This is a genomic window from Pasteuria penetrans (assembly GCF_900538055.1).
Lineage (GTDB): Bacteria > Bacillota > Bacilli > Thermoactinomycetales > Thermoactinomycetaceae > Pasteuria > Pasteuria penetrans.
This window is the reverse complement of record NZ_UZAC03000001.1, coordinates 1,730,137-1,787,807: the sequence shown is the minus strand read 5'-3', so window position 1 is coordinate 1,787,807 and position 57,671 is coordinate 1,730,137. Positions and strand designations below refer to the sequence as shown.

The 57,671-nt window shown below is 47.1% G+C and carries 48 protein-coding genes, 5 tRNA genes and 1 rRNA gene (1 of these 54 running past the window's edge); 17 read left to right on the top strand and 37 right to left on the bottom strand.

Annotated features, from left to right (window positions below):
- The first annotated feature begins 470 nt into the window (after nt 1-470).
- The 5 genes from PPRES148_RS07300 (at nt 471) to PPRES148_RS07280 (ending at nt 3,707) form a co-directional block, all read left to right on the top strand.
- Nucleotides 471-785, top strand: a complete 315-nt coding sequence (locus PPRES148_RS07300; protein WP_149453872.1) for a hypothetical protein — start codon at nt 471-473, stop codon at nt 783-785.
- An 89-nt stretch (nt 786-874) separates the two neighbouring features.
- Nucleotides 875-1,201, top strand: coding sequence for a hypothetical protein (locus tag PPRES148_RS07295; protein WP_149453871.1), 327 nt, complete (start codon nt 875-877; stop codon nt 1,199-1,201).
- Between the two features lie 99 nt (nt 1,202-1,300).
- Complete coding sequence (locus PPRES148_RS07290; RefSeq protein ID WP_149453870.1) at nt 1,301-1,522, top strand: hypothetical protein; 222 nt, start codon at nt 1,301-1,303, stop codon at nt 1,520-1,522.
- A gap of 152 nt (nt 1,523-1,674) precedes the next feature.
- Nucleotides 1,675-2,094: a hypothetical protein gene (locus PPRES148_RS07285; RefSeq protein WP_149453869.1), complete on the top strand. Its 420-nt coding sequence runs from the start codon at nt 1,675-1,677 to the stop codon at nt 2,092-2,094.
- Between the two features lie 1,106 nt (nt 2,095-3,200).
- Nucleotides 3,201-3,707, top strand: a complete 507-nt coding sequence (locus PPRES148_RS07280; RefSeq protein ID WP_149453868.1) for a hypothetical protein — start codon at nt 3,201-3,203, stop codon at nt 3,705-3,707.
- 994 nt (nt 3,708-4,701) lie between these two features.
- Here the strand turns inward: PPRES148_RS07280 and yfkAB are convergent.
- A complete protein-coding gene (gene yfkAB / locus PPRES148_RS07275) occupies nt 4,702-5,895 on the bottom strand; it encodes a radical SAM/CxCxxxxC motif protein YfkAB (RefSeq protein ID WP_187820804.1) in 1,194 nt (397 codons plus the stop codon).
- 129 nt (nt 5,896-6,024) lie between these two features.
- Here yfkAB and PPRES148_RS07270 point away from each other — a divergent pair, with 129 nt between their 5' ends.
- Nucleotides 6,025-6,462 carry a DUF2621 family protein gene (locus PPRES148_RS07270; protein WP_281289948.1) on the top strand — a complete coding sequence of 146 codons (438 nt, stop codon included), beginning with the start codon at nt 6,025-6,027 and terminating at the stop codon, nt 6,460-6,462.
- A 310-nt stretch (nt 6,463-6,772) separates the two neighbouring features.
- Nucleotides 6,773-6,967, top strand: a complete 195-nt coding sequence (locus PPRES148_RS07265; protein ID WP_149454280.1) for a cold shock domain-containing protein — start codon at nt 6,773-6,775, stop codon at nt 6,965-6,967.
- A 191-nt stretch (nt 6,968-7,158) separates the two neighbouring features.
- Here the strand turns inward: PPRES148_RS07265 and PPRES148_RS07260 are convergent, their stop codons facing one another.
- On the bottom strand, nt 7,159-7,422 hold the full coding sequence (locus PPRES148_RS07260) for a DUF6154 family protein (protein ID WP_246142930.1): 264 nt from the start codon (nt 7,420-7,422) through the stop codon (nt 7,159-7,161).
- A gap of 233 nt (nt 7,423-7,655) precedes the next feature.
- Here PPRES148_RS07260 and PPRES148_RS07255 point away from each other — a divergent pair, with 233 nt between their 5' ends.
- Nucleotides 7,656-9,083, top strand: a complete 1,428-nt coding sequence (locus tag PPRES148_RS07255; RefSeq protein WP_187820803.1) for a reverse transcriptase/maturase family protein — start codon at nt 7,656-7,658, stop codon at nt 9,081-9,083.
- Nucleotides 9,084-9,416: 333 nt separating this feature from the next.
- Here the strand turns inward: PPRES148_RS07255 and PPRES148_RS07250 are convergent, their stop codons facing one another.
- Complete coding sequence (locus PPRES148_RS07250) at nt 9,417-9,608, bottom strand: hypothetical protein (protein WP_149453865.1); 192 nt, start codon at nt 9,606-9,608, stop codon at nt 9,417-9,419.
- A 382-nt stretch (nt 9,609-9,990) separates the two neighbouring features.
- Here PPRES148_RS07250 and PPRES148_RS07245 point away from each other — a divergent pair, with 382 nt between their 5' ends.
- Both PPRES148_RS07245 and PPRES148_RS07240 read left to right on the top strand, forming a co-directional pair.
- Entirely contained in the window at nt 9,991-11,277 is a 1,287-nt protein-coding gene (locus tag PPRES148_RS07245) for a glycoside hydrolase family 18 protein (RefSeq protein ID WP_149453864.1), read from the top strand.
- A gap of 567 nt (nt 11,278-11,844) precedes the next feature.
- Nucleotides 11,845-13,143 (top strand): glycoside hydrolase family 18 protein, encoded by a 1,299-nt coding sequence (locus PPRES148_RS07240; RefSeq protein WP_187820801.1) that lies wholly within the window; start codon nt 11,845-11,847, stop codon nt 13,141-13,143.
- 333 nt (nt 13,144-13,476) lie between these two features.
- Here PPRES148_RS07240 and PPRES148_RS12990 read toward each other — a convergent pair whose 3' ends face one another.
- Complete coding sequence (locus PPRES148_RS12990; RefSeq protein ID WP_281289947.1) at nt 13,477-13,608, bottom strand: hypothetical protein; 132 nt, start codon at nt 13,606-13,608, stop codon at nt 13,477-13,479.
- A gap of 681 nt (nt 13,609-14,289) precedes the next feature.
- Here PPRES148_RS12990 and PPRES148_RS07235 point away from each other — a divergent pair.
- On the top strand, nt 14,290-15,495 hold the full coding sequence (locus PPRES148_RS07235; protein WP_187820799.1) for a glycoside hydrolase family 18 protein: 1,206 nt from the start codon (nt 14,290-14,292) through the stop codon (nt 15,493-15,495).
- A 1,813-nt stretch (nt 15,496-17,308) separates the two neighbouring features.
- Here PPRES148_RS07235 and PPRES148_RS07230 read toward each other — a convergent pair.
- Nucleotides 17,309-17,524: a hypothetical protein gene (locus PPRES148_RS07230; protein ID WP_149453861.1), complete on the bottom strand. Its 216-nt coding sequence runs from the start codon at nt 17,522-17,524 to the stop codon at nt 17,309-17,311.
- 1,126 nt (nt 17,525-18,650) lie between these two features.
- Nucleotides 18,651-19,106: a hypothetical protein gene (locus PPRES148_RS07225; RefSeq protein ID WP_149453860.1), complete on the bottom strand. Its 456-nt coding sequence runs from the start codon at nt 19,104-19,106 to the stop codon at nt 18,651-18,653.
- Between the two features lie 457 nt (nt 19,107-19,563).
- On the opposite strand from PPRES148_RS07225, the gene PPRES148_RS12360 reads away from it, so the two are divergent.
- The gene (locus tag PPRES148_RS12360) at nt 19,564-20,037 is read left to right on the top strand and encodes a hypothetical protein (protein ID WP_223127994.1); all 474 of its coding nucleotides are present in this window, start codon (nt 19,564-19,566) and stop codon (nt 20,035-20,037) included.
- 491 nt (nt 20,038-20,528) lie between these two features.
- On the opposite strand, the gene PPRES148_RS07215 is transcribed toward PPRES148_RS12360, so the two are convergent.
- The 3 genes from PPRES148_RS07215 to PPRES148_RS07205 form a co-directional block, all read right to left on the bottom strand.
- Entirely contained in the window at nt 20,529-21,167 is a 639-nt protein-coding gene (locus tag PPRES148_RS07215; RefSeq protein WP_149453859.1) for a hypothetical protein, read from the bottom strand.
- A gap of 453 nt (nt 21,168-21,620) precedes the next feature.
- The gene (locus tag PPRES148_RS07210; RefSeq protein ID WP_149453858.1) at nt 21,621-22,088 is read right to left on the bottom strand and encodes a hypothetical protein; all 468 of its coding nucleotides are present in this window, start codon (nt 22,086-22,088) and stop codon (nt 21,621-21,623) included.
- A gap of 175 nt (nt 22,089-22,263) precedes the next feature.
- Nucleotides 22,264-22,737: a hypothetical protein gene (locus PPRES148_RS07205; protein WP_149453857.1), complete on the bottom strand. Its 474-nt coding sequence runs from the start codon at nt 22,735-22,737 to the stop codon at nt 22,264-22,266.
- A gap of 151 nt (nt 22,738-22,888) precedes the next feature.
- Here PPRES148_RS07205 and PPRES148_RS13345 point away from each other — a divergent pair, with 151 nt between their 5' ends.
- Entirely contained in the window at nt 22,889-23,473 is a 585-nt protein-coding gene (locus PPRES148_RS13345) for a transposase (protein ID WP_149454278.1), read from the top strand.
- 361 nt (nt 23,474-23,834) lie between these two features.
- On the opposite strand, the gene glmS is transcribed toward PPRES148_RS13345, so the two are convergent.
- The 11 genes from glmS to PPRES148_RS12585 form a co-directional block, all read right to left on the bottom strand.
- Nucleotides 23,835-25,679, bottom strand: coding sequence for a glutamine--fructose-6-phosphate transaminase (isomerizing) (gene glmS, locus PPRES148_RS07195; RefSeq protein WP_149453856.1), 1,845 nt, complete (start codon nt 25,677-25,679; stop codon nt 23,835-23,837).
- Nucleotides 25,680-25,702: 23 nt separating this feature from the next.
- Nucleotides 25,703-27,073, bottom strand: coding sequence for a phosphoglucosamine mutase (glmM, locus tag PPRES148_RS07190; protein WP_149453855.1), 1,371 nt, complete (start codon nt 27,071-27,073; stop codon nt 25,703-25,705).
- Between the two features lie 19 nt (nt 27,074-27,092).
- The gene (locus PPRES148_RS07185; protein WP_149453854.1) at nt 27,093-28,337 is read right to left on the bottom strand and encodes a CdaR family protein; all 1,245 of its coding nucleotides are present in this window, start codon (nt 28,335-28,337) and stop codon (nt 27,093-27,095) included.
- Nucleotides 28,334-29,503 carry a diadenylate cyclase CdaA gene (cdaA, locus tag PPRES148_RS07180; RefSeq protein ID WP_149453853.1) on the bottom strand — a complete coding sequence of 390 codons (1,170 nt, stop codon included), beginning with the start codon at nt 29,501-29,503 and terminating at the stop codon, nt 28,334-28,336. Before cdaA ends, PPRES148_RS07185 begins: the two co-directional genes overlap by 4 nt.
- Before the next feature lie 136 nt (nt 29,504-29,639).
- Nucleotides 29,640-29,714, bottom strand: a tRNA-Gly gene (locus PPRES148_RS07175).
- A 50-nt stretch (nt 29,715-29,764) separates the two neighbouring features.
- Nucleotides 29,765-29,836: transfer RNA gene (locus PPRES148_RS07170), tRNA-Gly, on the bottom strand.
- Between the two features lie 80 nt (nt 29,837-29,916).
- Nucleotides 29,917-29,999: transfer RNA gene (locus tag PPRES148_RS07165), tRNA-Tyr, on the bottom strand.
- Between the two features lie 98 nt (nt 30,000-30,097).
- A tRNA-Thr gene (locus PPRES148_RS07160) sits at nt 30,098-30,170 on the bottom strand.
- Between the two features lies 1 nt (nt 30,171).
- A tRNA-Asn gene (locus PPRES148_RS07155) sits at nt 30,172-30,247 on the bottom strand.
- 246 nt (nt 30,248-30,493) lie between these two features.
- A 16S ribosomal RNA gene (locus PPRES148_RS07150) occupies nt 30,494-32,020 on the bottom strand.
- A 409-nt stretch (nt 32,021-32,429) separates the two neighbouring features.
- A complete protein-coding gene (locus PPRES148_RS12585; protein ID WP_246142929.1) occupies nt 32,430-34,211 on the bottom strand; it encodes a hypothetical protein in 1,782 nt (593 codons plus the stop codon).
- A 1,007-nt stretch (nt 34,212-35,218) separates the two neighbouring features.
- Between PPRES148_RS12585 and PPRES148_RS07140 the strand changes: the two genes are divergently transcribed.
- The 3 genes from PPRES148_RS07140 to PPRES148_RS07130 all read left to right on the top strand — a co-directional run bounded on the left by PPRES148_RS07140 (nt 35,219) and on the right by PPRES148_RS07130 (nt 41,316).
- The gene (locus tag PPRES148_RS07140; RefSeq protein ID WP_149453852.1) at nt 35,219-35,695 is read left to right on the top strand and encodes a hypothetical protein; all 477 of its coding nucleotides are present in this window, start codon (nt 35,219-35,221) and stop codon (nt 35,693-35,695) included.
- Nucleotides 35,696-36,515: 820 nt separating this feature from the next.
- The gene (locus PPRES148_RS07135; RefSeq protein ID WP_149453851.1) at nt 36,516-36,830 is read left to right on the top strand and encodes a hypothetical protein; all 315 of its coding nucleotides are present in this window, start codon (nt 36,516-36,518) and stop codon (nt 36,828-36,830) included.
- Nucleotides 36,831-37,032: 202 nt separating this feature from the next.
- Nucleotides 37,033-41,316, top strand: coding sequence for a PolC-type DNA polymerase III (locus tag PPRES148_RS07130; RefSeq protein ID WP_149453850.1), 4,284 nt, complete (start codon nt 37,033-37,035; stop codon nt 41,314-41,316).
- A 156-nt stretch (nt 41,317-41,472) separates the two neighbouring features.
- On the opposite strand, the gene PPRES148_RS07125 is transcribed toward PPRES148_RS07130, so the two are convergent.
- From PPRES148_RS07125 to PPRES148_RS07115, 3 genes are all read right to left on the bottom strand, one after another.
- Complete coding sequence (locus tag PPRES148_RS07125) at nt 41,473-41,763, bottom strand: hypothetical protein (RefSeq protein ID WP_149453849.1); 291 nt, start codon at nt 41,761-41,763, stop codon at nt 41,473-41,475.
- A 255-nt stretch (nt 41,764-42,018) separates the two neighbouring features.
- Nucleotides 42,019-42,198, bottom strand: a complete 180-nt coding sequence (locus PPRES148_RS07120; protein ID WP_149453848.1) for a hypothetical protein — start codon at nt 42,196-42,198, stop codon at nt 42,019-42,021.
- A gap of 3 nt (nt 42,199-42,201) precedes the next feature.
- Nucleotides 42,202-43,641: a hypothetical protein gene (locus PPRES148_RS07115; protein WP_149453847.1), complete on the bottom strand. Its 1,440-nt coding sequence runs from the start codon at nt 43,639-43,641 to the stop codon at nt 42,202-42,204.
- Nucleotides 43,642-44,406: 765 nt separating this feature from the next.
- Here PPRES148_RS07115 and PPRES148_RS07110 point away from each other — a divergent pair.
- The gene (locus tag PPRES148_RS07110) at nt 44,407-45,108 is read left to right on the top strand and encodes a hypothetical protein (protein WP_149453846.1); all 702 of its coding nucleotides are present in this window, start codon (nt 44,407-44,409) and stop codon (nt 45,106-45,108) included.
- 1,094 nt (nt 45,109-46,202) lie between these two features.
- Here PPRES148_RS07110 and PPRES148_RS07105 read toward each other — a convergent pair.
- The 14 genes from PPRES148_RS07105 to PPRES148_RS07040 form a co-directional block, all read right to left on the bottom strand.
- Nucleotides 46,203-46,862 carry a hypothetical protein gene (locus PPRES148_RS07105; RefSeq protein WP_149453845.1) on the bottom strand — a complete coding sequence of 220 codons (660 nt, stop codon included), beginning with the start codon at nt 46,860-46,862 and terminating at the stop codon, nt 46,203-46,205.
- Between the two features lie 839 nt (nt 46,863-47,701).
- A complete protein-coding gene (locus tag PPRES148_RS07100; RefSeq protein WP_149453844.1) occupies nt 47,702-48,058 on the bottom strand; it encodes a reverse transcriptase domain-containing protein in 357 nt (118 codons plus the stop codon).
- Nucleotides 48,059-48,832: 774 nt separating this feature from the next.
- Nucleotides 48,833-49,033 carry a hypothetical protein gene (locus PPRES148_RS07095; RefSeq protein WP_149453843.1) on the bottom strand — a complete coding sequence of 67 codons (201 nt, stop codon included), beginning with the start codon at nt 49,031-49,033 and terminating at the stop codon, nt 48,833-48,835.
- A gap of 17 nt (nt 49,034-49,050) precedes the next feature.
- Nucleotides 49,051-49,290 carry a hypothetical protein gene (locus PPRES148_RS07090; RefSeq protein WP_149453842.1) on the bottom strand — a complete coding sequence of 80 codons (240 nt, stop codon included), beginning with the start codon at nt 49,288-49,290 and terminating at the stop codon, nt 49,051-49,053.
- A gap of 656 nt (nt 49,291-49,946) precedes the next feature.
- A complete protein-coding gene (gene dxr, locus PPRES148_RS07085) occupies nt 49,947-51,104 on the bottom strand; it encodes a 1-deoxy-D-xylulose-5-phosphate reductoisomerase (protein WP_149453841.1) in 1,158 nt (385 codons plus the stop codon).
- Between the two features lie 5 nt (nt 51,105-51,109).
- Nucleotides 51,110-51,943, bottom strand: coding sequence for a phosphatidate cytidylyltransferase (locus PPRES148_RS07080; RefSeq protein ID WP_187820792.1), 834 nt, complete (start codon nt 51,941-51,943; stop codon nt 51,110-51,112).
- Between the two features lie 21 nt (nt 51,944-51,964).
- Nucleotides 51,965-52,735 carry an undecaprenyl pyrophosphate synthase gene (locus PPRES148_RS07075; protein ID WP_149453839.1) on the bottom strand — a complete coding sequence of 257 codons (771 nt, stop codon included), beginning with the start codon at nt 52,733-52,735 and terminating at the stop codon, nt 51,965-51,967.
- 89 nt (nt 52,736-52,824) lie between these two features.
- Nucleotides 52,825-53,379, bottom strand: a complete 555-nt coding sequence (gene frr, locus PPRES148_RS07070) for a ribosome recycling factor (RefSeq protein ID WP_149453838.1) — start codon at nt 53,377-53,379, stop codon at nt 52,825-52,827.
- Entirely contained in the window at nt 53,366-54,106 is a 741-nt protein-coding gene (gene pyrH / locus PPRES148_RS07065; RefSeq protein ID WP_149453837.1) for a UMP kinase, read from the bottom strand. The genes frr and pyrH overlap by 14 nt, the downstream gene beginning before the upstream one ends.
- Before the next feature lie 69 nt (nt 54,107-54,175).
- Nucleotides 54,176-54,790 (bottom strand): translation elongation factor Ts, encoded by a 615-nt coding sequence (gene tsf / locus PPRES148_RS07060; RefSeq protein WP_149453836.1) that lies wholly within the window; start codon nt 54,788-54,790, stop codon nt 54,176-54,178.
- Between the two features lie 121 nt (nt 54,791-54,911).
- A complete protein-coding gene (rpsB, locus tag PPRES148_RS07055; protein ID WP_149453835.1) occupies nt 54,912-55,664 on the bottom strand; it encodes a 30S ribosomal protein S2 in 753 nt (250 codons plus the stop codon).
- A 327-nt stretch (nt 55,665-55,991) separates the two neighbouring features.
- The gene (locus PPRES148_RS07050) at nt 55,992-56,975 is read right to left on the bottom strand and encodes a polysaccharide deacetylase family protein (RefSeq protein ID WP_149453834.1); all 984 of its coding nucleotides are present in this window, start codon (nt 56,973-56,975) and stop codon (nt 55,992-55,994) included.
- A 211-nt stretch (nt 56,976-57,186) separates the two neighbouring features.
- Nucleotides 57,187-57,360 carry a 30S ribosomal protein S21 gene (gene rpsU / locus PPRES148_RS07045; RefSeq protein ID WP_149453833.1) on the bottom strand — a complete coding sequence of 58 codons (174 nt, stop codon included), beginning with the start codon at nt 57,358-57,360 and terminating at the stop codon, nt 57,187-57,189.
- Nucleotides 57,361-57,644: 284 nt separating this feature from the next.
- Nucleotides 57,645-57,671: the 3' portion of a histidine triad nucleotide-binding protein gene (locus PPRES148_RS07040; RefSeq protein ID WP_149453832.1), read on the bottom strand. 318 nt of this gene lie beyond the right edge of the window; only the last 27 of its 345 coding nucleotides appear in the window; the start codon falls outside the window, past its right edge; the stop codon is at nt 57,645-57,647.

The following is a 57,671-nucleotide window of genomic DNA, read 5'->3' as shown; positions in this document are numbered from 1 at the left end:
GTTTACAAGTCCGCCGTAAAAATGATAATATTAATTTGTATCACTTATATATATTTTATTTTAAAAAATATATAGGGGTAAACAAATAGGAAATGGGGAAAACGTAATGTTCCAAAAAAAATAGTAGAATGCAAGAGAGCGCCACAAAGAAAGGAAGGGATGTCGAGTCCATAGCAGAAAAAATATAGATCGCACTGTTGGGGTCTTCCCACATGTAGAGAAAACCCTAATCCGTTCGCTGAGGGTGATCCAGTTGCAAGAGGTAAACACTCCGGTTGTTACCCAGATTGTCCTATGAGTATAGACCGCGGTCCCAGTTGGTCCTACAGATGGTTCCGTACCATTGGTTTCGTTTCGTACTAAAATGGGGTTCAGCTGCTCGTAGCATTTTATGTCAAAAAACAGAGAAATAATTTTTAATATAACTTATTAATTTAAAAAATAAAAAGCAGAAGAAGGGATGATCGATTATGGTAAAGAATGCTAGGAAAATCATAGTAGCTAGTTTGATGAGTTGTGCGGCCCTGGCAACGTTTGGAAATGGAACGGCTAATGCATCATGCATTGGTTCATGGGGTCCTAACGCCTTAGGCTATCCCGGCGGCATGATGAGTTCTTATGGTATGGGTATGGATACGGGTATGATGGGTATGGGTATGATGGGTATGGGTGGACCCAATTATTATGGGTCATACCAGGGTTCATATTCTAACCTCTATGGTGGCGGTGGTCTCTGCAATTATGGTGGTACCAACCTCATGGCGGGAGTAGGTAGTTGGTACTAAATCAATATATGTAGGCGAAGGTTATCAATGATAGGGAATGATAGGGAATGTGTTCATTCATTTAAAAAATAAAATAGGGGTGATCAACTATGTTGAAGAGTACTAAGAGAATCATAGTGGCTGGTTTGATGAGTTGCGCAGCCCTAGCAACGTTTGGGAATGGAATGGCTAACGCGTCATGCATTGGTGGTTCATGGGGTCCTAACGTAGGCTATCCTGGCGGCATGATGAGTTCTTATGGTATGGGTATGGGTATGGGTATGGGTACGGGTATGATGGGTATGGGTATGATGGGTATGGGTGGACCCAATTATTATGGGTCATACCAGGGTTCATATTCTAACCTCTATGGTGGCGGTGGTCTCTGCAATTATGGTGGTACCAACCTCATGGCGGGAGTAGATAGTTGGTGCTAAATCAATATATGTAGGCGAAGGTTATCAATGATAGGGAATGATAAGGAATGATAGGGAATGTGTTCATTCATTTAAAAAATAAAATAGGGGTGATCAACTATGTTGAAGAGTACTAAGAGAATCATAGTGGCTGGTTTGATGAGCTGCGCAACCCTAACAGCATTTGGAAACGGAATGGCCAACGCGTATGTTGGTTCATGGGGTGGTGGTCCTAGTATCCTAGGCTATCCCGGTAGCATGATAAGCTCCTACGGTATGGGTGTGGGTATGGGTGGACCCAATTATTATGGGTTTATGCCAGGGCCAGGGTTTATATTCTAATCCCTATTGGCGACGGTAATCCCTACGATGATAGCAAGTACCAGCATCATGATGGGAATGGGTAATTGGTGCTAAATCAATATATACAGGCAAAGGTTATCAATAATAGAGACTATGTTCATTTTAAAAAATAAAATAGGGGATGATCGATTATGTTGAAGAGTACTAAGAGGACCGTAGTAGCTGGTTTGATGAGCTGCGCAGCCCTAGCAGCGTTTGGGAATGGAATGGCTAATGCGTCATGCATTGGTTCATGGGGTAATCTTAACGCGTGGGATGGTCCTAGTACCTTAGTAAGCTATTCCGGTAGCATGATGGGTTCTGGTGGTATAGGATACTCTGGCGGTATGGGCTACTACGGTGGTATAGGATACTCTGGTGGCATGATAGGTTCCTCCTATGGTATGGATGGCCTGAACCGTTATGGATTACGTCCCCATCATATAAGACATGTCTTTAACAATTTTTATCCTGGATATTTATATTCTAATCCCTATGGGGGTGGTTTCTACGGTTATAGTGGGGCCGGGATCATGTCAGGAATAGGAATGGGTGGCATTGGTTGTTACTAAAAAAGAGGGGGCGCAAACAGCCCCCTCCTAATTTATGTCTATGAACATTATCATCCAAAATTTTTCTTATTTTATATAAATATTTAGTATTTGTATAAGGTAAATATACATGCACATATTTCGTCTGGAATCAACACGATGATTCCAAAAATGGTCGGTGCCCGTCACAGGTTACTCCTATTCCCCTGTGAAAGCTTTTATCATTCCGAAGAGTAGGGCAGGGCAGTAACCTTGCGCCCGTCTGCTGATTGCTGTCCGTTGATTACGTTCGATTGCATACATAAAATTCCCCGGTAGGTCCCTCCCTATCCCGCCCTTTTTACTATACTTAACTAAATACTTAAATCCTATATATATATAAACTCATGCCTCGCGATATCTATAATGCCCTTTACCGGCTCCTATCCGCGAGAAAAAAGGAAGAACGATTTCATATATATTTTCATATGAGTTTAAAATAATTAGAAATACCAACCGAGCAGGCCGTTCAAACTCATTGGATATCTAATCCTGTACGATCAGAACTGGGGAAATTCCAGGGTCTATGTGTCAAGCAAGCTGTACAAGTGATGAAACTGGCCCTCCGGAGTTGGCTGGTAGAGGCAGGCTTCCAACCACCTAACGCTGCTGGTGTGGAAACCCCCCCGGTGGTGAGCGGTTTAGGGAAGGAAGGGGCTAGAATCCCCGTCCGATGGGGATTAGGGAGCTCAACGAGGGAGTGAACCGTTCGGGGGACACTTAGAAACACCCCATGTCAAAACCAGGGGGTGTGTTCTCCATGTTGAGAGAAGTCATGGAATGCGGACCTACTTATAATCTGATCGGCATGCGGTTGTAAAGAGTGGTAGGAACCTAATCCAGGCGCTTATACGAAGCCCGGGGGGGTTCCGCACGGATTCCAAATGCGTAAGATAAATGTAAGGTATTTTTAATATCCAGTTTATAGAATTACGATTGCGAGGGTGGTACGATAGAAACGCGGGAGGGGATGGCTGGTAGGATCTAGTAGGAAACTCATTTCCCCCTTGGTAACCCATAGAGACCCAATCATTCCCCATGGGGATCCGCCCGCAACCATTTCAAAGTGAATAAGGAGAGGATTTGAATTGAAAAGGAATATGAAAATGTTTTTTGCTACTGTGCTACCGCTTACTGCTGTCTTTTCAGCAACATTCAACCTTTTTCCGTACGCTGAAGGAAAAGATAGAATCACTGGCTCCAACGTTCACAATAAGAGTTTGGATGAAAGCCAAATCAATGAAAATATTAGGAGAGTAAAGAAGTTATTGAAGGAAAAGCATATGGATGAGAATAAGCAAAAAGAAATGAGAGAATTACTTTCCAATAATGTTGATAATTCACTAAAATTAATTGCCGACAAGAAACCAGAATGGGCCAATCTTAGTTCATCGGAACAGATAAACAAACTAGTAGAGGAGATGTCACACTCCTTTGTACTCTCCAATGATAAGGAATCTGGACCCCTTATGGAGACAAATATGGACGAGGAAACCATTCGTAATTTATTGAAGGAATTAGGATCTCAAGGAAAGGAAATTTATTATAAAAACAAGAATAATCAATGGATTCCATTGAGTTCCGTCTCACTTTGAGACTCTCTCTACATTCGCGTTTATAGGTTTAGGTAAGGGAGGAGGCTGCTCGCCCCCTCCCCTTTGTGTCTATTAGGTCTACTATCCCAACCTTTGTTCATGGATATTTTGTAATGATATCTATGTAGATAATATATAAATATATTATGGGAGTAAACATCACAGTCCAAAATCAGGGCACTTCTTTAGTAGAATATTACATACAATTCAGAAATCGATGCCCGTTGGGTTCATCCCCGTTCATTTCAGTTCATTCCAATGTTTTTATTTCTTATCACACAAAATAGTATCAGCATACATAGTGCAGATGGGAATGAAAAACCCCCACGAACATGATGTGAAAATTTTAAATAAGGATGGACGAAAAAGGACAGGAATTGGTCGACCATTTTTGATAGATCGAGATAGGATCGTAAGTATTTTTAGTTAGTTATACGAAAAGGAGAGAAAATAGGGTCGGGTCCCTGATCTACATTTTGTGTTATACTATAATAAAAATATCATACATTTATGAATCCGTGAAGGAAGTCTCAAAGTTGAGGGAGAATCCTCCTAACGACCTTGTTCAGGAATTCACCCCCCAACAAGATGCTGCCATGGATCGGGAAAAGCATGAGCCATGGGGAATATAAACAGAATCATGTACATACTAATTTCTTATGGTTTTTGATACTTTGTTACCTGAGGATTCAGTGTGGAATACCGTGATGAGGCAAGAACCCCTTCTTTCATGATCCGCATAGTATTCATAGTAAAAATTGACGATGGGGGGAGGAAGAACAAAAATTAATTTTTTATCTATATAATTTTTATCTATATAAATTGAATAAATTAATTAGGAAATTATTTTTAAGAATATGAGGGAAAGGTTCTCCTAGGGAGCCAAAAATTGGGGCTGAAATCCCCCCAAAAGAATGCACACACCCGTTCAGATATTGCCGAAACACCTATCATGAAGCCCACAGAAAAACCTGTGGGCCTAATTGCATTCCATTTATCCATCCCCTTTCTGTATAGAACACCCCCCCGATCCCAACAAAGAAAAATTAGCCTTCCTCTGTTGAAAATCCCAACCCCGATAGTAAGCTTCCAGGACCAGATGATTGGGACCCGAACAACGGACAAGTGGACAAAAACAATGGCAAGAATTGGCCTCTTTGCTCGCCAACCAACGTTGAAAGATGGACGGGAGACCCTCTTCTCTCCAATCACCCAACACCGAACCCGAGGCCTGCCCAAAATCCGTTAGACGAACCTTCCCATCAAAGGGATTGAGATTGAGGCGGTTACGACCATCGGGATCCTGACGAACTGTCACTCCAGGGGTATGATGCAAACGTACCCAGAGTTCCCGATCCGCCATCTCCTCGCTACATGGAAAAATCGGCAAGGTACCAAATAACATCCATACACGAGGATCACGGACCGATAGCAGACGTTCCACCGCCCCCCGATACGCGGAAATATCCAACAGATCTTCACCCCGTGCAAAATCGCTTGGGTAAAGGGGATGAATCTCATGCCGTGAACATCCTAGATCCGCGACCCCCCGATGCAATGCCTCCAAGTGGGGGGACGTGAGAGGACTGATAAAGGTCTCAGCGGATAAAAAGGCCCCCGCACTGGAAAGAGTACGTGCATTCCCATGCAAACGATCCCAAAATCGAGCCGCCGCCACCATGGTTCCCTGTGGGGCATGCGCAAAAGCCATTCTAAAAAAGGAATCCACATCCCAAGCATTGTAGGAAATATGCAGTATATCTACGTCCGACAACCAAGAAGCCTCATAACGGGAGGACGGCAACGTTAAATTGGTATTTATTTGTGTTGACAATCCTCGTTCCCTTGCATAGCGCAACAGGGGACGAACCCACTGTTCCACCGTCCGCGGAGAGGCACAAGGTTCCCCGCCTGTAAGACTCAAGGTAGTCAGGGAATCAACTCCATCTAAAGCCCGTAAGAGATCCTCTAGAGGCAACGCAGGCTGCTCATGGACGGAGAGGGACTCCCCCACCGCACAGTGGGCGCACCGGAGATTACAAAGTTGCGTAACCGTAATCTCCACACTCGTCAAAACATACCGACCCTCCGAAAGACGAACAGGAAGTGGATCCCATGGATCCAACTCCGACCGGCAATCCCGGGGAGGGGATTCGGAATCAATACCACAATTATGGGTCCAATGCACCAAAAGTCCTCACCCCCCCCCCTATTGTAGCATTGGATCCACCACCCACCTATAAATTCCCCCTGTTATAATGGAACTAGCAAGGTACCCAGTTCCCATAATCACTACAAAAAAGGGGATGGTAAGATCTTGACCGAACACATACCCAAATGGTTCTGGCTCTACCTGCCCGCCTGGTGTAGCATGCTTATCCTTCTAGGCATTGGGGGAAAGTTCATGTTCCGTCGATTCTATAAAGCCCTCCCCAGGGCAGACGGACGCTCTCTCCTAGATCGTGAAGAGGAATTTGTCAACAAAACTAGACATATGTGGGACGAAACCCAGAAAGCACTACTACGTAAACTCGTTACCCCCGTTCCCAAACCTTTCCGCCCTACCGCTGAACATGCCATTGCAGGAAAGATCGGCGAACTAGCACTAGCCCGCCAATTGAAAAAAATAGACCAAGCAACATTGATTGAGGGTTACATCCTCGCCACCCCCAAGCGGGACCATCGCTGGCTGCTACGGGCCCTAGCCCAATCTGGCATTGATCATACCCCCTACCAACATTTGTTCAAACGTTAATCTGGCCCCACAACAAAAATGATGGAAATTGGACATAAGGAAACGCTTGTATCCGCCCATCAGGTATCGTAAGATAGTGGAAGGTCGAGGGGGGAGCTGGGCGTACGGAACTTCCATACAATCCATTCCTTGGAGCAGGCTCTGGGAAACGCATCCTCCCCGACGTTGAAATCAAGGAGGATGTGTATTTGTGAGAGACAATGACGGTTTTGGCAAAAGTCAATTTGGCGGCAGAGATGATTTCGGGAGGGGTAACGCGACAACGGAAAGGGATAGCGAGGACGTACTTCTAGCTGAGGGTGTCTCAGGCATTGTAAAATGGTTCAATGCGGAAAAAGGATACGGTTTCATTGCGCTGGGGGAAGGAAAAAAGGACGTCTTCGTACACTATTCCAAGATTCAGGACCCCGGCTTCAAAACACTGGAAGAAGGCCAATCCGTTATGTTTGACATAACAAAAAACAAGCGCGGTGAACAGGCTAATAACGTAGTGAAAGTGAAGTAGAACCTACACAGTGAATCCGTCTGGCCCTAGGGTTTTTGCCCGGGGTTTTTTGTCGTTGGAAAAAAGAAAAGGACAAGCGAGCAACCTTGGGGTTCCCTACTCCCCAACATTTCCTAGCTTGTCCCTGAAGCACAAAAAAAGAACCACCCAATGATCCCAACATCTATCCTCGGACCCCTCTTATGTAAAAATCAGTGTACAACAGAAGGCACAGGAGAGGGACCGCGCTGCTTGTCATTCATTTTATCTTCCCGTACCACCTTCAACTTAAGCATCTCTATAAGATAAATTCCCATCATCTGCATAATTTCCTCATCCTTCATAGTCCCAATCAATTCCATCATGTGTGCACGTGTATGCTCCTCCAACAAACACAATACCACGGCACATGCCGTTTCCTCGTCCACAATTTGTTCCCGATATAACGCATAAATGCGATCCACAAAACTCAACATTATTCCTCCCTCCCCGAATTGAAAGCAATTTTGCACCTTCCTACCCCCCCACCCTGGGACCTCCGACCATTGTATCACTGTACCCTACCCATCCACAAAGTACTGGCCATGACATCGGGGGAACATTCAAATCAGCAGCAGCATATACCACAACTAAACTGTATGCCCCATGGAACTCCCCCTCGCTGACTTATCCCCCGTGTTGTGGATGTAAAGAGGAGTGTTTCCCCTACATGCGCAACCCGACGATAATCCTGGGACAACTCGCCAGGAAACCCCATGATTACCGATTCAAGAGGCTCTATCGTCTCCTCTACAATCCCTTGTGGTACGAAATCGCTTGGAGAAGACTCATCCCATCACAACATCCCTTACCCTCCCTCCCCCCCACGGACGGGGCACCTATCCCCCACCAACCCGATCCAATCCTCCTTGGCCAACTCATCGAACAACTCCGCAAAAAAAAATACCGTCCCCACAATATGGTATGGGAAACCCCATCTCCCCCCCCCCGGCGAGGGAAAAATCGGCGCCAACGTCGTCCTACACCACGGCCCAGCTATCGCCTTCGTCAAGAGGACCTCATTGTGCAGGAGGTACTGCGCATAATCCTTGAGGCCTGCTACGAACCCCATTTCCTATCCGTCTCCCACGCCTTTCGGGGCCGAAGGGGGTGCCACACGGCACTCACACAAGTCCAACGTTCCTTCACCGACGTTGTATGGATTCTTAAACCCACCCAATCCATCCTACCCGTGCTAGACAAGAAAACCATGATTCGTATTCTGCAACAGAAGATTGATGATACTGCTTGCCTGCAACTCATACAACATATGCTCAAAGCCCGTTATCTACACGCATGGAACTACAACACCATGGGATACCACAACACACCACGGGGAAGCATCATAGGGCCCCTGCTCAGTAATATCTATCTACACGAACTAGATCTATGGATGCTCCGGTTTCAAACCCATTTTGCCCGCCAAGAAAACAAACGCCTAACCTATACACGGCATGGCGATGAGTGGTTGATAGGTCTATCCGGTAGTAAAAATGATGCTCTCTATCTACAGGAAAAATTAGAAAAATTTTTTAAAAAAAATCTCGAAATTCCCCAAAATCTTATCGAAGTTTCTTTACAACACAGCAAACGGAAGATACGTTTCCTCGGCTATGACGTTTCTGCCCCCCCACATCCCCACAAAAAGCATAACCCTTGTCGTCTCTCTTTACCCCAGTCCGTATGGACAAAAAAGCTTTTTGATCTAGGAGCCATCCGCATCCATCCTACCACACATATTTGGAAAGCCCTACACCGCCCTTATTTAGTACCACTCGACGATTACGCTATCCTCCACGCCTACAACCGAGAAATCGAAAAAATTTATCACTACTATCGTCTTGCCCACAATGTCAGTCAGTTGCAGCGGTTCGGCTACTTAATGCGCCTAAGCTTTTACAAAACCATGGCTAGTAAGTATAAATCAACGGTCCGCAAAATCGCGCAGAAGTACTGTTTCGAGGGAAAACCCGGTGTCATACGTCCTACCCCTACCGGTTCAGAGGTGATTTTGTTTTACCACAGTGGATTTCAACAACAACGTATTCCCGATACCACCCTCTCTATACCGAATGACTCTAAAGGGCAAGGAAAGTAGAACGGAATTGGCTTCCCTACACACCCCACAGGCCCAAGGAGCACCGTCGAGTAGGGCTGGACATATCCCAGCCAACCTCCTCATACAAAACCGTACTCAATAGTCCCCCATGATACGACCCCCCCCATTCCAATCTTCAGACCGTTTAGGTCCCACTTCAGTTATGAAAATGTTGCTCTAAGGTTCCAGTGATATCCCCCAAGTGGGTTTCTCCCTAAAGTTGTCGTTGTGCTGTCCTCGTTAGGATGAATCCAGCCTCTTTTCACTCGCCCCCATTACAAGAATTTCATCAGCTATTATGAACCGATTTCCTCCAGTTATCTTTGGTTTTTATCACCGCCTCCTGGCCGTGGCCAGGTGTCCATCCGTGCGCAACAACCTCTCAAGTTCCATGTGACGCCTAAGATTAGGTTCCTCCCGTGTAACACCACAAACGCCGCCCAGATCGTAAGTAGGTCTTCCCCCGACGTGTGTCAGGCTACACCTCGGTTTGGACATGAACAGTTCCTCTCGATGCGTCCTCAAACGATTCCCTCTCGTTGAACTCCCCAATCCCTATCGGACGAGGATTCTCTTTTCCCAACCACTTCCTAACCGCTCACCACCGGAGTGTTTCTACACACACCAACAGCGTTGGGTGGTGTGGAAACCTTCGCTACCTACCAACCCAGCCACGAAGGGCCATTTACAACCCTCATCGCTTACACAGCTTACGGAACACACACCTGGGGGGATTGGCCCATTTGAAATTTACCACGGGACCCCCTCCAATCCTGACCACTGTTCATCAAGATGGGTATTCGTAAAACACCCTACTTACTAATGAATTGATAAAAAATTATATAATTACATTCATACCCACAATCCCCCTGCTTACAAGATTGCCCATTTAGGGAGCGACGTCACTATGAACTCAATAGAGACCCTACTCATGGAATACGCCTCACAGATTCAAAATTCCCCTTGGTTCCCTCCCCCCAATGGGTTACCTGCACCTTGGCAAACCTATCATGGCTATACCCATGACGGACCCCCTCCCCATCCTGAAAATATCCCCCCCAGGCGTCTGGTAGGTTATTACCCTGGATGGGCCACCTACCCAAAGTCACGAAGGAACGCCATTCTTTCCCTCTCCCTTCCTGGTGTTACCCACCTCATTTACGCCTTCGCTCGTATTGTCAACGGTACAATGGGTCCCATGGATATCTATATGGACACCAAATATCCATTCGATCCAAACAAAAGACTGCGCGGGAATTATGGGCAACTCTATCTCCTCAAAAAGCGTTACCCCCATTTACGCATCCCTATCGCTATTGGCGGCTGGGGATCCTCCGGAAACTTTTCCAAGATAGCAGCCTCGGCCGCAGCACGGACACGATTCGCCCAAAGTGTTGTACACTTCCTCCATCGCTGGCCTGTCTTTGATGGAATCGACATCGATTGGGAATACCCCGGCAAAGGTGGCGGAGGACAGGGGGGGGGTCCAAAGGACAAACACAATTTTACCCTCCTGGTACGCACCCTCCGCCAACATCTTGGCAAAAAATATTCACTTAGTTTGGCCGTTGGCGCAGGAAAGAGACACATTGCCAACATAGAGCCAGCAGCATTGGCACCCTATGTAGACTGGATCACTGTGATGACTTATGATTTTCGGGGTAGTTGGGATAAAATCAATGGCCACCATACTCCACTGTTTTCTGATCCCACCGCCCCCCCTAACATGAAAAACACAGTAAAGGAGGAAAACGTTTCCGCCTCCATTCTCCGGTACCTAGCTGCCGGGGTACCGGCACACAAACTCAACATGGGTCTAGCCTTCTATGGCAGGCTGTGGACCCAATGCAATCCACAACATCACGGGGAGTATCAATTCTGTGCTAAGGGAAATCGGAGAGGATTAGGAAGCCAGGGTATCTTGGATTACCCCGACGTCCTGAAGTTCCAAAAGTTGGGGGCACAAAAATATTTCAATCCCCATGCCAAAGTTCCCTTCCTCTGGTATCCCAAGGAAGGTGTTTTCATTAGCTATGATGATCCTACCTCTCTTCGTCCCAAAATACAGTGGGCCCGTAAGCACCATCTCGGTGGTCTAACCATTTGGAACCTTGACAACGATCGTTCCGGTGTGCTTTTCAATGAAGTTCAACACACCTGGAGCCAATCAAAAAATTACGGAAATCATCCATAATTCATATTCCTATCCCATCATCACTTGGAACCAAATGAAAGGATATAGTAAAAATACTGAAACAAATCATACCCAAAACAAATATCTGCATCCTACCTACACCTACCCATACGCCATAGAAGTGGCACACCCGTCGCCGGAATGAATACAGGCTTAGCCTTCATAGGACAAATACCCAACCCCACACTGTGGGTACCCTTGTGGTGATCCGGATGATGCCTATGTCAGCAATGACTACAGAATAGCGCCGGGAACTACTTCAATGGGCACACTAGACCCATATAGGAAACCTGGAAAGGGAATACTATTTTTAGAAAATTATTATATAATCCCTTAAGAAGATCCTATAGTGTAAAAATACTAAATAGAGAAATTGACAATTCGGAATCCCACCAGGGTCCCTCCCCGGGTACCCCGGATCACCGTCCATTAGGATGGGTATTCGTTGAATACTATAATACATAATTATCGAATTTTTAGATTGTATTAATCATTATGATTTACATGCTATCCATCAATTCCCCCCTTTTGCCCATAGATTGCCCATTTTTAGGGAGGGACGTCGCTATGGATTCATTAGAAACCCTACTCAAAGAATATATCTCACGAATTCGAAACTCCCCTCTGTTCCTGCCCTCAAACGGATTTCTCCCCCACAGACAAACCCATCATGGTTACGCTGCCCCTAATGACCCCCCCCAAAAACCCAAAATTACCAAGCGTCTGATAGGTTACTACTATCCCGAATCGGGATCACAAAAAAACGCCATTGCCTCCCTTTCCCTCCCCGGTGTTACCCATCTCATTTACGCCTTCGCTTCTATCGTAAACGGTAAAATCCACCCCGGGGAGAACCACAATCTACAGAACGATTATGAGCAACTTAACCTTCTCAAAAAACGTTACCCCCGTCTACACATCCTCATCTCCGTTGGCGGAGCGGGACTCTCTAAGCAGTTTTCCCGTGTGGCAGGATCCCCTATTACACGGAATCGATTTGCTCTGAGTGTTGGACGCTTCTTTCAACGTTGGCCCATTTTTGAAGGCCTTGACGTCGATTGGGAATTTCCTGTTGAAGGGGATGGTAAACCCGAAAACAAGGGTAAACCCGAAGACAAACACAATTTTACCCTCCTTGTACGTGCCCTTCGCAGACGCCTCAACAAAAGATATTTACTAAGCCTAGCCATTGGAGCAGGTAGCCAACATCTCGACAATATAGAACCCGCAAACCTAGCCGCCGAGGCGGACTGGATTCTTATGATGACCTATGATTATAGAAACAGTCCAGACGGAATTAGTGGCCACAATACCCCTCTCTTTCCCGATCCCTCGGCCCCCGCTCCCATGAGGGAAGAATTGAGGATAGAAAACGTCTCAGCCTCCATCCTTCGGGGCCTAGCCGCGGGAATCCCAGCAAACAAACTATACATGGGCTTAGCATTCTACGGACGCCTATGGGCCCAATGTAATACTGGTCCCAGGAACAATGGGGAATACCAATTCTGCGCTGCTAGGAAGAAAAAGAATGAATTCTTTAATTTAAAATTAATACCTTACCATGATATTACAAAATTTTTACAACAGGGGGCAAAACAATATTTTAATCCTTATACGGAGGTTCCCTTTCTGTGGAACCCAGAGGGGGGAATCTTTATAAGCTACGATGATCCTGTTTCCCTCCGCGCCAAAATACAATGGGCCCAAACCCATCGTCTTGGCGGCTTGGGTATTTGGAGTCTCGACGATGATCGAACGGGTACGCTGCTGAACACGGTTCAGGACACCTGGAATAAACACACAACTCCTAATTTTCCCAAACGATGCTACCCAAAACGGACTGGGAACGACAGACAACATACGTAGAAATTCCGATCCGAATACCCCCGACAAATGTTCTCATGATGCATCTACCTATATCATACGTTTAACAATGATTCAGCAACACAACCATGTCATCGGAAAAACACAGAGGAAATTTCCCGATCCCATCGGGAAGGATCGAATCATCCTAGGAATACAACAACACGGATACACCACCCCATAGGAACATAGTCCTCCGGTGAATTGCGGAACGATGCAATCATCGGTGGTGTCGTAGTTCCCTGTTCAATCAGGAACCAAATATATACCTGGGAACAAAAAGGGACCCCTGGGAAGGTCCATTCACCATCCTTGGGCTATTTCCATAGGATAAAGTCAAAGGTCAACGATAGAGATAAGGGGAATGAATGGATGATAAAAAGACCCAGACAACAACAAAAGAAAACAAGATCCGCATCTAAAATCCGGTCCTGTCATCGTCGCCAAGATATCGCGTCTCCGTCCCAATCCAGTGCCCCCCGCGATGCCCCATTAAAAATCCCAACATCCATGGATCCACCGAAATGTGACAAAATCCCCCCGAATGATACTTCAACAGAGACGACCTCTTACCCCACCCCTCAACCATCGTGGCCCTTCGTACCAGCCACTACCCCATCCCAACCATGGTATCACCCCGTACCAACCACTACACAACCACCGATGCACTGGGGTTCCCTATCCCCTCCGCCGCCTCCTATCCCTCCTGCAGGCTGGTGGCCACCAACCCCATATCCCTGGCCCTACTACGCACCCCAAATGTTTACCACAAGCCACCTCCCACCCAATCCGTCTTTCCCTTACTACTATGGAGTCCCCTGTTGCTAACCCCCGCGCGGTACCGGTACACGAGGGTTCATTATATAATTTTATGAAATAATAATAAGGTGATACCCTATGTCGCACAAACACCCTGACTGGATATTCTTTCCACCCCTTTCTCCCCCACCACCCCTTTCTCTCCCTACCCTTCCATCCATTTCCCTTCCACCCTTTCCCCTCTTCCCTATCCTCCCCCTCCCCCTTCCACCTATTTCCCTTCCACCCTTTCCCCCCATTTCCTTTCCCTCTCTCCCCTCCCCTCCTTCTTTTTCTCCCCCAAGGAAATCCGTTGCGCATTCTTCCCCAAAGAAACCCCCTATACAATGGATGGAAGAAGGCAAAGAGGAGGAGCAGGGAAAGAAAAACCCTAAGAGAATTGTTGCCTATTATCCCTATTGGGTGGACAAAAAAAATAAACCCGAAATTTATGAACTACGATTACCTTCAAGATTAACTCATCTCATCTATGCACTCGCACGTGTCCAAAAAGAGGGAAAGATCACCCCAAGCAACACCTATATAGATATGGAACGACCCTTCTACGGAGGTGGGGAACGACAACTATTAGGCAATTATGGTCAGTTGGCCATCCTAAAACAACGATATCCTAAATTATCCCTCCTGCTCCTGCTGGCGGGTTCCCCCACAGAAACCGAGGGGGGATTTGCAGCCGCCGCCGCTACCCCAGAATCGCGACAACAATTTTGCTGGAATGTCATCCAATATCTACGTCGTTGGTCCATTTTCGATGGAATTGATATCGATTGGGAGTTTCCGACGGAGCATGATAACCCACAGAGTGGAGGAGAACTAGATAGGGTCAATTTCACCCTACTCATGAAAACACTCCGGGATTACCTTTCCGTTGAGGAAAAAAGGGCACGAAAACCCTACCTACTCAGTGCCTCCCTGGGGGCCTATATCCACCATGTAGGTAATATTGAAGCAGATAAAATTGCTTTTTATTCGGACTGGGTTACCATCATGACTTATGATTTCCATAGTACAGCCCATAGGACTACCGGTCACAACACACCCCTATACAACGACCCCTGTGCCCCCGAAGATCATTACATGGAAAAACACAACGTATCAAGCGCGATCCAACGTTACATCAAGGCAGGCGTGCCCCCGGAGAAAATCCACATGGACCTGGCCTTCTATGGGTGTGCATGGGGCGATTGTTGTCCCCGCTATCATGGGGAATACCAACGTTCCACCCTATTGCCAAAGTATAGCACCGAGGATCGAGAGGATCCCGGTACCCTTGATCAACCCCTCATTCACAGGTTGATCCGCAAGGGCGCCCACCAATACTGGAACCAAAGGGCCAGAGTTCCCTTTCTGTGGGACCCTAAATACGGCGTATTCGTCACCTATGAGGACACTATTTCAATAACCACAAAGGTCTGTTGGGGTCTACGCCATCAGCTAGGGGGATTTTCCTGCTGGACATTAGGGGATGATCCCCAACAGATTCTCCTGCGTACTGTTACAAAAACCGTGAAAAAATGTCAAAGGGATAAACGATAAAACCTACTGTCACAGAAAATACCTCACAATCCTATCAAGACAATCCCCAAAACCTTACATAGGAACAGAAGGACACACTATAGAAGAATCCCCGAATTGAGAATCCTTTTTTCTTTCTAAAAAAATATCAATTATAGACAAATAAAAAAAGGAAGAGGGAACTCCAAATATGTTGTGAATTCCTGTACCAGTTGGGTTGATGAAAAAGACCAACCAAATATCTATAGTATAATCCATACTTATAACAATAAAAAACACCATAACGGCATATGAAAGGAAGGGGCCACTACATCAGAATGCTATACCGGAGCAAAGGTTCCGACCGTAACCCCAATAGGCCTTTATAAATATGGGTGAGTACGATTTCTGTCCCTGCATTACTTACAAGGAATACCGTGGTTACCATCTCATAGGCCCACAAAGTCCATACGAAAGACCAAGAACAAAATCCCCCTTTTCCCTAGGAACTTAAGCAAATCCGTACCTCCCCCAACAACAACTCTCAGATGCAAACCAAAGGGGAATCCTCACCAGGAATGTGCCTAATGGATCGCTTTGTGTACGCGTTCTGGGAAATGGCACTGGGAAACCGCTGAAAAAATCCCCTAAGGAACGACTCCTGATAGGATGTTGCTTTAGAAAACCACAGAGGGGAGAACCTTGTAACACACCCCTATTGGAATACATACCATGGCTACAGTATATAAATACATAGAAACTATGACAGGATGAACAGGACCCCATCCACGGAAAGATCCATGGCACCCCATGGGTGTCGGGTCCGAAGTACAGATGGTACTGGCGGGTTCTCTAGACACGCCCACCCTAGTTTCCATGTCTTTTATCCTCAACATACTGCTTATCTAACAAATACATATAAGAAATACTTTCACTCAATAAATAAACCATCAAAAATCGGATGAGCTCCCGGAGATTTAAGACCCCGCTGGGAATTCTTGATCCTACAAACCATAGAAAACAACCACCCCACAGTTTATATTCATCCGCTGGAAGGGGACGGGTGACCCTCCCTTCATTGGAATGATTCTTTATAGGGCGTAGGGTCAAAAGTCTTCCGCAGGGCTCCTAAGTCTTCAGGAACTATCTTTTTTAAAAATATAATATATTTATTTATTAATGAGAGTACCCATCATATGTATTTTTTAGTAAATAGTATCCTGTGATTGTAGGATAGCCAGCACGAAAACTGGAGTGGGCGTGTCTAAACGATCGGTTGGTACTATCTCATACTTTTGACCCGACACCCATAGGGACCCTAATGGGGGACATCACCCCGAACGGTTCTTAAAAATCATCCATCCAACCGTAGTACACTACTGAGGTACCCCTAGCACCCAAACAGGCCCCTCTACGTATATCATGAGGGGAGCATGGAAAAACAGAATCACCGAAGGCACCTGTTGATACACAATCCATACAATATAGTATGAATACAGAATGGGATATATGTCATAGCAGGAATGCCAGTCATCCAACCCTATCAGCATCACTTTCCTGATTTTCTAATCGCCCCAGATAGTATTCTTCGTTATAATTTATTTATATATGAAAAATAGTAATTATTTAAAAATATCACCATTTGCACTAGTACCACCGGATCAACCCAGCATTTCATCCGCCAACCCCACCACAAAACCACACACGTAGTGCTCTCGCAATTCTGCCGTGGTTGCATCTTGCCCGGGTTTTCATCCGATGGTACCTGGTCCAATCTACGATCATCCCCCATTACAAAGATTTCATCGCTACCCTGGATTGATTCCTGTTCACGGAAAGCCTCGGTATATCCTCTTTACCTGGTGCTGAAGCCAGGTGTCCGTTCGACAGTCTCCCATGGTTCCATAGAGAGAGCCTCAATCGGAATCCATTCCATCTGTGTTGTACATCGAATGCCGCCAGAATAGTGGGTAATTCGCCTCCCCATGGCTTTTCCAGAAATAGATAGGTTCCCTTGTTTGGACATCGATTGGGCTTCCCAGTGCTTATAACCCCAATATGCCCTACTCATCTTCCCGACCCACACTGAAAAAAGTCCTTCATCCCGCCTTTTTTCTCAAAACTCTCTCATCACCATTACCCTTTACGACAGTACCTTAGGCGGTCCGAAACCCGCACACCACCACCCTGCCGCGATTTCGGGGATCCCCTTCTCCCCCCTTAAGTCCTCTGTACCCGCGGTTGGGCCATTCCCCCAGGCCTGTGTCCTCTACTAGGTATGTAGTATAACTTCAAACGGCTGGAGGGCGGCTATAATGGCCAATCCATCCTATCCAGTATGGGACGGGGTAGCTCAACGATCCCAGTTGAGTACCTTTGTGTCCGGCGGCGTATCCCCGTCGCCCTCCGATGATCCGCCATCCTATTTTTAGCTTTCTAAACCAACGACGGAATGAAAGCCCTGGAATATTAAGATGGCTCGGGTCGCAGTCGTTCGGGGTCTAAGTACATATCTTAGAAAATCAAAGGACCTTACATTATAACCCCCCACTCGATGATCCTCCTTGCAGTAGAATATCCCAGTCTTATTCCAATATGATTCTATTTTACACTAGAATAATCTACCCTTAAGTTTATCGGGAAGATATTCAACTTGCTAATCCGTTATGGTGCCCCAGGTTACCCTATATTTAGGCCCAGCATAGTTCTGATCCCATGTTGCCTGATCTAGGTTTAAAGTTTCCCTTTCCCAGTTCTCATCCTCGTTTCGGACATGGCAACTTAGCTTCCTTTACCCCATCTTCACTACAAGACTCCGCAGCCACTACTGTACTCTGATCCAACCCCATGCACGGGGGGTGTCCTTCCGTTACCCCGTTTTTTGCTCTCCTAGCAACACAGCCAGGGGGCATCCTGTACAATGCGCCCCACGAGTTCCCTATGAGTTGCTCAGATTCGGGTTCCCCCGCCATCAAGGTATTCCCAACAATGTTAGGTGAGGGTGAGGCGAAACTTTCTACCTACCTTATCCGGTTCCGGAGAATCAACCCCATCACTTATACAGATTATTTGGTAAAATCATAAATTTACCTTCTTCATCCCCCATGCACATCCATTGAAAATAACCCATCCCATTCTCGTGATACACAGTGGGAACGACCCTAAATGGATTACTAGGGTAAAGAAAGGAATAAATCCTATGGATCATGCAAATAATAATTATGGAGAAAATAATAAATGGATGAATCGTCATCACCCTGAAACAGGAACCTCTCAAAATAGAGGGAAAAGGGATCCGAGGGGCAATAAAAAAAGGGATGGTAGCGGTTCCGGTAGCTGGAATAACAATCCAGATTGGCACCAACCCAATTGGGATAGGGACCCAAATCAACAACCATCACTAGCGAACAAAAATCGTGACCCAGGAGGACACCCCCCGCCATCTCAATGGAAAAAACGAAAACCACCAGGTTGGCAGCAACCCAACCGGAAGGAAAATTGGAATCCCAATGGTTCAATGTCCCAACAACCATCATATTGGCAACAACCACCAGGTTGGCAGCAACCCAACTGGGGATGGAATTGGGGTTTACCTGGTTGGGGACCAGATTATTACACCGGTTGGTGGGGTGTCGGCTGGAATTATAACCCATGGGGGGGAGGATACCCCTACAACCTACAAAATCATCAGTGGAATGATGATACGGAAAACAAAGTCCTATATTACATATGACATTTCCGTTTCTGATCCCATGACCCCAGAGAAATGAATGATAGGATTTTTTTACTATGCGATGAAAAATAAGAGATAAAAATTGCTATAAAACATAGATTCCGCGTCTCCCGAGGGAAACACAACATGGTTCAGAGAATCACGCTGGGTAGAGGAGAAATGCGTTAGAATAATGGAGAATCACCCCACTTATTTCTATGATCTCCCGAACCAACTTGCGGGAGTGATCCGTTCATATGCATAGGACAGGGATGAAATTGTATGAAGAAATGAATTGCAGGGCAATGGATAACTACCCCACATACAGTAGATATCCATAATATAATAATATAATTACTATAAACTTATTTATTATTAAAAAAAAGGGGACATAGCCTATGGACTATAAGAGTCATCATCAACCCGATACGAATCATGATACATGGCCCTATTGGAATCACCCCATCGAGACCACTTATGAACGGAAGATCGACATGGAAGAAAATGACAACATAGGAAATATCTATGATTCCAATGGTCACCATGCCGGACAGAGCTACAACTCTGGTTGGGACAATGATCCAGGATGGAATATGGGATCAAGTTCGGGCCTTCGTTCGGGCCTTCCCCTCCCCCTCTGGGGAATTGGCTTCGGTTGGGGTGGTTATCCTAGCTGGGGATCCTATCCCGGCTGGGGATCCTATCCCGGTTGGGGACTATATCCCGGTTGGGGATCCTATCCCGGTTGGGGATCCTATCCCGGTTGGGGTGGGATCTATCCCTATAATACCCAGGATCATAACCAGCATTCCTCCGATTGTTACACCCAAAATACGAATCATGATACGGATCATACTGTCTATTATATATAAAAAATACAGAATCTTTGGATTTTAATGGTCACAGAATCAAGGGGGACCTGGTAAGGTCCTATTTTTTATGATCAGGAATGGGGAGTACGAACAGCCCCCCAATTCACGTCTATTCAGTATGATTACCAAAAACAGAGACATCCCAGCGGGGTGTGTACGTTTCTCCAAGGATATTTTAACCCTAATTTTTGGTCTTCAAGGGAAACATTCCCCGCATTTTGGGGGATAATTTTTTTCTCAATTTATCTTGTTCAGGAATTCACACCCACAATGGGATACCGCCCAAATGCTAGGCGATATGATCAATACAAACTCAACGGGAATACAAGAAGTTATATGAAAAAATATGTAGAGATTAGGTCCTTCCCCCTTACCCATTGAAGTCCAAAGACCCAAATGCTACTATTCTCCAATGACACAGGAGAGACAAAAAAAGAGCCCCTGGTAAACCAACACACTATTTGAAAAGAAACCATAAATTATCCTATCATTTATTTTTTAAAGTAAAACCAGATTACAAAAAAAGATGAAAAAATCGTGATCAACACAGTTGCCTTTACCTTTGCCATTGGGAGTTCTACGGACTCAGACATTCCGCCAAAGTCGTCATAATACACCATCCCCCCAGGGGAAATCGAACCATGTACATTTGTAATTTCATTAGGATATTTTTTGGCATCGTATCCTGTGAAAATGGTTCTCCTCCCCAAAAGAAGATGAAACCATAACGGGAAAACCAGACATGTATACACAAAATACAAAAAAAAGGATATTTTCGTTCCCACATCATACCCATATAATAAAATTTTTTTCATTACATAATAGAGATGAAGAGGAATAGGGTACCACAGAAAAAGAAGGAAAGCTGTGTTGACAAACAAAACATCCGTATTTTGTCCCTCCTTCCCGCACCAAAATTTTTCACGAACCGTTTGCCACTTAAGGGAAATCCCCCATCCCCAAATCCCCAATGTCAACCATAAGGAAGAATTCTTAATAAATATAAAAACAACCGTTGTGAGCAAAAACCAAACAAATCCTAACCAAGGTACAAAATACCAACGAAACTTGGATACACCCCTTCTTCGTCGTGCTATCAAGAAACAGTTCTGTCGATAACGCTGTAGCAAAAGAAGGCGACTCGTTACATAGAAGAGATAACTGTCAAATGCACCGAATACAATTAATAACCTGAATAATCCAATGATAATAAAAGTGATAAGGCTAGTCACTACAGCATAAAAAAATCCATTTCCATAACAGGCGTATCATAGAGACCCAAGTGCAATACCATCATAGTCTGGAACAAAAAATCTGAGATAAAAAAAGTTAGTACCCTACCAGATACGGTAGTATTTTTCCAGGATCTAAACCAAAATAGGGGAAATTTCCTCACGGGCGGTCCCACCACCTATATTCTATGTAGGGGAACCAGGGGCACCTGCTGTGTGAGTAAGGCCCCCGCATAAGTAATCCCCCCAATCCCCAGTAACAACCCGAATCTATAATTTCAATTCAAAATAAAAGAAGCCGAGACTACCCAACATACCCATAAGCAGGACAAGACCAGAAAACGAATTCATCTAACAAACGCTATCACAAATCTGATCCTCACTCCACATGCAACTAACTGTAGCTATTAAAAAGCAGGTAGCCGAACAAACAACCGAGGGAAGCGTGGGGCCACCAATCCTCAAACAAAGTTTAACACATCTTCGAGCTGACTTTATTTTCTTCAGGAAACGGGAGGTGCCGGCAACAGAACTTCCGCAAACGAGCGATACAGTTCTCCCACACACACTGTAACAATCCCTTTTTCTGCGTACGACATCCTCTCCATCTCCAGTCTTCCCCGTAGGTACCCCTCTTCCGTCATCATCTACGTACTGCATACTTCCATCCCCATGAAAGAAATATGTTTCTGTTCGGCTACCCTCTTGCGTGATATCAGCTACTGCAACAAACTTCCCCTCCTCCCCTGTGAGGGGAAGTTTGGCAATACCCCCCACCAAATCCCCTTGTCTATCAATATCATAGGATAAAATACTCATAGTTTTCGAACCCCAGACTTCCTCCCATTTTCTTTGGAAAAATTCCGGTGCACTATCCCTAACATGGATCTGGACCCCATGGGTGGGTTTCTCACTTATCCGGAGATCTTTTCCTAATTGCTGAACATACCCCAGAAATTCTTCATGAGAATTCTCGATTGTGTGTTCCGATGAATCAACCCTGAAGAAATTCATCAAAAAATAGGGTATAACCTGTTCTCACCGGCATTCCATGTAACCTTGCTGCTTTCGCTGCTGAAGATAGTATTGCCGTTGACGAGAACATTTCCCTACAAAAATCTGCATATTTTTTCCCTTTCCCAACAAATGCATACACATGGTTGAATTTGTCCTCGCAGTAGGTACATCTCCATCGTTGGGGTTTCATAACGGATTCAATTTCCCATAAGCCAAGGATGCCGTGTTTTATTTTCCGTTTCTTGTCGAATCCCGCTTTCACAAATTTTTGTCCCAAATTTCCCGAATCCTCACAGGAACACCTGATTCCCGGGGATGGACGGTTGACAATGGACTTTAGGATATAACGAATTCTCATTTTATCTGATCCTGTGGGCCCTAATTTCTCTATTTTCATGATTTTCACTTCGTCCGAAAAGGGGGACCTTGGGAAATCTAGTTCTGTTTTCATCTCGACAACCCCTTATTCCCTGATAGAGGGTGAGTTGCCAATTATTATAACATATAAAACTTAAATTTTATAAAAACAACGTATATGTCCTACTGTGTTCCCACAAGAATACTTTGGAATACAGGGGGAGGGAATCCGAATCTAGGCAGATATAAACACAGAAACCTACCACGATGCATTTGATCTATCGAACCATGGTTCAGCCCTCACTCCTGAGACTGAACCCCCAGGTCCGAAGTTTGGCCAAGAGCCGAAATATCTGTTCAGGATTAAAGGGTTCGTAAAGGACGCCCTGAAGAAAAAACACAGAGGGTTACTTCCCGAATCCAAGAGACTACTCCTGGAAAAAATATTTCATCTTGCAGATTGGCATAAACTTGGGGAAGCCTACGAATTTATAGAGGATGTTGAAAAATGGTATGACACCGATTATCCCACTTTTACCGAGGCTTACAATAATCTGCACGCTCTCATCGGGGTAGGATTACAGCACGACCACAAAAACATTAGAAAAGGTGCAGAGAGCCTACAGAGGGGGCAACAGTCCATTGCAAATTACCATCGAGGAGACAAGGCTACCAATGCTCTTATAGAGGGAAAAAACTGTGCCACCAAGCTTGACTTTCGCCAACGTTTTGGAGTTAGGATTTGGAGGAACTATGAGAACCTTGCTATCGTATGTCGCAATAGCCACCTGGAAAACGATCAGGGGGTAAATTGCCGGAATGTTTCATAATATTAATATAGTGTTTAATAAACATAAAATAAAATAAAAATTCATTCAATAATTTTGGATACATAATAGAAAAAAGCACATACTTTTGTTTCTATTTATTTTATAAATTAATAGAGACAGATGCTCTTCGGCATGGGCTCGTGTACAATAAACTGAATAAACAAACTAATTATGGGGAAAAGTGGGCCCCACCTAATTCATCCTTAAAATTCGGAGTAAAAAAAAACCGCCCAAGGATATTCCGGGTCCGAAGTTTGGCCAAGAGCCATGAAATACTGAGCGCCCATCCCTCCGCATAAAAGGTGCCCATTTCCCAAAGGGGGATGGGCATCTTCACTTTCATACTTTTGCACACATCGCCCTACTCTACTGTAACACTCTTAGCCAAATTACGAGGCTTATCTACGTCGTGTCCGCGCTGTAAACAGGCATAGTAAGCCAACCACTGCAGGGGTACAACCGCCAGGATAGGCGCCAACCAATCATTGGTAATAGGTAAAATGAATGCATCCCTCGTAACACTCTGCACAGCCTCTGCACCAGAAGGGGTGGCAATAGCAAAAACCCGAGCGCCCCGGGTGACGGTCTCCCGTACATTGATTAACATTTTAGATTGCACATGGGCCTGCGTGAATAAGGCTACAACAGGGGTCCCCTGTTCTATGAGTGCTAGGCTTCCATGTTTCAACTCTCCGGCTGGATACGCATCAGCATGAATATAGGAGAGCTCTTTCAGTTTCAACGCCCCTTCGACAGCCAAAAAAGTGTCCAAACCACGACCTAAAAAAAATACATGTGCCACATCTTGCAACTGATCCACCCACAACTTCATCATAGCCGCAGACTGTTCAAGAACCTTTTCCATATGAACCGGCAAACGATACAGGGAGGACAGTAAATCATCATAATGATCCGCACGTTGAACCCTGTTTCGTCCAGACACCCAAGCAATCGTCAACAGGGCAAAACAAGTCAGTTGGGCCGTGTATGCCTTTGTAGAAGCAACAGCCACCTCTGCACCCGCATGGGTAAACAGGACGGCATCCGCCTCTCGTGCCAGACTGGATTCCTTAACATTGGTAATAGCCAGCACATGCCCGCCCCTTTTTCTGGCCAAACGAGCAGCAGACAACGTATCCGCTGTTTCCCCAGACTGACTTACAGCAATGACACACGTATTTGGAGTAATAACAGGATCACTGATACGATACTCCGAAGCAATCCAGCACCTACATGGTATACGTAGCCATTGTTCTAACATCGACGCACCAAACAACCCAGCATGATACGCCGTACCGCAACCCACAATGTGTATATCGGACCAGGTTTCCCCCTTAGAAAAAGGAATGGGTAACTCCGGTTCCAACTGAACCCGATCAGCAAACAACCGTTCACGAAGCGTCGCGCGAAGGGAAACGGGTTGCTCAAATAATTCCTTATGCATAAAATTGGGATGATCCCCACGGTCTGCAATCGTTGGCTCCCAGACCATAACACGTGGCTCACGCGTGACCCTCGATCGGTCATGCATACGATACAACCGCACCCCTCCCGGTGTCAGATCTGCCACCTCACCATCCTCTAGAACATGGATCTGTCGAGTATGGGGCAAAAGTGCAGGGATATCAGAAGCTAACCATTGTTCCCCCTTCGATAATCCTACAATGAGCGGACTACGAAAACGAACCGCTATGATACGCTGCGGCTCAAAGGAGGATAAAACAGCCAATGCATAGGAACCTCTCAATTGCCGAGCCACTGCACAAACCGTAGCCAGAAAATCACCGTTCCAACACTGCGCAAACAAATGCGCAATGACCTCCGTGTCCGTATCGGAAACGAAAGAACAGCCCTCACGACGCAGGGACTGACGAAGCTCAACCTCGTTTTCCAGCACACCATTGTGAACCACGGCAAAGCTCCCCTGCCTATCCAGCTGCGGATGTGCATTTTCCCAAGTAGGAGCCCCATGTGTAGCCCAGCGCGTATGCCCCAATCCACAGGTACCATGTAGGGATTGATTCTTGCCCCCCAGTACCCTCTCCAATCCTTCAATCCGTCCTACGGCCTTGGCATATACTAATTTCTTACCATTGTAGACAACCATCCCTGCGGAATCATAACCCCGATACTCCAGAAGACGTAAACCCTCCAGCAGAAGGGGTTGCACAGCCTTCGTTCCTACATAGCCGATAATCCCACACATAGTACACGCCGTCCCCTCTTTTCTTATGACCCCGTACATCCATTGGATCGCTGGGTCTGAAAAATCACCCCTTGGAGCACCTGTACTAATCGTTGTTTCCAATCCTCGGCCTGGGACGCCGACTTCGCCTCCACCATGATGCGCAATACAGGTTCCGTACCCGAGGCGCGTACTAATACTCTGCCCTCATCACCCAATGCCTCATCCGCCGCCCTGAGGCAAGCAACAAACTCCGGATGATCACGCCAAACCTCAGCGGATCCAGGGGGTAGGGGGATATTGACTAGGCATTGCGGCCATTTCAACAACAACTTGCGCAATTGTCCCAAGGACTGATCCGCATCTTGGACCGCGCGTAACAACTGCAGGGCTGTCAATAAGCCATCCCCCGTAGTAGCATGGGGGGCAAAAACAATATGACCTGACGGCTCCCCGCCCAGACCGAATCCGCCCTTTCGCATCTCCGTAACCACCCAACGATCCCCCACATCGGTGAATCGCGTTCTGATACCCTGTGTAGCCAAACCCTCCTTGAGACCACCATTACTCATAACGGTTACAACCACTGTGTTATAGGGCAGAAGACCACGATTTGCCAGTGCAGGTGCACAGATGGCAATGATATCATCTCCATCGAAAATGGATCCATCCCTATCTACCGCTAATAAACGATCCCCATCCCCATCCAGGGTAAACCCTATATCAGCACCCTCCCGCCTCATAGCATCCTGAAGAGCAGCCGGACACGTCGAACCAAATCCCGCGTTGATATTCACACCATCTGGATGATCACCAATCGCGGTAACCCTGGCCCCACAACGTCGGAACAGAGATGTAGCAAGGAAGGTGGAGGATCCATGGGCCGTATCCACTACAATATGAAATCCGTTTAGGTGGACGGGGCAGGATGCTATCAAATTCTCGAGATATGCATCGGCACGGTCATTCACCATAGCCCGCCCAATCCCCTGTCCGACAGGCCGCGGCAAATTGTCGACCTGCCGCAAGGCAATCTCTATCTCCTCCTCCACTTCCTCCATCAGTTTATAACCATTACTATCAAAAAATTTTATGCCATTATCACAAAAAACGTTATGGGATGCAGATAACATAATACCACCCGACGCCCCCAAATGCCGAACGAAGAAAGCAACAGCTGGCGTGGGAACTACCCCCAACTGAACAGCATCAACCCCCAAGGAAAGGAGACCCGCCAAAGAAGCATACTCCAAAAGGGGGCCCGACCAACGGGTGTCACGTCCCACAACGAAAAAAACTTTATCCCTCTTTTCCGACAGTTTATGAGCAACGATACGGGTCAACCGATACACCAACTCTGGGGTCAATTTCTCATTAGCAACACCACGTACACCGTCTGTACCAAAATATTGCATGCATGGCCCCCTCCCACGCTCATGAACCCCTACGATTGATCTGAACCTGGGCTGTTGTTACTGTTTGGTCTAGGATCTGGACCCATGGGTATTTTCGGATCTGAACCTGAATAGGTAGCTGATGAATACCTTCGCTCAAACCGTTCACATCCACAGTGGCTTCTATATCCTTGGCTGTAATGGTCCGCAAAAACCTTGGAGCACCCGACAGGGTCACACTCAAATTAGGGATGGTCACACCACCATAGGAATTAGGAAAAACAGCCGTTGTTCCATCGGACGGTGAACCCACCGTCTTCACATGAATATTGGAAATTTGCTTTTGAACCGCCCCAACAAGGGTAACCTTCACCCTTACCCAGCGGGGCTCTGCACGCAAACCACTATCCCCCGTTGGGATCTCTAGATCCAACACAACATCCCCTCGTCGATTGTCCAGATCGAGATTGAGGGGTATACTTGCCGGCAAACTTACCAATTTACTTTCTAAACCATAGATCTTCACCCCTCTTACACTGGGGGTGATTCGTTGCACCGCGTATCCCGGCGCAGGGTACCTCCCTATACCTATCCTAAGCCCACAATCACGAAATGGTTCTTCTACAGCAACCGAAAAACCAACATTTTGTGGAATGATGGAAACACCCTCCAAAATCGGCATACCATCCTCCCCCACAGCCTCCAAAGGAGCCTCTGAACCCTCCCAGGACCCTACTCCCTCCTGAAACGGTATGCGGGCGCGAACGGATGCAATCTTACCCAAAATGGAACGGGCAGCACGCACCGTAATCCGCCTAGGTTGAACAACCGCATCACCCATTTTGTACCCCTCCGTTAATGGGGGAATCACTATCGGTGTAACGTCAAACGTCTTACTTTGCTTTCCCTCTAGATAAACGTTCAAACGATCCGGTTTGATACCCACAACGGAAATTTCCCTCTTGGAGAGGACAGGCCAAACATACCTCACGGCGGAATTATGCCATCCTTCCCCCTGTCCCCTCAAATCAACAACACAACTCAAATTGGAAATCACATCCTCCCCGGAATACTGGGGTCCCTGGATTATAAGCTCGACACTAGTAGGAATCTCCCTCCCTGCCACAAAACGATCCCTATCGTATCGAACCTCTAGGGGGACGGAAATTTCCCATCTGCTGTGTTTAGAAAAAGGGGAAAGGGACGAAAACTTCACCCACAACCCGCAGGCTGCCGCCAGAGCAAGAAAACAAAGTATCCCGTCCTTCCGCAACCACTTTTTCATGAACCGGGATCAACATCCCCCTTCTTACTCGGACCGGAATCACCCTTTCCATCGGAATCGTCCTCAGTGGAAGGAGGGGGCGAGTTGGAAACATTGGGGTCTCTCCTAGATTTCCCCCTGTCCTTTTTCTTCCCCAACGAGGGAACAGGTGGATCCCCCTTCCACCATCGCTGTAACAAAAAGAATTTTATGGGGGAACGAACCGGGCGAACCCCATCCCCTCGTGAGGGTTCATCTCTATCAAACCCTACCCTACTCTGATCGGATTCTTCCGACGTTTCAACAGATGGAACCCGGATCAATCGATGGTTCTGCCTCCTTTTATGAAAACCTTGGGAATCACGCCAAAATCTCAACCCCACATTCCTTTGTGCTTCCAATAGGCTATACAAACGCTCACGCAAATGTTCTTCATCCAAATCCGTATACATCTCCCCTGACAACGCAAGGGAAATACATCCTGTCTCTTCCGAAACAATGATAACAACCGCATCGGAAACTTCCGACAATCCCATACCTGCCCGATGCCGAGTCCCCAGGGCCGTACCTAAATGGATGCTATCAGAAAGTGGTAAATAGCAGCCCACAGCCAACAGCCTGTCCCCACGCAGAATAGCAGCACCGTCATGTAGGGGCGTAGTTGGCTCAAAGATCGTCCGCAACAACTCCGTGCTAATCTGTCCGTTGACCGTTACACCCGTCTCCACATAATCACTAAGACCCGTCTGCCTTTCGATCACCATCAAAGCACCGATACGGCGTTCGGCCATTTGAACGGCCGCCCGAACAATCGAACGAACCGCCTGACCCTCAGTATGGCCCTTGAACTGATTGAACCACCCCAACACACCCCCACGACCCAATAGTTCTAGGCCCCGCCGCAACTCCGGTTGGAAGAGGATCATCAAAAGTGTTATCCCTGTTGGTGCCAATATCCCCACAACATGGCGGAGGGCTTCCAGCCGCAAGGAATCGATACTGCTAACCACTATAATAGGCGCAATAAAGGTCAAACCTTTAAGTAACTCAAAGGCCCTTGTACCTCGCAATAAGTGCAAGATTTTATAGAAAATCCAAGTTACAATAATGATATCCAGTAAGGATTGGCCAAATACAACAAACCTATCCCTGAACAATGAATCCCAAGCCCACCACGGGGATTGCATGAATTGCCCCCAAAATAGGATACGCCCTCTTTCTAGTTCCCTTGGCCTCCAAAGGATTATGTACTTCGACCTATAAGAAATAAGATACAGCAAAAAAACCGTCCTCTGCCTTACCCGCAAAGGACGGATAGTTACGTGGAGCGGAAGACGGGATTCGAACCCGCGACCCTCGCCTTGGCAAGGCGATGCTCTACCACTGAGCCACTTCCGCACGAAAACAAATCCATCACTTCATCCCCCCATCCATCCCAGAAGGAACAGAGCGGAAGACGGGATTCGAACCCGCGACCCCCGCCTTGGCAAGGCGATGCTCTACCACTGAGCCACTTCCGCGCGAAAACAGGACACGGAAAACCCTATCACGACCCTATACAAAACATACAAACAAGGGGGTTCAGGAAAAGAAAAAACAATGGAGGGAGTAGGATTCGAACCTACGAAGGCGAACGCCAGTGGATTTACAGTCCACCCCATTTAGCCACTTTGGTATCCCTCCACGAAGGACAACAAACCCTGCCAACAACACCCAACCGACAAAAAGCAAACGGGAAACCCCACACAATGAACCAAGATCCCACGGAACCCCCACACGAAAGCTTCCAACCAGATTTGAACTGGTGACCTCTTCCTTACCATGGAAGCGCTCTACCTACTGAGCTATGGAAGCATGGCTCCCCAAGCAGGACTCGAACCTGCAACCTACCGGTTAACAGCCGGGCGCTCTACCAATTGAGCTATTGGGGAATGTGCACAACCCCCCACACAACACAAGAAGGGGGAAGGCGAGGGAACATCCATACGACCTACACGCCAAAACTTCGGCGATACCAGAGGGGGTTATAGGCAACCCCCATCGCACAGAAAACTCCTTCCTTAAACGAGGACGGACGAAACCCAAAACAAACGAACCCGCCACATCCCGACAAAACATACTCACTCACAACCGGAGAGCCAGAAAGCATCCGTACAAAAGGGCACACTATACTCCAGAAAGGAGGTGATCCATCCCCACCTTCCGGTAGGGATACCTTGTTACGACTTCACCCCAGTCGCGAGCCCCACCTTCGGCGGCTGGGTCCTGGCGAACCAGGTTCCCTCACCGACTTCGGGTGTGACCCACTCCCGTGGTGTGACGGGCGGTGTGTACAAGGCCCGGGAACGTATTCACCGCGGCATGCTGATCCGCGATTACTAGCGATTCCTACTTCACGCAGGCGAGTTGCAGCCTGCGATCCGAACTGAGACCGCTTTTCTGGGATTCGCTCCGTCTCGCGACTTCGCCTCCCTCTGTAACGGCCATTGTAGCACGTGTGTAGCCCAAGACATAAGGGGCATGATGATTTGACGTCATCCCCGCCTTCCTCCGGCTTTCGCCGGCTGTCTCTCCAAAGTGCCCACCCTTACGTGCTGGCAACCGGAGATAAGGGTTGCGCTCGTTGCGGGACTGAACCCAACATCTCACGACACGAGCTGACGACAACCATGCACCACCTGTCACCAATGCTCCCCCCGAAGGGGGCACGGCACTCTTTCGAGGCCTTTCATCGGGATGTCAAGCCTTGGTAAGGTTCTTCGCGTTGCATCGAATTAAACCACATGCTCCACCGCTTGTGCGGGCCCCCGTCAATTCCTTTGAGTTTCAGCCTTGCGACCGTACTCCCCAGGCGGAGTGCTTAATGGGTTTCCTTCGGCACAAAGATGCTGAGCATCCCTACACCTAGCACTCATCGTTTACCGCGTGGACTACCAGGGTATCTAATCCTGTTTGCTCCCCACGCCTTCGCGCCTCAGCGTCAGTAACAGTCCAGGAAGCCGCCTTCGCCACCGGTGTTCCTTCTGATATCTACGCATTCCACCGCTACACCAGAAATTCCGCTTCCCTCTACCGCACTCAAGATGCACCGTTTCGAACGCTTACACGGGTTGAGCCCGTGCCTTTCACGCCCGACCTATACATCCGCCTACACGCCCTTTACGCCCAATCATCCCGGACAACGCTCGCCCCCTACGTATTACCGCGGCTGCTGGCACGTAGTTAGCCGGGGCTTTCTTCACCGGTACCGTCATTTCTTCTTCCCGATGAACAGGGCTTTACAACCCGAAGGCCGTCTTCACCCACGCGGTGTCGCTCCGTCAGGCTTTCGCCCATTGCGGAAAATTCCCTACTGCTGCCTCCCGTAGGAGTCTGGGCCGTGTCTCAGTCCCAGTGTGGCCGTCCGCTCTCCCAAGCCGGCTACGCATCGTCGCCTTGGTGAGCCCTTACCCCACCAACTAGCTAATGCGCCGCGGATCCACCCAAAAGCGGCACCCGAAGGTACCTTTCCCCCCCGAACCATGCGATCCGGGGGGCGTATCCGGTATTGACCCCCGTTTCCAGGGGTAATCCCCGACTTCTGGACAGGTTATCCACGTGTTACTCACCCGTCCGCCGCTCGCCCCCAAGGGGACGCGCTCGACTTGCATGTAGTAGGCACGCCGCCAGCGTTCGTCCTGAGCCAGGATCAAACTCGCCATGAAAAAACAAGAAACTTCATTCCGCCCACACAGGATCCACCCAACACCGGGATAAATCCCGGGGCGGAAGTCCACCGTACGTACGGCAGTTCATACCCTAGTGTACGAAACACTACTTCTCTCCGGTTGTCAGGGAGTATGTAACGAAAGGTAAAGATCCCAAAAACACGGGCATCCCAACCACCACATCGCACCACCACCGAACAGCCTACCAACCATTCTACCCACCCGCTGCCCCGGGGTCAAGAGTTTTTTCAACAGAAAATTTTGCCAGCACCTCTACAGCGAGCCCCACTATACCATCGGAGCTTCTTAAGACGATGCCGAAACGATGCCGAAAATGGGCACCGGGACAGTCGTCCTATACAATTTCAAAATATTTACACATTTACTCAATCCACATTTACTTCAATCATTTATAGACATCGTGATCTCGATACCCCAGTTTTTTCCACTGTGGGTACCAGGGTTGTTGCCGCAGGCTTTCTTGAATCACTTCGCGCGTTCGGTTCCATCGATCTAGTTCCCTTCGTCGTGCCACATCTTGTCGCACCATGGGTTCCCATTGTTCCCACTGTTGTTGCCCTTGTCGCAATTTCTCCAGATAGGATTCCTTCTGTGTTTGCCATACCTGCTGCCAATGTTCCGCTATTTTTTGCACTAATTGGTTTTTCCATTCTTCCCATTGTTGCCACTGTGGGTACCAGAGTTGTTGCTTCACTTGTTCCATCTTCCGCTGCAGTAGTCGCTCTTGTCGTTGTCGTTCCTTCAACCATCTACGGAACGTACTCGGATTTATGCTATTTTCGTGAGCAAACTGATTCACATTGATCTCTTCGCCATTTTTTGAGGCATCATACTCCTGGACATCATACTTATTTAAAAGCCTTACCTTATCACGTCCCGTACGTCCTATGCGTTTTATCTGATATATGCTACTTTCACGGGCAAACTTATTCGTACTGATCTTTTCATAATCTTTTTGGTCATCAAAGTACTTACTTAAAAGTTCTTCCATACTCTCCTCATCATGTCCCGTACGTTCCCTGTGTTTTATCTGTTGTATACCCGAAGTAGATGGATTCGGATCCAATTCCATATGATTACCATGATCTTCCGAACGTTGCTGTTGTTGATGCCAGTCCTGTTGTGTCCACTGTATACCCACTGCACCCTTCAGTTGTTGCCATTGTTCCCCCTGTTGTTCCTCCAGTCGTCGCAATGCTTGTAGCCGCTGTTCTCCCCATTGTTTCCACTGTGGGTACCACGGTTGTTGCTGCAGTTCTCTCATGTGCTGTTGTTCCAGTTGTTCCAGTTGTTCCCCCCGTTGCTGCAGTTGTTCCCCCAATCGTTGCAATGATTGTCGTTGCCGTTCTGTCACTTGTTTCCACTGTAGGTACCATGGTTGTTGCTTCATTTGTTCCGCATGCTGTTGCCGCAGTTGTTCCCTCTGTTGTAGCAGCTGTGCCGCCAACTGTTGTGTCCCCGACAAAATTGGTTGTAGCTGCTGTTGCACCTGTTGCTGCCCCCCACGATAAGCCCTATCCCTGGCAACTTTCTCTCGCTCGATGGCCTGCTGAATCAACTGATCCTGTTCATTACGATAAGCCCCACCCCTGACAAGTTTCTCCCACTCGATGGCCCGATCCAACTGATTCTGTTCATTGACAATCCCTTGCCCCTTTTGCATCCCCGACGAAGTTGGTTGTAGCTGCTGTTGCACCTGTTGCTGCCCCCCAGAACTTCCCCCCAACGATGAACTACCATCCATAAGGGAACTACCATCCATAAGGGAACTACCATCCATAAGAGAACTACCATCCATAAGAGAACTACCATCCATAAGAGAACTACCATCCATAAGAGAACTACCATCCATAGGGGATTCGTGCCTTGTGGGCGATGAAAATTCTGTTGAACTTATTGATGAAGATTCTGTTGAACTTATTGATATCCTAGGACCTCTCCTTTTTATACGAGACCTTGTTTCCCTAGGTTTATCACGTTCGAGATCGCTTTCCTTGAGTAACAATATATCCCCATGTGGGAGCAACGAATATGGGGATGATAGATTCTGGATATCGGGCCTGGCTAGCCTCTCTGGAGGGGAAGCTGCAGATTTATGGGAAGGGCCCCATAATGTAGAAACGACAAAAAATATAGCAAACGCATATCCCTTATTTATTTTATTCATTTCTAATGTTCCCCCTATATTTTAAAAAATATTAACAAATCAAATATAAATAAGAGTGAAGAATTTTATTATTACCATCCTGTGTAGGGTAAGGAAAAGAGGACACGAGGGGGGGTTGTGAATTTCTGAACAAGGTTTTCAAGGGTATTTCCCCTCATCTTTGAAACCCCCTTCAGGTGTATAACCCATCTTTTTTACGAATCTGCGGGATGCAACTGGAGATACTTTCTAAGAGGTTGCACAGGGGGATTCTGGAATCCCTCGATCCAGAGACAGCCTACGCGGCCGACTTGGAGATATGCGGGTATTATAAAACAATGGGCTCCGAAAAACTGCAGGAATAGTACGAAGGGGCCTACGAAGGATCACCACCCATCGCAGGCACGACCTTGCTCCATCAGAAGTCGAATCGGAGTACTAAAACATCCTGGAAAACCAACGGGAAACGTAGTACAGATGGAACCCGCTGTGATCCTGGTGATGAGGCGAATGCCTATCGAATAACGGTCCTCTTCTACCCTCACTATTCACCCAAAACAGAGGAAAAGAAGGGATCAGGGAACGGCATAAACCACGAAGATTGGGAAAAAAGCATAGATAATAGTGAACCATGTATGGTTCTGGTACGGTTAAAAAGGTTCACAATTGTTTCCTGAGATCCGAATAAAATGGGAAGTGGGCTCTTACGGATTCATAAAAATAACTACATAACTTTTATAAAATCATACTATCTATAGAAGCTTGGTTCCCCAGTTATGGTTAGGCTACCAATATTTATAATAATATTATGAATATATAAACTAAATAAGATGTGACTCTCTCTCCCTATGTACATTCAAAATAACTTCTATATATTATCTTAAAAATACTCTCAAAGAAACTTGAAGACCATCTGTTACTCCTATACCATCCTCTTTATACCCACATACAAAAAGGAGATTGATAACAGATGGTCCCAAGGCATTGTACCATGGAACCGTTGAACTTGGAAGGGGTGAAGGAATGGATTGAATACTTCGCGGACAAGTGGTACTGGTGTTCCACCAAGGAAGAAATTAAACTTGCAATCCCTTGCGAGTATTACAGGCAATATTCTTCATTGTACAAGGAAACATATGCTGATTACCATAATCCTGGAGTTCATTAAAGAGACCTTTAGATGGGCAGACAGGGAATGGATCGAACGTATTCCTCGGAAGGGACTATTTTTTGGAGCTCTGGAAGGGAAGAAAGAAAAACCCCTTATAGGTAGAAAGACATTATATGACGGCAGGAAACGGTTGTTGGCATACGAGGAAAAAGCAAGATGCAATATTACACAGGGTTCCTTTCGGCACTTCACCACCTTCCAAAAGTCAATAGTAGGTATGATATCCACCTGCCGTAGAATGGATAGCACGCTAATCAACAGCAACATAAGGAAATTAACACGTAATGAAATGATCTATCTGGTAGCCAAAAAATGTGGTTTGTATCTCGGCTGAACTCCTGATTCCCCTCCCCACGGAGTGGAAGGTCTTTCTGGAAAAGGGGTGCAAATTCACAGACATCGATAGTCGGCAATCATTGGGCCATCAGCCCCCTCTCCCCCCAAAAAGGAGGGGTAACAACAAAGGATCATAGGATTGCAAAGCTAATTGGGGTTTGCTTGGCTATAAGGAACCGCCTCTCCAAATATGACCAAAATAGGAAGAAGAACAAAATGGACATAACAATATCAAATCAGGATACTTTCTCCTTGGTAAAATCTTCAATGTCCGCTTACGCCAACCATGAAATCGGGGGCAGCATTCTTTATATATAAATTCATATTACATAATATAGACAAACAATATAAAATAAAAATACAATTATTAATATTATTGGGAAAAGGAGATTGTTTGCCCCCCTCTTGGAATCAGAAAGGAATCAGAAAATCCTGGAATTACACCCAAAACCATGAATTGGGGACAAATACTACCTATCCAGCAATCTCCCATACGCATACTATAAAGAGTACACGTTGAGACTAGATAAAAGGTCTATGGATCGACCTCTATCAGGGTGGTGAAATACCTAATGCGGGACTCACAACAATGCCACTGCCCCCCCCTTTCCCAAGTTTGTTGCTCGAAGATCGTATTCCCAAGAAAATGCCCCTGCCATTGCTGTAACCGATGTTGCTGTAATCATTGCCACGATTGTTGTACCTGTTGCAATTGTTGCGAATTCCATTGTCCGAAACCCTGTTCTTCCCCCACACCTGCCCCCACTGCTTCTAGTCTCCTGGAAGCCACCTTCTCCCCCTCCTCGACGGGACAAATTATGACCCTATGCACTATCGACAATATCAGCGGTTCCGCTATCACCCTCCCCGCCCTACCTACTACAACTGTGATCCTAACATCGGGACACAGCTACATGGGTACCTTCACAGGATGCAATTGCGATTCGGAATCTGCCACTGTGTCTGTAGAGATACTCCTCAACGGTGAGGAAGCAAGAAAATTTACCACATCAGCCACAGGAAACGTATCCTTCCCCTTCTCTATAACCGTACCCTCTGGTTCACCTGGCGTTCTTCAATTCAGAAATATGGGAATCAAAGGAATCAATTTTTTGCTCATTCTTCTCCCCTGATGCCCCACAACTGAGCTAGGAATGGGAAAACACAAAGAGGCACTCAATCCAAAATATTGAAAGTGCCTTTTTATTTTTATAAAAATTATTATATACTAAACTAATTCATACCATCATTGAGGCCATTCAGCTTCCTATGATACCATGAACACGGAAATCATAAACGGTTTCAGAAAAAATCCCCAGAAGGAGGAGACAATGGATGAACCCCCTCCCCCCCTCTAACCACGATAAGAAAATGAACACCCCACAGACACGTGACGACACACCGAGGAAAGCCTGGGAAAAATTGTGTGATACCATCGATTTATCGGCCGCTTGGCGGTCCCAGTGGAAAAATACTCTCCTACGTCATATCTACGTTCACCCCAAATACCCGGCATGGACCCTAGAAATCCTCGCCCCCAAGACCATAGATCAAAGCATGCAGAAGGCCCTCCAAGAGAAAATAAGCGATCGTTTTCGCAAGGAGGGCATCGAAGTTACCCTCACATTTTCCCCCCTTTCCTCCTCCACTAAGAAACCCAATGAAACGAATGAAACGAATGAAACAAATGAAACAAATGAAACGAATGAAACAAATGAAACGAATGAAACGAATGAAACGAATGAAACGAATGAAACGAAGGCACCACCCCAATCTGACTCCAACGATTCACCCTCCTTCCCTGCATCCTGTCCCAAGGAACCCCTTCTGGAATCTACCCCATCACAGTCCCCCTATCCCGATCCCCCCCCTCTACATAATGGCCAATCGAACGTCTTCATGCCCTCCCCCAACGAAGAAACATTCCCTCACGACCACAACAAACCCCATCCCCCTGTACCCCCCCAGAAAAAGCAGGGGAAGCAAACAAATACTCTCCCCCTAGATCAATTGCCCAATGAGGGACCTGTTACCGTCCTAGGAAAGGTATTTAAGAAGGAAATCAAAGACCTGCGGAACGGACAAAAACTGATCATTGTATGGATCACAGACCATACCAGTTCTCTCATCTGCAAGACCTTCCTACGCACCAAGGAGGTAACCAAGCACTGGTCCTCGGTCCAGGAAAATGAATGGCTCAAACTACAGGGCACTATGCAGGTGGACAACTACATGAAGGAATACATCCTAATGGTTCAGCAAGGGAAAATCATTCCTGCAAAAGATATACGCGAAGACACCGCCCCCATCCGTCGCATCGAATTACATGCACATACCTCCATGTCCACCATGGACGGCGTTATGGAAGCACATCATCTCATCGAAAGAGCGGCCTCCTGGGGACATACAGCCGTTGCCATCACAGACCATGGCAGTGTACAAGCCTTTCCTGAAGCTGTAGAGGCAGCGAAACGTGCGGGTATCCGCGCCATTCTGGGTATGGAGGCCTACGTAGTGGACGATGGCATCCCGGTAATCATAAATCCAGGGGACGCCCCCATAGCTTCGTCCACTTACGTCGTTGTCGACGTCGAAACAACGGGCCTGACAGCTAGCCATGACACCATCATTGAATTGGCCGCGATACGATACAAAGAAGGTAAGATCATCGATCGCTTTCAATCCTTTGTCAACCCACAACATCCCCTGGGAAAAACCGTAACAGAATTAACCAACATCAACGACGATATGGTCCGGGACGCTCCTTGCCTAAAAGACATTCTTCCACAATTTCTCCAATTTCTGCGGGAGGATCCTTTCGTAGCGCACAACGCCCGCTTTGATGCAGCCTTTCTCCGGGAAGCCGCCCGCCGGTTGGGATTGCCTCCCTTGCAAAATCCCATCCTTGACACCGTTGAGCTTGCTCGCCGTGTCCTACCCCAACTGAAAAACCATCGCCTCCACACCCTAACCGATCACCTACGCATACCGCTGGAACGACACCACAGGGCCATCTATGATGCGGAGGCCACGGCCCATGTACTAGGTCACTTACTCACAACGACCCAAAAAGAACATGGTAGTCACCAGCTACTCGATCTCAATTCCATTCCACGCACCGATTTTCGCAAAATACGTCCTTTCCATGTCACCCTACTTGTGGCCCAACCCCAGGGTCTGCGGAACCTTTACCAATTGGTCTCCGACTCCCATACGCTTCACTTCCATGGCGTTCCCCGCATCCCGAAGAGTGAACTCACGAAACATCGTGCAGGTCTACTCATTGGATCCGGTTGCGAAAAAGGCGAACTCCACGAAGCAGCCCTCCATCGAACAAGGGAGGAAGCGGAGGAAATTGCCCATTTTTACGACTATTTAGAAATCCAACCCCCTGATTCTCTATCCCATTTATTGCAAAAAGGCGTTATCCATTCCGAGGAACAACTCCATGCTACCCATCGCCTCATAATCGACCTCGGGAAAACACTGCAGAAACCTGTCGTAGCCACAGGTAACGCTCACTACCTCGATCAGGAGGAGGCTATTTTCCGCGACATCGTTGTTGGAAATCAAATGGGTTTCCGGGTCAACCTCCCCCTACCCCCCGCCCATTTCCGTACCACCGGGGAAATGCTATCCGCTTTTGCACACCTCGATCGGGAAGTTGCGCAACAGGTTGTTGTCGAAGGACCTCATACCATCGCCGCGAGAATCGAGGAAATCACTCTCTTCCCTGAGGGTACCGCAACACCCAAAATGGAGGGCGCCGAGGAAAAACTGCAACAGCTTTGCTATACCCAGGCGCATACTTGGTACGGTAACCCCCTACCTAAAATCGTATCTCAACGTCTACAACATGAACTTCACAGTATCATTCGAAACAAATTTGCTGTTATTTATATTCTCTCGCAAAAATTGGTCCAAAAATCCCTGGATGACGGTTACTTGGTAGGTTCACGTGGTTCCGTGGGTTCCTCCCTTGTAGCCACCCTAAGCGGCATCACAGAGGTAAATCCGTTACCCCCACACTGGCGCTGCCAGAGCTGCCAATACAGCGAATTCGTTGTGGATGGTTCCTATGAATCGGGTTTTGACCTGCCAGACCGTGCCTGCCCCACTTGTCAACATCCTCTACAAAAGGATGGCCAACAAATACCCTTCGAAACCTTCCTAGGCTTCGAGGGCGACAAAACGCCTGACATCGATCTCAACTTTGGCTCCGACTATCAGCCCCGTGCTCACGCCTATGCAGAGGAACTCCTCGGTAAAGATCATATTTACCGAGCTGGCACCATTGCACGGGTGAAATCTAAGACAGCCTATGGATTTGTAAAAAAATACGAGGAACAACAGGGACTGGCCCTCCGTACGGCTGATGTTGAGCGACTTGTTCAAGGATGCACGGATATCAAAAGAACAACAGGACAACATCCTGGTGGACTGATAGTAATCCCACAAGACATGGATGTACATTCCTTTACACCCATTCAATACCCTGCTGATGACCGTAAATCGGGCGTACGAACCACGCATTTTGATTACCATTCCATCAGTGGGAAGTTGCTAAAACTGGATATCTTGGGACATCAAGTCCCCACTACCATTCGTTTGTTGGAGGATTACACAGGGGTCAATCCCCTGCAGATTCCCCTGGCTGATCCCGATGTACTAGCTCTCTTCCAAGGAACAAAATCCCTAGGCATCCAACCAGATCAAATCGGTGGTGTAAAAACGGGAACCATCGGTGTCCCCGAGTTCGGCACACCCTTTGTCCGACAAATGTTGGAGGATACATGTCCCTCTACATTTGCTGAATTGATTCGTATTTCCGGACTCTCCCATGGCACGGATGTTTGGTCCGGTAACGCACAAGAACTAATTCGCGAAGGTACATGTACACTATCGGAGGCCATATGCACCCGCGATGACATTATGTCCTACCTGATGCGCCGGGGTTGCACGGCACAACTGGCATTTCAAATCATGGAAAAGGTACGCAAAGGCAAAGGGGTTACGAAACAAGAAGCCGCCCTCTTACGCCAACATCGCGTTCCTAATTGGTATATCGAGTCCTGTGATAAAATCAACTACATGTTCCCCCGTGCCCACGCAGCGGCCTATGTCATGATGGCTATGCGAATAGCCTGGTTTAAAGTGCATCACCCCTTAGCCTACTATGCTGTTCATTTTCGCCGACTGCTCCAGGATTTCGATTGGCAAACTATCTCTAAAGGGGAACATCATCTACGACGAGAATTAGTCAAACTCCAAACCCAGGGAAATAAAGCAACAGCCAAGGAAAAGGCGCAACAGTCCCTTTGGGAATCTGTTCTTGAATTCATGGCCCGAGGATTTTCCTTCGCACCTATGAACCTCTATTGTTCTGAGGAGAAAACGTTTGTCGCAGAGGAAAACAAACTCATTCCCCCGCTCATAGCCCTCCATGGTTTGGGAGAAAACGTGGCCGTGAACATTGTAAAAGCCCGTGAAGCCGGGGAATTCCTATCCATTGCCGATTTCCAGAAGCGCACGAGAGCCACGAGTGCAGTCGTGGAAGCATTACGAAACGCAGGTTGTCTGGATACCCTACCAGCTAGCAACCAGCTAGCGCTATTTTAATGATGGGACAAAGATTCACAAACCCATACTGAAAACCCCTCTATCTAGAAGATAAAAAAACCTAGGCAAGATTTGTCCCTCCCCAAGGGACCCTCTGCCCAGGTTTTTCCCATCTCTATCCACCGTTCCCCAACATAATAGTGCATAGAGTAAAACCTAACGAAATGATGAAAAATCCTCCGTATCCCCCGCATCGCACCAAACGGTATCCCCAAGGGGATACCTCCGCACCCCCTCCTCAACGATCTCCACGGGAGCCAGGTGATAAATGAATGAATGGCTATCACTATCCCTTCCCCACCATTCATCTCCCGGAACTTTACCCACATCCACGGATGGTCCTGAATACGATACACTAGCCGGTTTGAAATTGAAAAGATTCAGAGAAAGAGAAACCAAGGGAATAGTGAAAAAAGGAGCTATTTTCATTATTCTTTTACTCCACATAGGAAAATCCCCCTCTGGGGAAAGGATCCCATCCGGATCATTCATCTTATACCACAATCGTCGGATCAACAACTTGTACATCCTAATGAATACCTTTAATAGAATTATTATATTGATAAAATCACAAAACGAATGGGTTTCTTAGGGATTTTTCGGCTATACCGATTATAGGACTGTAATCTCCTTTCATTGTCGGATCAATCCGATATTTCAACCAAACCCTCTCACGTCATCTGAGCCCCTCCACACCCCTCTTTATGCATCGATCCCACCACCGATACTACTTATCAGCACTACCCCACTATTCTGTTTCTCTAGTTTCTTGTCCATCCATTGCTCCTTCGTTAGTTTGCAACCTAGACCTCTACGCGATCCCCCTCCGGAACCACAAAGTTGATCCCACTGTTGCCCCAGTTCCTGCCGTGTTAATCCCAATCACTACTGCTCATGCCCTCGCTGCTGTCCTTGCCGTTGCTGCTGCTGGTTCTGTTGTGCCCCCGACGAAGTAGATAGATTCGGATCCAATTGCCATGGTGGTCCCAATCGCTGCTGTCCTTGCCGTTGCTGCTGCTGGTTCTGTTGTGCCCCCGACGAAGTAGATGGATTCAGATCCAATTGCCGTGTTGGTCCCAATCGCCGCTGTCCTTGCCGTTGCTGCTGCTGGTTCTGTTGTGTCCCTTGTTGTTGCAGTTGCCATTGTTCCTCATATTTTTGCCGCTGCTGTTCGTACAGTTGGTTCCGTTGTTCCCACTGCTGTTCAAACAGTTGGTTCCGTTGTTCCCGTTGTTGCAATTGTCGCCGTTGCTGCTGCTCTTGTTCATCCAGTCGTTGCCATGATTGTTGTTGCCATCCTTCCCATTGTTGCCACTGTTGGTACCATGGTTGTTGCTGCAGTTGTTGTTGCTGCAGTATTTGCTCTTGTCGTTTCCCCAACCACCCACGGAGCGTACTAGGAGGTATGCTATTTTCACGAGCAAACTTACGCACACTGATCTTTTCGCCATTTTTGGAGGCATCAAGGTACTTATTTACAAGTTCTTCCATCTTTTCCTTATCATGTTCAATACGTTCTTTATGTTTCATCTGTTGTGTACCCGAGGTGGATGGATTCGGATCCAATTCCAGCTGATTACCATGATCTGCCGAACGTTGCTTATATTTCATCTGTTGTGTACCCGAAGTGGATGGATTCGGATCCAATTCCAGCTGATTACCATGATCTGCCGAACGTTGCTGTTGTTGCCTTTGTTGCAATTGTTCCTGTTGTTGTAGTTGTTGCTGTTGCCCCTGTTGCTCCTCCCCACGATAAGCCCTATCCCTGGCAACTCCCTCCCTCTGGATGGCCTGAGCCAACTGATCCTGTTCATTGGCAATCCCTTGCCCCTGTTGCTTCTCCCCACGATAAGCCCTATCCCTGGCAACTTCCTCCCTCTGGATGGCCTGAGTCAACTGATCCTGTTCATTGGCAATCCTTTGCCCCTCAGAACTACCATCCATAAGGGATCTACCATCCATAAGAGATCTACCATCCATAAGGGATCTACCATCCATAAGGGATCTACCATCCATAAGAGATCTATCATCCATAGCGGATTCGTACATTGTGGACGATGGGGATTCTGTCGAACTTGTTGATGCCCTAGAACTTCCCCTTTTTACACGAAACCTTGTTTCCCTAGGTTTACCACGTTCGAGATCGTTTTCCTTGTGTAACAATATATCCCCGCGTGAGGGCAACGAATATGGGGATGATAGATTCTGGATATCGGGCCAGGCCAGCCTCTTTGGGGGGGAAGCTGCAAATTTATGGGAAGGGCCCCATAATGTAGGAACGACAAAAAATATAGCAAACGCATATCCCTTATTTATTTTATTCATTTCTAATGTTATCTCCATATTTTAAAATATATTAAAAAATAAAATACAAATGAGGGTGGACAATTTTATTACTACCGTCCTGTGTAGGGTAAGAAAAGGAGGACACGTGGGAAAATATATTTTAGGGAGCCAAAGCACTCCGTGTTCGGCAGCATCCCGTTGTGGGTGTGAATTCTTGAAAGGTGGGATTTCCTCTCATTTTTGAAATTTCCGAAAACGTACACACTTGTTGCCGTCCTGTATTCCCCTAACGGTTGTCCCTGGGTTCGTCTGTAAATTTTCTGAACCTATTTTTGGTCGGGGCCCCGGGGGACCCTTTTTTGTCCTCCCTACGTCATTTGATAATCCACCTTTGGATCTATATTTTTTATTAATGTCGGTTCCGAAGAACCCATCTTCATACTTTCCGCATCTAACTCAACGCACCATTCTCCCCATTTCAGCAATGGATACAATAATTGAATTTATGTATCACGGACATGGATCTATAACATAACCTGCAAGTAACCGCGATACCTCACCATAAGGGATCCGCCGATACGAAAGGGGATTTCACGGAACCCTTCCCCATGAAGATCGCTTGGGATATTGGTTTCCCTCGTTCTCCTCGGGGGTTTTTAGTCTTACCCCGGGGATGAAATATGGATTCCACCCCCCTGGGGGGTGATCACAGGCCAAGGTGATCCGGAATTGGAAATAATGTTCCCGTGGGATTTTTGGTTGTATGTGGGGTAAGAAAAATCCTGTAGTTGGGAATGGGTGATTATGAATTTATTTTCCAAGAATTTCAAGAATAAAAATATACCTGAGTTATTTTTTCCACTAACCCTTGAGGACGCATGTAGATTTGACTCAGTTACGGGGAGGGATGATATAGAGACCCCCGCAGTTACCAATGAAAACACGAACGGCAAATCAACTGAAATAGTGGAGGGGGTAGCATTCTCCGAATGGGAGGTACCACCCAAGGGGGATGGGGAGTCCTCCTCACCCTCCGTCGAATGTCGTCAGGAAGAGGAATGTAATACGGGGGATCCATGGACGGAATGGATCGCTAATGAAGTGGAAGTGGAAATTGAGAATGTGGGCAGATCAGGATCAGAAACAGTAGGAAAGGTGATAATGGAGGGACCAACAGCAACCCAACGTATCCAATGGGGCGTACAAAAACAAGAGAAACCCGCTGTGCCCCTGTCATCCCCGGATTTTTTGACTGGTTCCAACCATTCCGAGGAACCCCAGGCTTTGCGGGAGAAGATCCTCTTTCAGCAAAAATTGGTTCATTATGTACGATTATGGTTACAAAAAGAACAACGCCATCTCCGATCCCTTCGCGAGGATATCGTTGTTCAACAAAAATTGATTGGGCGTGTGCAGTCCAGGTTCCGGACAGAACAACAACGCCTCCATGGTCTGCAAAAAAAAATACATGAGCAGGGTTGTTTCAACAATACGGGCAATGAATGAACCAATGGTACAAGATTTTGGGAGACGAGGTTGTTGGTTGCCATCCCAAGCCTGCGGTTTTCCCGGGAGGCCCTTTTTTTCCCCCCGCATCATCCGATGACCCGTTTTAGGGTCTATTTTTTATCCATCACCCCACCTTAATGCATGATAAAATATAAATCATAATTACAATGTGCATTCATCACCTAATAAGGTCATAGACCCGCCTCTTCCCTAGCTGCTTTACGACCTATGCTCTTACCATGACCACGCCAGGGTGATTGATTGGGCACCCCGTCGATTGATTCCGAAGACTTACCTTTCCAAAAAACCTACCCTCATCTTTTCTGCACCTACAGCTTAGCACACGATCCGTTGAACCCTTCTGTTCCCTAGCTCCATTCTCATCCATAGCAGGACTTCTTTTCTACTACGGAGGACCGATACCGATCCGCACCTGTACGCAACATAGATAACTACGATCCCCAACGGGTAGCCCACACACCCTGGACAACAGATCGCCGGGGAGGGTTGGCTGAGATTCCAGGCCCTACTCGACGACATGAACGGTTCTTTCCTATTGCGTTATCGAACGTTGTTTCACTCTCGTTGGGCTCCCTAAATCACCACCTGGCGAGAATTCTAGCCCCGCCTCTCCCAAAACCGCCCACCACTGGAGTATTTCCAGTAGCGTCAGGTAGGTGGAAGCCTGCTACCTACCAACCGATTCCGAAGGGCCAATCACAACTTTCATCGCTTATACAGCTTACAGCTTACTTGACACACGCCCGGTAGAATGCCCTGACATCATCCATCCATCTATACTATCTTTCCCGGCAGCTTAGGCCTCTTTTTTTATGCCCCCACGGATTCCCCGCCCCGGACGGACGTTGCCCCTGGATCGATGACACACCCGTCTGCACGATGGGTTCCCTTGTTTCATAGGGAAATGCCTAGGTCATGTGCAATTCCCTCCTATACTCCGTCCTGCCAGGCACAAGATGCACGCAAAACTTATATTGTGACATGCGATCCCTCCCAATCATCGTTGGCATCAACTACAATTTTCAATACGTAGAAATAAGTGTTTATCGTTCAATTCGATGTTAATTTTCTTATCTTTTTATGATATGTGTGCCGTTGATTTTATGGCAAATCAAAAAAAACAGGAAGGCGAAGATAGCGAACTCAAAAAAGATAAAACAGAGAACAAATGCCATAGGATACAGATGATCATCTCTTAGACAGTGACGACTAGGAACCACCACATAGGTGGGAACCTTCCCATTTTCCCCATACAACCGCGCACCTACGGCTATCGGGTACCTTTCCACATCGGTTTCTCCCGTTGTCCCCTCTGGTTGGAATGATAGTACCCATTGATCGCTGATTTCTTCCATAGACCGTAGAATACCTGTTACATCATTTTGATCGGATTTGGCATTAGGGATCTCTTTTTTGTCCCCATCATATCCATATAATTCCTCCACTTCCCCCCTATGGTTGAGATGGATACGAACCTTCTTCCCAAGGGGTACGGCCCTAGCGGGTAATCTCCTCGCCAACTTAAAGACACCAATACAGAGGGGAATACTTCTTAAAAGGTATAGGGTTCCCCTATATCGTTTAGAAAACATTTTTGAACCCAATCCTAAAGAAGCCTCGCATAGAAAAATACTACAAAAATAAGCAGCCATTATGCCACTAAGGGTAATACGCGAAAAGATAAGGGAAAATAAAAGGAAAAATCCGAGGAAGAGAAGTGCCAAGATCAAGAAGAAAACCCCGATTCCTGTAAATTCCCACCCTGCGGCCTGATGATCATCCCATATTGTTTTGGTTATTTCCATAAGCATGGGGTTATTTCCTTTCTATGTCCACCACGGATGAAGTTTTCCCAGGATTCTTTCCTCAGGGGTTTCCTGACTTCAATCATCCCATCTCCCGCCGTGGGGGCCCATTGCATTCTATGAGCGCTGTGGTAATGCTATATCAGGGATTCTTACCCCACTTTATTGTTGAATCACTACGAGGAATCATATTCAGAACCCAAAAATCCCCCCGTGTTCTAATCCGATGGAGAAACACCAATTTATTTAAGAACAGAAACAACCGTGAAGATAATGGAAAAAACCGAAAGAGACGGAAGATCCCAACGCAAAAAAGAGCATATATACTGTGTAGAGCTTCCTTATGACGATTGAGGACTCGTTTTTTTCTTATACTCCACGATACTCCCCAATAAAAAGATCTTACAAAAGTAATCAGTCATCCTATCACTGTTTAGGATACTATGGGGAATAGGACAGTACCTATAGTATAACCGATATAATAAAAATATCAAAATGTGATGATGAGGTTACAAACACAATTGGGTTACCCTATGGGGATATTCTTTTCGTAAATTCCTTCATGATTTCTACCGTTATCATTACCCCTTATTACTGCTCCCTATCCCACATGGACCCCGAATGTACACATGCGATTGCAACATTCCCATCCTGAGCTCACCAAGCAGATACTCAGCCTGATCCTTATTATGACAGCAATATATAATATCATCCATGTACCTCCCGAATGAAAATGAAATAGAGGGCTGATGGATTTTCATCCATCAGCCTTTTACACGATGCAAGAATAAATTGGCCAACAGTGGACTGATAACCCCACCTTGCGATGTACCCTCGGTCACTGATTGGCTCGTTCCATCCGGAATCTGAACAGACGCCTTTAGCCATCTTTCACAATAGAGAAGTATCGCTCTGTTCTCCGCAAAGAATTGAAGAACTCGCATAACCATGTCATGCGAAATAGGATCAAAGTACTCTTTGATATCGAAATCGATTCCCCGAGCAATGGATCCAACCGTTCTTTCGACAGGACTGTGGAGGGCCTGAATGGCCGATCTTCTCGAATGATACCCATAAGATGCAGCATGAAAATGGAGATATAGTTCTAGATAATATAATATTGTCTAAAAACATATAATTATAAAAAATTAAAATATTCATATTCCTTACTCGGAAACACAAGTATTTGTAAAATACATAAAAAATAAAAAATAGGATTTTGCCCATTCAGTACCCTAATCTAGTGTCACATTCTCCATGCCTCTCCCCGCCGTGCATTGTGTCCGTACGGGTTCTGATCCTATGTTGCCAAGTCCCCATTCCAAGGATAGGTTCCCGATACTCTTGTTTCGACATCAACTGCACCTCTCGATGCTTTCCCCAGAATAAAAAATAATATTATTAAATTTTTAAAAATAAATTAATAAAATAATATATAAATACATTCAATAATATTATAAACAGAATATATTAGCAAAGTAACATTAAATATAATTTATATAAATATTTAATATATACAATATATAAGATAATATTTTTATTTCCCTCTCCCCAACCACAGAAGACTCCTTATGATGCTTCCTATACCTCTTTCCCACTATCGATGTCCCAGAGGATCCTACAAACCCATTCTAAATTATGAAGTAAATTCCCTTTTCTTTTAAATCCCCTAATCGGGGGTCCCCCGTGCCCGCCCCGCAGTCGAATTGGGTAACAAGGAGAGAAGGGGGAACTGGTAGGGAGATCATCAGAAAACGACCACCGATTTTCTCGTATTCCACCTATTCATCCAACAATTTATAATTCCAGATCCCTACTATAAAAAAACAAGGGTCCACAAAAAACAACGAAAGGGTGTGTCCACAAATGTCTTGCTCTTGCCACGGTCATCATCATCACCATGGTCGACAATGCTTCTTTTCCTCCATCAGCAACTGTTGCCGTCCTGTTTGTGTTGCCCGTGTTTTAAGCTGCTGTGCCCGGGTACCCGTTAAGAAGTGCTGCTGCCACACAACAAAACCAAAACCCGTTAAAGAGTGCTGCTGTTGCCACACAACAAAACCAAAACCCGTTAAAGAGTGCTGCTGCTGCCACACAACAAAACCAAAACCCGTTAAAGAGTGCTGCTGTTGCTGCCCAATAAAACAAAAACATGTGAAAGAGTGCTGCTGTTGCTGCTGCCCAATAAAACAAAAACACGTGAAAGAGTGCTGCTGTTGCTGCCCAATAAAACCAACCGGCCCAGGAACACAACAAAACTATTCATCCGAACAAGACCTAGAACAAAACAACTCTTCCGAAAAAGACCTAGAACAAAATGACTCTTTACCCTGGGACGAAGAATAACTCTCAAAATGATACAGAAACAATGAATGCTACAGACCCGAAGGTAAACAAAAAAGTGCGGAGCTGCTATCTTTACTTCGATAAAAGCGCTCCATTCCTAAAAATACCATAGAACTACGTCAGTAGCCCCTCTTTTTTTTGAGAAATACCCCCCTTCCTCAGGAACCCCTACCTGCCCAGGTTACATTCATTCGGAGCTTGTGAATGTGGATCCTAAGAAATCGAAGAACATTACCTCATGATTCCCCGGCTGCATCCCAAATTTGACGTCGGGGCCCTGTAGGGGCCCTTTTTTGTTCGTCCGATGACCTGTCTCTGAATCTTCTATTTTTTTATTAATTGTTTAAATATAATATATAATAAAATCTAAATTGACCCTATTTACTCTATAGATCCATTCTCCCCCATTATTTTCCCTCCACAATGAAATATATGTATATTTTATTTACATAAATATTATTACACAATATCGATATCAGTAAAACAAATTTTGGGGTAGTAATACTTATAGACGTAAATAGGAGGGGGCTGTTCGCACCCCTCCCTATATTAAAATAGAAAAGTGAATGAGGAATAGACCGACCCTGAAACGGGTCATCAAACGAAGCAAAAAGGATAAAAAAAAGGCCCCAAAAACCCAGACACCAAATTTGGGATGCAACCTCATAACCTAGCCTGACACCAGGATAGAGTCTGAAAACGCACCTCCCTGTTGATCTCCTCCAGTGCCTCCAGCGAAGGATCCTCTTGGACAATATGTCGTTGCAAAGCCTCATTCACCCCTTCCCAAATATAGGAAAAAGGGCACTTCCCCTGCAAAAAAGTCTCCACCATAACCGTATTGGCTGAATACAACACGGCGGGAAAGGTTCCCCCCCGCCTACCCGCCTCCAGAGCCAAGGAAAAACAAGGATAACGAGCGGGGTCAAGGGTACAAAAGGAAAGTTCCAAGTTCGTCCAATCGAGGGGCTGGAGAGAAATCGGTACCCTCTCCGGGCAAGTAAGGGCATACAAAACAGCACTTCTCATGTCGGGTGGACCGAGTTGGGCAAGCCAGGTGCCATCGCAAAAACTCACCAAACCATGCACGATACTCTGCGGATGGAGAACAGCATCCAGTCGGTCATACCCTAACCCAAATAACCAATGGGCCTCCATGATCTCAAAACCCTTGTTCATCATGGTAGCTGTATTGACAGTAATCACAGCACCCATCGACCAATTGGGATGCTGTAACACCTGCTGCGGGGTTGCCTGACTCCATTGATCCGTAGGAAGATCACGCAAGGCACCCCCTGAGGCTGTCAATACCATGCGTTGAATGGAGGACCACTGTTCCCCCTGTACGCATTGCAACAGCGCCACATGCTCACTATCGATAGGCAGGAGCGTCCCCGTATGTAAACTACCCCCAGCTTGACCCACAAGGTGCCCCGCCACAACTAGGATCTCCTTATTAGCAATAGCCACCCTTTTACCCGCCTCCAAGGCTCGTAGGGTGGGCCGTAACCCTACGAGCCCCGAGGTAGCAACAATCACACGTCCCACCATGGGGGACGTCACCAACCCGTCCAAAATTTCTGTACCCGAATGAACCCTTACGGACGTTCCACTCAACCCACACCGTACTCTCTCCGCCGCTTGGGAATCTGTCATAACGACCATACTAGGCCGAAATTGAAGTGCCTGTCCTATCATTTCCGTAGCGTTCCTATGTGCTACCAACGCCTGTACCCGGAAACGGTCGGAATTCTCCGCCAGGATAGACAAAGTACTCTTGCCTACCGAACCCGTTGAACCCAGTACAACAACCTGTTCCATAAGGGTCACACCACCCTCAACAAATACAACATAAGGAAAGACAATAACATACTATCAAAACGATCTAGAATACCCCCATGACCCGGCAAGAGAAAACCAAAATCCTTCACCCCAAATGAACGCTTCCATGCAGACTGAATCAAATCACCAATAGGTGCCGCTAAAGCCACTAGAACGACCATTGAAAAAGAAAACAACCCTGGCCACCAAACCATAAGAAAAAGACCCATCACCAAGGCCATACCTACTCCACCCAGCGCCCCCTCGACCGTTTTACCCGGGCTAATCCCTAGTAGCAACGGCGTTCGCCCCCATTTTCGTCCCATAATATAGGCAGCTGTATCATTGATCCATATCATGGCAAAAACGCATAAGGAGAACAACGGACCCACCTCCCATAGGAAGAACGCCATGCTCCCAAAGCCTACACCCAAATAACATGCTGCCACCAGGATCTGGGATGCATGGGCAAAATCAACCCTATTACTGCTAGCCACACTCAGCAGAAGGAAGAAAAGGAGGGCAAAATACAGAACGTAGGGGTACTCCGAAATATTCAAAAAATCACAACCGATGATATATATAAAATAGTGTGGTAAAAAGTGAAGGAAGAGAACCAGGATAACCCCACTACCAAATAAAAATGGACCCAAGGACAGAGGTTGTACAATCGTACCGCGTTGCGCATACAAAAATTCTAGGAGAGATACCCATGCCAGGAGCAAAAGGACAACCGTATACCCCCATGGAACATACCACAGCAGAAAAAGAAAAGAGGTGCCCCCCAGGATACCCGTAAATAAACGTCTATATGACGACGTTCGTTTTGCAACCTCCAACCCTCTCAGCGCCCCCTTCGCTCAATCCACAGATCCATAACGACGCGAACGAAGCTGAAAATCCCAAAGCGCCCAATGAAATTGTTGGGCTGTAAAATCTGGCCATAAGGTATCAACAAAAAGCAGCTCACTATAGGCAAGTTGCCAAAGTAAAAAATTGCTCACCCGCATTTCACCACTCGTTCGAATGATCAGATCGGGATCAGGCAATCCCTGCGTGAGCAAATTCTGTTCAAATAAGGAGGTATCCACTTCCTCCGGGGAAATTTTACCCGCCGCCGCATCCCTTGCAATAGCCCGCACGGCCTGCACAATCTCATCCCTAGATCCATAATTGACCGCAAAATTCAAAATCATGCCTGTATTTCCACCCGTGGATCCCTCAAACTCATCTATCGTCTCCCGTGTCTTCTGGGGCAATGTAGTCCGGTCGCCAATGATCCGCACACGGACATTGAACCCCATCAATTCCGATAAATGCGATCGCAAAAGGCTAGAGGGCAAACCGAGTAAAAAATCGACTTCATCTGCAGGCCGTCGCCAATTCTCCGTTGAGAAAACGTAGAAAGTAAGCACGGGGATGGTAAGCCGATGGGCCGCACGAACGATTTCCTGAACACGCTGCACCCCGGCCTTGTGCCCTACTGTCCGATGCAGACCCCTCTGCCGCGCCCAACGTCCATTGCCGTCCGTAATGATGGCGACATGGGTGGGCAGTGGAGAGGAACGCAAATCCTCCTGCAACCTTTTATCGTCTTCCTCGTCCCCCTTACGATCGCGCCAGCGTTTCATGGACGATACCCACATAAGCACTCCTCCGAAGTCAACCTTACCCCACGTCCGGGACTACTTATCTATGCCCAAATCTAATTAAAAATATTTCATGCATTGGTTATTTCTTTCTCTTTTGAATCAACAATATACTCTATATCCTTCTTGAAGCCATCCGCCAATTTTTGTATGGATTCCTGGGCACGCCGGGACGAATCCTCTGGGAGGGTACCTTTTTTCTCGGACTTTTTTATTTCCTCGATAGCATCTCTCCGCACACCCCGGAGAACAACCTTCGATTTCTCACCCATCTGACGGGCTGCTTTAGCCATTTCCTGTCGCCGTTCCTGGCTCAGGGCCGGTAGAGGAATCCGTAACGTTTGTCCATCATCATTGGGCGTAAGACCCAAATTAGCCTTAAGAATGGAACGCTCAATTTCAGGGAGCATAGCGCGGTCGAAAGGCTGAACCACCAGCAAACGTGCCTCCGGGGCAGAAACTGTTGCCACATGATGAAGGGGGGACTCACCCCCATAACAGGGCACCCTAACCCTATCCAACATGGCGGGATTAGCCCGTCCGGAACGCAACGTACTGAGCTCCCTTTTCAGTGCCTCCAATGCCTTTTCCATTCGCCCACGGGCTCGTTCCTCAATGGCTTGCATGATCCACTTCCCCCTTGATCATCGTACCAATCCGTTCACCTACCACCACACGCCGAATATTTCCCACCCTTGCAATATCGAAAACGACCAACGGAATATTATTATCCATACACAATGAGGAGGCCGTTGCATCCATTACACGCAGATCTTGGTTCAAAATCTGTCGATGCGTTAACATATCATACTTCCGGGCTGTGGGATCTCGTGAGGGGTCCACCGTATAAACACCATCAATATTGTGCTTAGCCATCAAAATGACATCAGCCTCAATATCGGCCGCCCGTAAGGCTGCTGTTGTATCCGTGGAAAAAAAAGGACTACCAATACCACCACCAAAAATAACAACCCGCCCCTTCTCCAAATGACGAACGGCACGGCGACGGATATAGGGCTCTGCAATCTGCCGCATCTCGATTGCCGTCTGCAAACGTGTGGGCACCTGTATCTTTTCCAGTGCATCCTGCAAAGCAAGCGAATTGATCATGGTTGCCAGCATACCCATATAATCGGCCGTAGCCCTATGCATACCGCGTTCCGCATTGATTTGACCACGCCAAAAATTACCTCCACCCACCACAACAGCCACCTGCACCCGAAGAGCCACGACATCTTGAATCTGCTTTGCCAATGAAGCCGTCACAACAGGGTCCACGCCACAACCCTGCGACCCAGCTAAGGCCTCACCACTCAGTTTAAGCATGACCCTCTGGTATAGGGACTTTTTCAAAGATTCACCCCCCACAACCGCAAAAAAAGGACAACACGAGCCTACGTGTTCTCCCGCGCTAACTCAAAACTAGGTTTCACCATCCATTCCTTCCCCCACGACAAAGCGGACAAAACGACGCACGGTAACATTTTCACCCAATTGCGCAATCTTCTCCTTCACCAAATCACCCACCGTTTTACTATTATCCCTAACAAAGGGTTGATCCAACAAACAAATTTCTTGACAATACTTACGCAACCGACCCTCCACCATCCGATCAACCACCGCAGGTGGTTTCCCTTCACGCATTGCCTGCTTTTTCAAAACCTCCCTTTCTTGTTCAAGGGCCTCGGCGGGAACCTCACCATGGTGTACATACTGGGGCTGCATAGCAGCGACATGCATGGCTACATCACGCACAAGGGAACGAAACTCCTTCGTTCTGGCAACAAAATCGGTCTCACAATTGACCTCCACAAGCACCCCAATGCGGCCCTCACCATGTATGTACGAATCAACAATACCTTCCCGCGTTGCACGATCCCCTTTCCTCAATGCCCCAGCAATTCCTCGTTCACGCAGATAAGAAACCGACTTTTCCATATCCCCTTGCATGGACTCCAGGGCCTTTTTACAATCCATGAAACCCGCACCTGTCCTCTTACGTAACTCCTTCACCTTCTCCGCTGATATAGCTGCCAAACCTAAACACCCCCCCTTATCATAAAAAAAATCTCAAACAACCCCCTGTGGACCCCTGCACGCAGGGAACGGGAAAACCGGATCTCAAACCCGGGCCCCCACCCCCTCTTCAAGAAATTCCCTATGGGCTGGCAGAAGCCACAGCTTGAGACTGGGATCTTGACCCCCCCGAACCGGAGGACGCGTGCTGTTCCCCCTGACGTCCCTCCAACATGGCATCAGCAATCCTACCCGTAAAGAGGCGAACAGCACGAATGGCATCATCGTTACCCGGGATAATGTAATCAATTTCATCAGGATCACAATTGGTATCCACAATGGCAACAATAGGAATGCGCAACTTCCTTGCCTCGGCAACAGCAATCCTCTCCTTACGAGGGTCGATGATAAAGACCATATCAGGCAAACGACGCATATCCCTGATGCCACCGAGGAACTTCTCCAAACGATTGCGTTCCTTCAACAAAAGAACAACCTCACGTTTGGGAAGGAGACCGAAGGTTCCCTCCTCCTCCATCCTTACCAGACTCTGCAACCGATCAATACGTTTACGAATCGTCTGGAAATTGGTCAACGTCCCCCCCAGCCAACGGTGATTGACAAAGAAATTTCCACAACGCGTCGCTTCTTCCCGAACAGCGTCCTGCGCCTGCTTTTTTGTACCTACCATAAGGATGGTACCACCAGAGCGCGCCACATCCCGTACAAACTGATAGGCCTGATCCATCATCTTTACCGTTTTCTGTAAGTCAATGATATAAATATTGTTTCTATTGGTAAAGATGTATTGCGCCATTTTCGGATTCCAACGACGCGTTTGATGACCGAAATGGACGCCAGCCTCCAACAACTGCTTCATAGAAACGACTGCCATGAACAAAAACACCTTTCCTGTGGTAGATTAGGTTGAACCTCCGCGCACGGAAAAACAATACAATCTACTACCATATCCTCATGGTAGCACCTATACACCCCTACACACGTACGCGTGCGAAATCATCGTCCACCGAACTACCCTACCCCGAAGGGAGGGCAAAACGGGTCAAGAAGCAAGACGAAGTGTACCATGTTTTTCTTCTAAACACAAGGGTGGAGTGATCCGTATCCCGCGTCCCGTTTCCAAACGAGTGAACCACGGGGAAATTATTCCCCATAAAAATAAAATCTGTCCACAGCATCAAAAACGCACGAAAACTGCCCATCATCCAGAGCTATTCTCGTGCATTTTCACCCCATGGGCTGGATCCATGGCCGGAAGATAGTAATCACTAGACAAAACCTCACCTACACTCCCCATACGCAAATGACGATCCTGGGCTAGGGAAAGAATAGCTGGTAAGGCACGTACCGTACTGGGTGTCGGGTGCATAAGAATCAACGAACCTGACTGAATTTTCCCACCCACCCGATTGATAATCCTCTCTGGTGTGGCATCCTTTCGCCAATCCACAGTATCACAGCTCCACAGAATCGTTACCATTCCCTGACGACGAGCCTCATCCACGGTACGCTGATCAAAACTACCAGCTGGGGGGGCGAAGAGGTAGCTTCGAATACCAAGCATCTCCTGCAGCAAAGCCCTTGTCCTCTGCATGGTACGGGTAATTTTCCCCAGATCAGCCTGTTCCAGCAACGAATGATTGTAACCATGGTTACCAATTTCGTGCCCCCCGTCGAGAAGACGCCGGGCTTCTACAGGATGATCCTTCAACCAAAACCCGTCCAGAAAAAAGGTCGCCCTTAGCCCCTTATGTTGCAAAATACGCAAAATTCCATCCAAATGTTCCGTTCCCCAAGCCACATTGAACATCAAACCCACTGCATTCTTTCGAGGGTTGCCCCGATACACGGGCAAAGCAGACAAACTATGAAGTTGCACCACGGGGGGAATACTCCGCCATACGTTCACGATTCCCCGACCTCTGGATTGTTTTGTACGCTGAAAGGTAGCCTCCTCATCAATCCGATAACCATTCAAACCCGGAACAGCCTTCCAGATCTTATCAACATAGGCATCCTCGGGAGGAACATAATGGGCCCTGGCATGCTGGGTAATCCGTTTCCGTAGGTATTCATCCCCATCTACAAACCACAACATCTCTGTATCAAAACCCGCGAGAACCGCCCCCAACAAGGGGAACCATATCCCTACACGCACCCAGGGAGAGGAAAAAGCTGAGTACAAAAGTATGCCCACCCTACCCTTTTTCTTCCTACCCTATGCACATTGTCTCATAGGTATTCCCCCAGTCCCAATACAAACCATCGGGACCCCACATGAGAACAACCAGGGGCCATCCACACACCAGTTATGATTTCATTCCTACACAACACCAAAACCCTTCCCCCGATTTGCAGGTGAAAGGGACAAATTTCCTCAACCTGGAGGTTTTTTCCTATCGCTTCTTACGTCGCGCCGCCTCTGCTTTACGCTTACGTTTCACACTCGGCTTCTCATGCCGCTCACGCCGCCGAACTTCAGACAAAACACCATCCCTAGCGCAGGAGCGCTTGAAACGGCGCAGGGCACTATCTAGAGATTCATTGCCCCTTACGCGTGTCTCAACCAACCTTGTTCCCTCCCTCCAAAGGACCGATCAGCTGGCGAGGTAAGAATACCATGATGTTCAGCGAGCTCCTCAAAATATCGCCGGCCGTTTTACCGATCCGATGCCCACTCTACCTTCTGTTCCACCATTAGGAATACGGGAATCAAGGAGAGAGTACCGCAAGAGTTGCATGCAACTGTTTTCCACGGTTTCTACCCCCGGAGCACAGCGGCCACAATTTCATGGCAACGATCGACAAAATACCTTATCCATTCTACCATAAACCATGGAAGGATGTCAAAAACCTAACCGGGTGGCCACGCAAGGGGACG

Coding starts and splice junctions, on each gene's coding strand:
- frr (WP_149453838.1), bottom strand. CDS start 53,379: ATGCAAGCCATTGAGGAACGAGCCCGTGGGCGAATGGAAAAGGCATTG.
- PPRES148_RS07230 (WP_149453861.1), bottom strand. CDS start 17,524: ATGAGTAGGGCATATTGGGGTTATAAGCACTGGGAAGCCCAATCGATG.
- PPRES148_RS07235 (WP_187820799.1), top strand. CDS start 14,290: ATGGAAGAAGGCAAAGAGGAGGAGCAGGGAAAGAAAAACCCTAAGAGA.
- PPRES148_RS07300 (WP_149453872.1), top strand. CDS start 471: ATGGTAAAGAATGCTAGGAAAATCATAGTAGCTAGTTTGATGAGTTGT.
- PPRES148_RS07245 (WP_149453864.1), top strand. CDS start 9,991: ATGAACTCAATAGAGACCCTACTCATGGAATACGCCTCACAGATTCAA.
- PPRES148_RS07075 (WP_149453839.1), bottom strand. CDS start 52,735: ATGAAACGCTGGCGCGATCGTAAGGGGGACGAGGAAGACGATAAAAGG.
- PPRES148_RS07135 (WP_149453851.1), top strand. CDS start 36,516: ATGACCCTATGCACTATCGACAATATCAGCGGTTCCGCTATCACCCTC.
- dxr (WP_149453841.1), bottom strand. CDS start 51,104: ATGGAACAGGTTGTTGTACTGGGTTCAACGGGTTCGGTAGGCAAGAGT.
- PPRES148_RS07110 (WP_149453846.1), top strand. CDS start 44,407: ATGAATTTATTTTCCAAGAATTTCAAGAATAAAAATATACCTGAGTTA.
- PPRES148_RS07290 (WP_149453870.1), top strand. CDS start 1,301: ATGTTGAAGAGTACTAAGAGAATCATAGTGGCTGGTTTGATGAGCTGC.
- PPRES148_RS07255 (WP_187820803.1), top strand. CDS start 7,656: ATGCGCAACCCGACGATAATCCTGGGACAACTCGCCAGGAAACCCCAT.
- PPRES148_RS07285 (WP_149453869.1), top strand. CDS start 1,675: ATGTTGAAGAGTACTAAGAGGACCGTAGTAGCTGGTTTGATGAGCTGC.
- PPRES148_RS07125 (WP_149453849.1), bottom strand. CDS start 41,763: ATGTGGAGTAAAAGAATAATGAAAATAGCTCCTTTTTTCACTATTCCC.
- glmM (WP_149453855.1), bottom strand. CDS start 27,073: ATGCAATATTTTGGTACAGACGGTGTACGTGGTGTTGCTAATGAGAAA.
- PPRES148_RS07115 (WP_149453847.1), bottom strand. CDS start 43,641: ATGAATAAAATAAATAAGGGATATGCGTTTGCTATATTTTTTGTCGTT.
- PPRES148_RS12585 (WP_246142929.1), bottom strand. CDS start 34,211: ATGAATAAAATAAATAAGGGATATGCGTTTGCTATATTTTTTGTCGTT.
- PPRES148_RS12360 (WP_223127994.1), top strand. CDS start 19,564: ATGGACTATAAGAGTCATCATCAACCCGATACGAATCATGATACATGG.
- rpsB (WP_149453835.1), bottom strand. CDS start 55,664: ATGGCAGTCGTTTCTATGAAGCAGTTGTTGGAGGCTGGCGTCCATTTC.
- PPRES148_RS07260 (WP_246142930.1), bottom strand. CDS start 7,422: ATGTTGAGTTTTGTGGATCGCATTTATGCGTTATATCGGGAACAAATT.
- PPRES148_RS07205 (WP_149453857.1), bottom strand. CDS start 22,737: ATGAAAACAGAACTAGATTTCCCAAGGTCCCCCTTTTCGGACGAAGTG.
- cdaA (WP_149453853.1), bottom strand. CDS start 29,503: ATGCAATCCCCGTGGTGGGCTTGGGATTCATTGTTCAGGGATAGGTTT.
- PPRES148_RS07130 (WP_149453850.1), top strand. CDS start 37,033: ATGAACCCCCTCCCCCCCTCTAACCACGATAAGAAAATGAACACCCCA.
- glmS (WP_149453856.1), bottom strand. CDS start 25,679: ATGTGTGGGATTATCGGCTATGTAGGAACGAAGGCTGTGCAACCCCTT.
- PPRES148_RS07225 (WP_149453860.1), bottom strand. CDS start 19,106: ATGGGTTATAATTCCAGCCGACACCCCACCAACCGGTGTAATAATCTG.
- PPRES148_RS07210 (WP_149453858.1), bottom strand. CDS start 22,088: ATGAGTATTTTATCCTATGATATTGATAGACAAGGGGATTTGGTGGGG.
- PPRES148_RS07295 (WP_149453871.1), top strand. CDS start 875: ATGTTGAAGAGTACTAAGAGAATCATAGTGGCTGGTTTGATGAGTTGC.
- PPRES148_RS07185 (WP_149453854.1), bottom strand. CDS start 28,337: ATGAAAAAGTGGTTGCGGAAGGACGGGATACTTTGTTTTCTTGCTCTG.
- PPRES148_RS07240 (WP_187820801.1), top strand. CDS start 11,845: ATGGATTCATTAGAAACCCTACTCAAAGAATATATCTCACGAATTCGA.